Annotated in this window: 50 protein-coding genes (2 of these 50 cut by a window edge); 28 read left to right on the top strand and 22 right to left on the bottom strand. The window is 55.2% G+C overall.

Features of this window, described 5'->3' with window-relative positions; translation table 11 throughout:
* Together recG and SynPROS71_RS07220 are read left to right on the top strand one after the other, a co-directional pair.
* Positions 1-777: the end of an ATP-dependent DNA helicase RecG gene (gene recG / locus SynPROS71_RS07225; RefSeq protein WP_186594171.1), read on the top strand. Its footprint begins 1,755 nt before the window's first position; only the last 777 of its 2,532 coding nucleotides appear in the window; its start codon lies beyond the left edge, outside the window; it ends in the stop codon at positions 775-777.
* 83 nt (positions 778-860) lie between these two features.
* A complete protein-coding gene (locus tag SynPROS71_RS07220; RefSeq protein WP_186594170.1) occupies positions 861-1,586 on the top strand; it encodes a M15 family metallopeptidase in 726 nt (241 codons plus the stop codon).
* Here SynPROS71_RS07220 and SynPROS71_RS07215 read toward each other — a convergent pair.
* Positions 1,583-3,343, bottom strand: a complete 1,761-nt coding sequence (locus SynPROS71_RS07215) for an NADPH-dependent assimilatory sulfite reductase hemoprotein subunit (RefSeq protein WP_255442031.1) — start codon at positions 3,341-3,343, stop codon at positions 1,583-1,585. The two genes, SynPROS71_RS07220 and SynPROS71_RS07215, sit on opposite strands and share 4 nt — an antisense overlap.
* A 77-nt stretch (positions 3,344-3,420) precedes the next feature.
* Here SynPROS71_RS07215 and glyS point away from each other — a divergent pair, with 77 nt between their 5' ends.
* Positions 3,421-5,580 (top strand): glycine--tRNA ligase subunit beta, encoded by a 2,160-nt coding sequence (glyS, locus tag SynPROS71_RS07210; protein ID WP_186594169.1) that lies wholly within the window; start codon positions 3,421-3,423, stop codon positions 5,578-5,580.
* A 52-nt stretch (positions 5,581-5,632) separates the two neighbouring features.
* Here the strand turns inward: glyS and chlP are convergent, their stop codons facing one another.
* Positions 5,633-7,006 carry a geranylgeranyl reductase gene (gene chlP, locus SynPROS71_RS07205; RefSeq protein WP_186594168.1) on the bottom strand — a complete coding sequence of 458 codons (1,374 nt, stop codon included), beginning with the start codon at positions 7,004-7,006 and terminating at the stop codon, positions 5,633-5,635.
* A 109-nt stretch (positions 7,007-7,115) separates the two neighbouring features.
* Between chlP and SynPROS71_RS07200 the strand changes: the two genes are divergently transcribed.
* The 9 genes from SynPROS71_RS07200 (at position 7,116) to SynPROS71_RS07160 (ending at position 17,237) form a co-directional block, all read left to right on the top strand.
* Positions 7,116-7,868, top strand: coding sequence for a D-alanyl-D-alanine carboxypeptidase family protein (locus SynPROS71_RS07200; protein ID WP_186594167.1), 753 nt, complete (start codon positions 7,116-7,118; stop codon positions 7,866-7,868).
* Positions 7,869-7,870: 2 nt separating this feature from the next.
* The gene (locus SynPROS71_RS07195) at positions 7,871-10,429 is read left to right on the top strand and encodes a U32 family peptidase (RefSeq protein WP_186594166.1); all 2,559 of its coding nucleotides are present in this window, start codon (positions 7,871-7,873) and stop codon (positions 10,427-10,429) included.
* Positions 10,430-10,493: 64 nt separating this feature from the next.
* A complete protein-coding gene (typA, locus tag SynPROS71_RS07190) occupies positions 10,494-12,302 on the top strand; it encodes a translational GTPase TypA (RefSeq protein WP_186594165.1) in 1,809 nt (602 codons plus the stop codon).
* Positions 12,299-12,673, top strand: a complete 375-nt coding sequence (locus SynPROS71_RS07185) for a DUF309 domain-containing protein (RefSeq protein ID WP_186594164.1) — start codon at positions 12,299-12,301, stop codon at positions 12,671-12,673. Before typA ends, SynPROS71_RS07185 begins: the two co-directional genes overlap by 4 nt.
* 85 nt (positions 12,674-12,758) lie before the next feature.
* On the top strand, positions 12,759-13,166 hold the full coding sequence (locus SynPROS71_RS07180) for an LptA/OstA family protein (RefSeq protein WP_370586869.1): 408 nt from the start codon (positions 12,759-12,761) through the stop codon (positions 13,164-13,166).
* A complete protein-coding gene (gene lptB / locus SynPROS71_RS07175; protein ID WP_186594160.1) occupies positions 13,163-13,891 on the top strand; it encodes an LPS export ABC transporter ATP-binding protein in 729 nt (242 codons plus the stop codon). Before SynPROS71_RS07180 ends, lptB begins: the two co-directional genes overlap by 4 nt.
* Entirely contained in the window at positions 13,888-15,054 is a 1,167-nt protein-coding gene (locus SynPROS71_RS07170) for an LptF/LptG family permease (RefSeq protein WP_186594158.1), read from the top strand. The genes lptB and SynPROS71_RS07170 overlap by 4 nt, the downstream gene beginning before the upstream one ends.
* Before the next feature lie 284 nt (positions 15,055-15,338).
* Positions 15,339-16,226 (top strand): DUF692 domain-containing protein, encoded by an 888-nt coding sequence (locus SynPROS71_RS07165; RefSeq protein WP_186594157.1) that lies wholly within the window; start codon positions 15,339-15,341, stop codon positions 16,224-16,226.
* A gap of 159 nt (positions 16,227-16,385) precedes the next feature.
* Positions 16,386-17,237, top strand: coding sequence for a DNA-binding domain-containing protein (locus SynPROS71_RS07160; protein WP_186594155.1), 852 nt, complete (start codon positions 16,386-16,388; stop codon positions 17,235-17,237).
* A gap of 51 nt (positions 17,238-17,288) precedes the next feature.
* Here SynPROS71_RS07160 and SynPROS71_RS07155 read toward each other — a convergent pair whose 3' ends face one another.
* Positions 17,289-18,044 carry a Coq4 family protein gene (locus tag SynPROS71_RS07155; RefSeq protein WP_370586811.1) on the bottom strand — a complete coding sequence of 252 codons (756 nt, stop codon included), beginning with the start codon at positions 18,042-18,044 and terminating at the stop codon, positions 17,289-17,291.
* A 5-nt stretch (positions 18,045-18,049) separates the two neighbouring features.
* Between SynPROS71_RS07155 and SynPROS71_RS07150 the strand changes: the two genes are divergently transcribed.
* A complete protein-coding gene (locus SynPROS71_RS07150; RefSeq protein ID WP_186594153.1) occupies positions 18,050-19,345 on the top strand; it encodes a hypothetical protein in 1,296 nt (431 codons plus the stop codon).
* Positions 19,270-20,904 (top strand): MFS transporter, encoded by a 1,635-nt coding sequence (locus tag SynPROS71_RS07145; protein ID WP_186594151.1) that lies wholly within the window; start codon positions 19,270-19,272, stop codon positions 20,902-20,904. The genes SynPROS71_RS07150 and SynPROS71_RS07145 overlap by 76 nt, the downstream gene beginning before the upstream one ends.
* Before the next feature lie 128 nt (positions 20,905-21,032).
* Here the strand turns inward: SynPROS71_RS07145 and SynPROS71_RS07140 are convergent, their stop codons facing one another.
* Positions 21,033-21,647, bottom strand: coding sequence for a Coq4 family protein (locus SynPROS71_RS07140; RefSeq protein WP_370586810.1), 615 nt, complete (start codon positions 21,645-21,647; stop codon positions 21,033-21,035).
* Positions 21,648-22,057: 410 nt separating this feature from the next.
* Between SynPROS71_RS07140 and ccsB the strand changes: the two genes are divergently transcribed.
* Positions 22,058-23,020, top strand: coding sequence for a c-type cytochrome biogenesis protein CcsB (ccsB, locus tag SynPROS71_RS07135; RefSeq protein WP_186594148.1), 963 nt, complete (start codon positions 22,058-22,060; stop codon positions 23,018-23,020).
* A 1,024-nt stretch (positions 23,021-24,044) separates the two neighbouring features.
* Here ccsB and rpe read toward each other — a convergent pair.
* On the bottom strand, positions 24,045-24,728 hold the full coding sequence (gene rpe, locus SynPROS71_RS07130; protein WP_186594146.1) for a ribulose-phosphate 3-epimerase: 684 nt from the start codon (positions 24,726-24,728) through the stop codon (positions 24,045-24,047).
* Positions 24,729-24,871: 143 nt separating this feature from the next.
* On the opposite strand from rpe, the gene glpX reads away from it, so the two are divergent.
* The 7 genes from glpX (at position 24,872) to SynPROS71_RS07095 (ending at position 31,779) form a co-directional block, all read left to right on the top strand.
* Complete coding sequence (gene glpX, locus SynPROS71_RS07125) at positions 24,872-25,876, top strand: class II fructose-bisphosphatase (RefSeq protein ID WP_186594145.1); 1,005 nt, start codon at positions 24,872-24,874, stop codon at positions 25,874-25,876.
* Between the two features lie 30 nt (positions 25,877-25,906).
* Positions 25,907-27,223 carry a glutamyl-tRNA reductase gene (locus SynPROS71_RS07120; protein ID WP_186594144.1) on the top strand — a complete coding sequence of 439 codons (1,317 nt, stop codon included), beginning with the start codon at positions 25,907-25,909 and terminating at the stop codon, positions 27,221-27,223.
* Positions 27,224-27,317: 94 nt separating this feature from the next.
* Positions 27,318-28,613 (top strand): glucose-1-phosphate adenylyltransferase, encoded by a 1,296-nt coding sequence (locus SynPROS71_RS07115; RefSeq protein ID WP_186594143.1) that lies wholly within the window; start codon positions 27,318-27,320, stop codon positions 28,611-28,613.
* A gap of 87 nt (positions 28,614-28,700) precedes the next feature.
* Positions 28,701-30,119: an NADP-dependent phosphogluconate dehydrogenase gene (gene gndA, locus SynPROS71_RS07110; RefSeq protein WP_186594142.1), complete on the top strand. Its 1,419-nt coding sequence runs from the start codon at positions 28,701-28,703 to the stop codon at positions 30,117-30,119.
* 10 nt (positions 30,120-30,129) lie between these two features.
* On the top strand, positions 30,130-30,846 hold the full coding sequence (pgl, locus tag SynPROS71_RS07105) for a 6-phosphogluconolactonase (protein WP_186594141.1): 717 nt from the start codon (positions 30,130-30,132) through the stop codon (positions 30,844-30,846).
* On the top strand, positions 30,843-31,415 hold the full coding sequence (locus tag SynPROS71_RS07100) for a CIA30 family protein (RefSeq protein ID WP_186594140.1): 573 nt from the start codon (positions 30,843-30,845) through the stop codon (positions 31,413-31,415). The genes pgl and SynPROS71_RS07100 overlap by 4 nt, the downstream gene beginning before the upstream one ends.
* A gap of 1 nt (position 31,416) precedes the next feature.
* Positions 31,417-31,779: a hypothetical protein gene (locus tag SynPROS71_RS07095; RefSeq protein WP_186594139.1), complete on the top strand. Its 363-nt coding sequence runs from the start codon at positions 31,417-31,419 to the stop codon at positions 31,777-31,779.
* 8 nt (positions 31,780-31,787) lie between these two features.
* On the opposite strand, the gene SynPROS71_RS07090 is transcribed toward SynPROS71_RS07095, so the two are convergent.
* From SynPROS71_RS07090 to rpmG, 3 genes are all read right to left on the bottom strand, one after another.
* Positions 31,788-33,689, bottom strand: a complete 1,902-nt coding sequence (locus SynPROS71_RS07090; RefSeq protein WP_255442029.1) for a ribonuclease catalytic domain-containing protein — start codon at positions 33,687-33,689, stop codon at positions 31,788-31,790.
* Between the two features lie 159 nt (positions 33,690-33,848).
* Positions 33,849-34,070, bottom strand: coding sequence for a 30S ribosomal protein S18 (gene rpsR, locus SynPROS71_RS07085; RefSeq protein ID WP_006041316.1), 222 nt, complete (start codon positions 34,068-34,070; stop codon positions 33,849-33,851).
* A 50-nt stretch (positions 34,071-34,120) separates the two neighbouring features.
* The gene (gene rpmG / locus SynPROS71_RS07080) at positions 34,121-34,315 is read right to left on the bottom strand and encodes a 50S ribosomal protein L33 (RefSeq protein WP_011933197.1); all 195 of its coding nucleotides are present in this window, start codon (positions 34,313-34,315) and stop codon (positions 34,121-34,123) included.
* A gap of 127 nt (positions 34,316-34,442) precedes the next feature.
* Here rpmG and pheT point away from each other — a divergent pair, with 127 nt between their 5' ends.
* Complete coding sequence (pheT, locus tag SynPROS71_RS07075) at positions 34,443-36,899, top strand: phenylalanine--tRNA ligase subunit beta (RefSeq protein ID WP_186594138.1); 2,457 nt, start codon at positions 34,443-34,445, stop codon at positions 36,897-36,899.
* Here pheT and rlmD read toward each other — a convergent pair.
* Positions 36,868-38,268 (bottom strand): 23S rRNA (uracil(1939)-C(5))-methyltransferase RlmD, encoded by a 1,401-nt coding sequence (rlmD, locus tag SynPROS71_RS07070; protein ID WP_186594137.1) that lies wholly within the window; start codon positions 38,266-38,268, stop codon positions 36,868-36,870. The two genes, pheT and rlmD, sit on opposite strands and share 32 nt — an antisense overlap.
* 80 nt (positions 38,269-38,348) lie before the next feature.
* On the opposite strand from rlmD, the gene SynPROS71_RS07065 reads away from it, so the two are divergent.
* A complete protein-coding gene (locus tag SynPROS71_RS07065; protein WP_186585729.1) occupies positions 38,349-38,843 on the top strand; it encodes an allophycocyanin subunit alpha-B in 495 nt (164 codons plus the stop codon).
* 523 nt (positions 38,844-39,366) lie between these two features.
* Here the strand turns inward: SynPROS71_RS07065 and SynPROS71_RS07060 are convergent.
* Together SynPROS71_RS07060 and SynPROS71_RS07055 are read right to left on the bottom strand one after the other, a co-directional pair.
* Positions 39,367-40,386 carry a molecular chaperone DnaJ gene (locus SynPROS71_RS07060; protein WP_186594136.1) on the bottom strand — a complete coding sequence of 340 codons (1,020 nt, stop codon included), beginning with the start codon at positions 40,384-40,386 and terminating at the stop codon, positions 39,367-39,369.
* A gap of 35 nt (positions 40,387-40,421) precedes the next feature.
* Positions 40,422-41,960 (bottom strand): DUF3370 domain-containing protein, encoded by a 1,539-nt coding sequence (locus SynPROS71_RS07055; protein WP_186597764.1) that lies wholly within the window; start codon positions 41,958-41,960, stop codon positions 40,422-40,424.
* A gap of 254 nt (positions 41,961-42,214) precedes the next feature.
* Between SynPROS71_RS07055 and SynPROS71_RS07050 the strand changes: the two genes are divergently transcribed.
* On the top strand, positions 42,215-42,376 hold the full coding sequence (locus tag SynPROS71_RS07050) for a hypothetical protein (RefSeq protein WP_186597762.1): 162 nt from the start codon (positions 42,215-42,217) through the stop codon (positions 42,374-42,376).
* On the opposite strand, the gene SynPROS71_RS07045 is transcribed toward SynPROS71_RS07050, so the two are convergent.
* Genes SynPROS71_RS07045 through SynPROS71_RS07035 form a run of 3 tightly spaced genes read right to left on the bottom strand, consistent with a single transcriptional unit; the run spans position 42,358 to position 44,837 of the window.
* The gene (locus SynPROS71_RS07045; RefSeq protein ID WP_186597760.1) at positions 42,358-42,954 is read right to left on the bottom strand and encodes a sigma-70 family RNA polymerase sigma factor; all 597 of its coding nucleotides are present in this window, start codon (positions 42,952-42,954) and stop codon (positions 42,358-42,360) included. The genes SynPROS71_RS07050 and SynPROS71_RS07045 overlap by 19 nt on opposite strands.
* Positions 42,955-43,009: 55 nt before the next feature.
* Positions 43,010-43,906, bottom strand: a complete 897-nt coding sequence (locus tag SynPROS71_RS07040; protein WP_186597935.1) for a DUF4922 domain-containing protein — start codon at positions 43,904-43,906, stop codon at positions 43,010-43,012.
* Complete coding sequence (locus SynPROS71_RS07035) at positions 43,896-44,837, bottom strand: SpoIID/LytB domain-containing protein (RefSeq protein ID WP_186597758.1); 942 nt, start codon at positions 44,835-44,837, stop codon at positions 43,896-43,898. Before SynPROS71_RS07035 ends, SynPROS71_RS07040 begins: the two co-directional genes overlap by 11 nt.
* A gap of 24 nt (positions 44,838-44,861) precedes the next feature.
* Here SynPROS71_RS07035 and SynPROS71_RS07030 point away from each other — a divergent pair, with 24 nt between their 5' ends.
* Complete coding sequence (locus SynPROS71_RS07030) at positions 44,862-45,590, top strand: SDR family NAD(P)-dependent oxidoreductase (protein ID WP_186597756.1); 729 nt, start codon at positions 44,862-44,864, stop codon at positions 45,588-45,590.
* On the opposite strand, the gene SynPROS71_RS07025 is transcribed toward SynPROS71_RS07030, so the two are convergent.
* Positions 45,572-45,979: a DUF2237 family protein gene (locus SynPROS71_RS07025; RefSeq protein ID WP_186597754.1), complete on the bottom strand. Its 408-nt coding sequence runs from the start codon at positions 45,977-45,979 to the stop codon at positions 45,572-45,574. The genes SynPROS71_RS07030 and SynPROS71_RS07025 overlap by 19 nt on opposite strands.
* A 111-nt stretch (positions 45,980-46,090) precedes the next feature.
* Between SynPROS71_RS07025 and SynPROS71_RS07020 the strand changes: the two genes are divergently transcribed.
* Positions 46,091-46,321, top strand: a complete 231-nt coding sequence (locus SynPROS71_RS07020; RefSeq protein ID WP_186597752.1) for a hypothetical protein — start codon at positions 46,091-46,093, stop codon at positions 46,319-46,321.
* Positions 46,322-46,348: 27 nt separating this feature from the next.
* Here SynPROS71_RS07020 and SynPROS71_RS07015 read toward each other — a convergent pair whose 3' ends face one another.
* The 3 genes from SynPROS71_RS07015 to SynPROS71_RS07005 all read right to left on the bottom strand — a co-directional run bounded on the left by SynPROS71_RS07015 (position 46,349) and on the right by SynPROS71_RS07005 (position 51,285).
* On the bottom strand, positions 46,349-46,621 hold the full coding sequence (locus tag SynPROS71_RS07015; protein WP_186597934.1) for a DUF4090 family protein: 273 nt from the start codon (positions 46,619-46,621) through the stop codon (positions 46,349-46,351).
* Between the two features lie 45 nt (positions 46,622-46,666).
* Positions 46,667-50,284, bottom strand: coding sequence for a methionine synthase (gene metH / locus SynPROS71_RS07010; RefSeq protein WP_186597751.1), 3,618 nt, complete (start codon positions 50,282-50,284; stop codon positions 46,667-46,669).
* A gap of 83 nt (positions 50,285-50,367) precedes the next feature.
* Positions 50,368-51,285 (bottom strand): branched-chain amino acid transaminase, encoded by a 918-nt coding sequence (locus SynPROS71_RS07005; protein WP_186597749.1) that lies wholly within the window; start codon positions 51,283-51,285, stop codon positions 50,368-50,370.
* 72 nt (positions 51,286-51,357) lie between these two features.
* Between SynPROS71_RS07005 and cobN the strand changes: the two genes are divergently transcribed.
* Complete coding sequence (gene cobN / locus SynPROS71_RS07000) at positions 51,358-55,134, top strand: cobaltochelatase subunit CobN (protein ID WP_186597747.1); 3,777 nt, start codon at positions 51,358-51,360, stop codon at positions 55,132-55,134.
* 8 nt (positions 55,135-55,142) lie between these two features.
* On the opposite strand, the gene SynPROS71_RS06995 is transcribed toward cobN, so the two are convergent.
* The 4 genes in view from SynPROS71_RS06995 to SynPROS71_RS06980 are tightly spaced (at most 36 nt apart) and all read right to left on the bottom strand, a layout consistent with a single transcriptional unit that may run on beyond the window.
* Positions 55,143-55,718, bottom strand: a complete 576-nt coding sequence (locus tag SynPROS71_RS06995; protein ID WP_186597745.1) for a hypothetical protein — start codon at positions 55,716-55,718, stop codon at positions 55,143-55,145.
* A gap of 27 nt (positions 55,719-55,745) precedes the next feature.
* A complete protein-coding gene (locus SynPROS71_RS06990) occupies positions 55,746-56,402 on the bottom strand; it encodes a PHP domain-containing protein (protein ID WP_186597744.1) in 657 nt (218 codons plus the stop codon).
* Positions 56,392-56,979, bottom strand: coding sequence for a protoporphyrinogen oxidase HemJ (hemJ, locus tag SynPROS71_RS06985; RefSeq protein WP_186597742.1), 588 nt, complete (start codon positions 56,977-56,979; stop codon positions 56,392-56,394). Before hemJ ends, SynPROS71_RS06990 begins: the two co-directional genes overlap by 11 nt.
* 36 nt (positions 56,980-57,015) lie before the next feature.
* On the bottom strand, positions 57,016-57,671 hold the 3' end of the coding sequence (locus tag SynPROS71_RS06980) for a cryptochrome/photolyase family protein (protein WP_186597740.1). It continues 832 nt past the right edge of the window; 656 of the gene's 1,488 nt are visible here — the last part of the coding sequence; the start codon falls outside the window, past its right edge; it ends in the stop codon at positions 57,016-57,018.

Here is a 57,671-nt window from a genome sequence, read left to right as displayed (position 1 = left end):
GGGGATCTGGATGTCAGTCAGATCGATGAACTTCCGCCGGGACGCACGCCGATCTTGACCACGATGTTGGCAGGCTCGCAGCGTGATCAGGCTTACAACGTGATCCGTGAGGAGGTGGAGAAGGGCCAGAGGGCTTATGTGGTGCTTCCGCTTGTGGAGGAGTCAGAAAAAATGGACTTGAGGTCTGCCGTTGACGTGCATCGTCAGCTTGAGGAGGAGGAGTTTCCGGATCTCAAGGTCGGGCTCCTGCATGGACGCCTTCCGAGTGCGGAGAAGCAGGCCGTGATTCAGGCTTTCGCGCGCGGGGAAACGCAGGTTTTGGTGTCAACCACTGTTGTGGAAGTTGGTGTGGATGTTCCTGAGGCAAGCGTGATGATGATTGATCACGCTGATCGTTTCGGACTGGCCCAGCTTCACCAACTGCGAGGGCGCGTTGGCCGGGGTGCTGCGGCATCTCGCTGTTTGTTGATTAACGACAGTCGCAATCCGTTGGCCCGGCAGAGACTTGAGGTGTTGGTGCGTTCCACGGACGGTTTCGAGATCGCCGAGATGGACCTAAGGCTCCGTGGCCCCGGGCAAGTGTTGGGAACCCGCCAATCTGGTTTGCCAGACCTGGCACTGGCAAGCCTGGCGGATGACGGCTCCGTTTTGGAGGAGGCCCGAGACGAAGCGGCCGATATTCTCCGCAATGATCCTGATCTGAACAATCACCCGGTGCTTCGCTGCTTGCTCGATGATCAACGCAATCGAGTGACCTCAGCTGCTCAGTTGAACTGAACGATTCAACAAAGCGCTAGGTCATGGAGCGACGCAAGGTCGGAGATCTGGTGAATAAAGTTCTTGTGATTTGAATGCCAACGATGCGCCGGCCCTGGAGTGATGTGGCCATCAAGGATTGCGGTGAACCGCTGGAGTCACTCAGACGGGCGTTTCTCTGTCTTGAACCCCATCCCTACGCAGAACTTGGGGCTCCTTACGGACCTTTGGGTGACCCCTTCAGGGTGCGCTCGGGCGTGTTGACCCGTCTCGTTCAAGTGCAAAACCATCTCACCCAGCATCAGGATCCCGAGTTAGGTCCGATTCAGTTGCTTGTGTTTGATGCCTGGCGTCCCGTCAGTGTTCAAGCCTTCATGGTGGAGCACGCAGTCAAGGAGGAATGTGAGCGGCGAGGACTTGAACCGACCATGCCTCACTGGGCATTGGCGCTGGAGGACGTGCAGCGCGATGTTGGGCGTTTCTGGGCACCACCAAGTGATGACCCTTCGATGCCACCCCCTCACAGCACGGGAGGAGCGATCGATCTAACGCTGGCCGATCCGCATGGAACATCCCTGATGATGGGGGGAGAGATTGATGCGATTGGCCCTCAGTCACTGCCAGATCACTATGCATCTGCTGCAAGTGCCAATCCCAGCAGTCCTGAAGCCCTCTGGCATCAGCGCCGATCAACGTTGCATGCAGCCATGGCCGAAGCCGGATTTGTCCGACATCCCAATGAATGGTGGCACTTCAGCTATGGCGATCAGCTGTGGGCTTGGACCATAAAGGCCTCAATGGCCAGGTATGGCCGCGTCGATGGCAACTAGTGCGCAGAAGCGAGCAGTTCGGCAACCCGTTCGTCACCCAATCGGCTCACGTGATCACCAAAGCCTCTTCGTCCACCCGCTTCCTTCCAGCTCACAAAGAGGGGTTCCAGAGTGTTCTCGAGCTCATCCAGCGACATGCGTTGCAAGAAGGGTTTCGCCAGACGTTGCAGGTTGGCACTTCCACCAAGCCACAACTGGTACTGATTCACACCACTGCCGACAAGCGCGAGCTCAGCCATATACGGACGAGCACAACCATTGGGACATCCGGTCATGCGAAACAGCAAGGACTTCTCGATTTCGAGCTTGCTGAGTTGGGCATCCAGACGCTCAAGGACCTGAGGAAGGATGCGTTCGGATTCTGTGATGGCAAGCCCGCAGGTTGGCAAAGCAGGGCAGGCAATGGCATGACGGGCAAGCGGTGGCGGTGCCTCCGGCGTATGGATCCCAAGATCCGAGAGGGCGTCACGCACGGAATTTCGCTGGGAGCTGCCGATGTTGCAAAGAAGCAGGTCCTGGTTGGGCGTTAAACGCAGTTCAAGCTGGTAGCGATCAACGATTTCGCGTAGCCCAGCCTTGAATGAACCTTCCAGCCGTCCGCAGAGCAGAGGAATACCGACAAACCAAACACCAGGTTGCTGTCGGTGCCAACCGAGGTAATCACTGAGTTTCGCTTTCGGTTCGTTGCGAAGACCCTTCAGATCACCACGGAAGTAGTTCTGCGTGAGCTCGTTCCTGAACCAGGACACGCCTTTGTCGTGGAGAAGATATTTCATCCGGGCGTGCCGCCGGATCTGCCGATCACCGTGATCCCGCTGCAGGGCCAGGATCGCCTGCACCAGATCAAGCACTTCGCTTGCTGCGACATAACCAAGGGGGTCAGCGACCCTCGCAAAGGTCTCATCCTTGTTGTGGGTGCGGCCCATGCCGCCTCCCACATAGACATTGCAGCCAATGAGGGCCCCTGTGGCATCGGTGAAAGCCACAAGACCGATGTCCTGGGTTAAGAGGTCAACAGAATTGTCTCCAGGGACCGTCACGGCCACCTTGAACTTTCTTGGGAGATAGGTGTCGCCATAGAGAGGCTCGTCGTTGCTACCAGAAAAAATGTTGGAATCGCGTTGACGTGACCGGACCGCCTTCACCGATCTCGAAGGTCGAATGCGATAACTGAGATCTCCATCGATCCACAAGTCGAGATAGGAGGCTTCACCAGCCTCGGGACTGAGAACGTCCGCAATTTCATCGGCCAATTGACGTGCCGCTGGGTAAGCGCCTCTGGCATAGGGCGCAGCAGGCGCCATGACGTTGCGGTTGATGTCTCCACAGGCCGCCAGGGTGGAGCCCATATTTTGAACGATGGTTCCAATCACTTCCTTCAAATCTCCTTTCGGGATGCCGTGCATCTGAAAGGCCTGTCGAGTCGTTGCTCGCAGGGTGCCATCGCCCAGGCGATTGGACAGGTCATCCATGGCTAGGAAGAGCTGGGCAGGGATCCGGCCAGCGGGGCTGCGCAGCCGCAGCATCATCTGCCAGGTCTTGTCTTTGCCTTTTTCGCGCTTGTCCCGGTCGTCTTGCTGGTAGCTGCCGTGAAATTTCAGCAACTGAAGAGCATCTTCACTGAAGTAGGGGAGTTCGTTAGAAAGCTCCTCGAGCAGGGGGTCGCGCAGATGACGACTGTCAAGCTTGCGTTGCTCAGCCTTCGGCAGCCTGGCAGTGATTGATTCCGTGGCGGATTCCACACTGGACTGACTCACCGGCAAAGAGCTGCAGATACCAATAGAAGCTAGCGAAGCGGCTTCCAATACAGTCGCCTCTTGGATATCTGCGTGCTGTGGCGAACACGTTCCTGCTTGAGATCGGCACTGAAGAACTTCCCGCCGATTTCGTTCCCTCGGCCCTCCGGCAATTGGAGCAGAGGATTCGCAGTGATCTCAACGATTTGCGCCTCGCGCACGGTGAGCTGTCAGTGACAGGAACGCCACGTCGGCTGCTTGTGGTCGTGAAGGACTTGATCGATTCGCAGCCTGATCTAGAGGAAGACCGCAAAGGTCCACCTGTCTCCCAGGCTTTGGTTGATGGCCGGCCTGGTCCTGCTGCCATTGGTTTTGCCAAGCGCTGCGGTGTCGATCCAGAGGATCTTCAGCCCAAGGACACGCCGAAAGGCCCCTGTTTATTCGCACGGGTCAAGACTCCAGGCCAAGCCAGTTCCGCTTTGCTCGGGGAATGTGTTCCCCGTTGGATCGGTGCTCTTCAGGGCCGTCGATTCATGCGCTGGGGCTGTGGAGAACAGCGCTTCAGTCGGCCGGTTCGTTGGCTTGTGGTCCTGCTGGGGGATGCCGTCATTCCTGTAACCCTTGATGCAGCCGATCCAGTGGTGACCAGCGGTCGCATGAGCCGTGGTCATCGTCTTCAACAACCGTTGAAGGAGGTGAAATCCGCCGAGGACCTCTTGACGCAACTCAGCGAAGCAGGGGTGATGGTGAACCGTGAACAACGGGCTGAATCCATCCGCGCTGCGATCGCGCTTGAGTCCGAGCGTTGTGGTGGACAAGCGGATTGTCCTGAAGCTCTGTTTCAGGAACTTGTTGATCTTGTTGAATCCCCTGCAGTGCTGCAGGGAAGAATCGAGGATCGCTTCCTTGAGCTTCCACCGGAAGTGATTGTCACGGTGATGCAGGCCCATCAGCGTTATGTGCCGCTGAGACACCCGCAGGCTGAGGCAGACCCCTTGCAGCTTCAGTCCCGCAACGTGCTTAAGCCGGAATTCCTGCTAGTGGGCAATGGGCTGGAGTCCGCTTCAGACACCATTGTCAGCGGGAATCAACGCGTACTTGGTGCCCGACTGGCCGATGCCGAATTCTTCCTCACCGTGGATCGGCGTCAGTCCAGTGAGCAACGGCGGCAAAGCCTGGAACGGGTCACCTTTGCGGAGGGACTGGGCACGCTTCTCGACAGAAGTGAACGGATCAGCTGGGTCATGAACCAACTTCTTCTCGTGCTTCAACTCGAGGGGAGCATTGCCAGTCATGCCAAACGCGCTGCCCATCTCTGCAAACATGATCTGGTCTGCCAGATGGTGGGTGAATTCCCTGAGCTTCAGGGGTTGATGGGCGGCAAATACCTTCTTGAGGAAGGAGAAGCCCGTGAAGTTGCTCTGGCAGTAGCAGAGCATTACCAGCCTGCTGGTTCCGGTGAAGCACCTCCAACCAGTGACGCAGGAGCCCTGTTGGCCTTAGCGGAACGGATCGAGTTGCTGTTGAGCATCTTTGCCAAGGGTCAGCGCCCTACGGGATCCTCTGATCCCTATGCCCTGAGGCGAGCAGGCAATGGAATTGTGCAGATCCTCTGGAACCGAGGCTGGAGACTTCCCCTCCAGTCACTGTTCAGAACCGCTGCAATGCACTGGGCTGAGCGTTTCCCAGATTTCAAGGTTGAAGCTTCAGCCCTGGCCGATGATCTTGAACAGCTCCTCTGTCAGCGGATGGTGTCCCAGTTCGAAGAGGATGGATTTGCGATCGATTTGGTTCAGGCAGTCAGCGGCGATGGAGTCAGTACTGACCGCTTGCTGGAGGATCCAGTGGATGCAAGAGATCGCCTGTTGCTGTTGAAAAATCTGCGCAATTCTGGCTGCCTGCAAAATCTTCAAGCTGTTGTCCAGCGTGCATCCCGATTAGCCGACAAAGGTGATCTGCCTCCGTCGACGCTGTCTGTTGAAGGCGTCGTGGATGCTGCGCTCTTTGATTCCGCCAGCGAAGCCGCACTGCTGGTAGAACTCGAAGCCCTGAGTCCTCTAGCCCAGGTAAGAGATTACGAAGGCTTGGCGCAAAAACTTGAGGGTGCCGCCCGCACCCTGGAAGAGTTCTTTGATGGGGCCGAGAGTGTGATGGTGATGGCCGACGATCCTTCCGTAAGGCGCAATCGCCTCAACTTGCTCGGCGTTCTGCGCAATCAGGCATCTGTTCTGGCTCGTTTCGAGAACATTCAGTCTTGAAATCGAAATCGTGCAGCTGAATCCGCTGATCGCAGATTCAGCTGGGTGGCATTCAGCCTGTGGTGACGGTCGGACGTTCGTTCGGCTCAGTCGTTGATTCACTGTGAGCCTGAGCCTTGATGGCCTGTGCGGCTTCATCGGCTAGAAAATCACCCTCTGAGCGTCCCACGGCGGAAGGAACGGCGTCATAGCCAGCCGGAGCTAGGGCTTCACCTCGCAGCAGACTTCCGAACGTGCGCAGGGTGAGTTTGATCTGTTGCCAGGGGTTCATCATCACCACCCTCTTGTACAGATAGCTGTCGAAGGTGAGTTTCTGCACATCGCGGTCATCACACATTTCCACGAATGCTTCTCGTGCCGCATCGTTGCGATAGAAAATTCTCTGGAGAATGTCGAGAACGGCGTAAGTGGCTCCGTACTTTTTGTCCCAGCGCTTGAGATAGGTGGACTTAATTTCTTTTTCTGTGGGGATGCGGCTGCCGTTCGCTGAAATCTCAACGATGGCTTCGGCGCACATACGACCGCTTTTTGCAGCGAAATAGATCCCCTCGCCAGAGCTCTTGGTCACATAGCCGGCGGCATCACCCACAAGAGCCATCCGGCCAACGACGCGTCGTGGTCTGGGATGTTCTGGAATCGGATGGGCTTCCACTTTGATCACCTCGCCTTTGAACAGACGTTTGCGGGCCCGCTCACGAATTCCCTTCTGCAGCCCCTTGATCAAGGACTGATTTTGTTGCATGGTCCCAGTTCCAACGGCCACATGGTCGTATTTGGGGAAGACCCACGCATAAAAATCGGGAGACACATCGGTTCCGACGTACATCTCGGCCAGATCCTCGTAGTACGTCATCTCCTCGGGAGGGAGTTTGATGCGTTCCTGAAATGCAATCGCCACGTTGTAATCGCCAGCATCCATGGCTTTGGCGACGCGAGAATTGGCGCCATCAGCACCGATGATCAAATCCACCTCAAGGGACTTGAGTTCACCGGTCGGCCCACCGGAGCTGTAGTCGGCGTAATGGAGTGTGTAGGGACCTTGACGTGCGCTGCCGGTATCAATTTTTTGAACAAGGCCGTTGATCAGGGTTGTACCGAGCTCAGCAGCGCGATTGCGCATGAAGGCATCGAAGACTTCCCGGCGGCACATCCCGATGTAGGCATTGTCGTCATACCCGAGGGGATCAAGCTTGATATCAACCTCTTTGTTGGAGGGGGAAATCATCTTCATGTTCCGCACCTTGCGGTCGATGATTGATTCCGGCAGATCGAATTCTTCAACCATGCACAAGGGAATCGCGCCCCCACAAGGCTTGGCGTTGTCGAGTTTTCGCTCAAACAACCAGGTGCTGATGCCAGCCTTGGCAAGAATCTCGGCTGCGCAGGATCCGCTCGGACCACCTCCGACGACGGCAACTCTCAGCATCTCAGCTCACTCCGCTGGATTGTTACTGAAAAGCTATCACCGCTGAGGGCTTAGTGAGGGTTGCACTGGCGCCCCCCCTTACGATCGAAACAACACTGCAAAAAACGTCGTGTCACGGGCTGTCGCCAGCCGCAGCAGATCCCGCGATGTCAACCGCGACGATATTCCGGTGGCGCGTCGTAGCCGATCGGCCAGTCCGAAGCGTCGCGGTGGTTTCGGTCTCCTGTTGGCCTGCGGACTGGTGTTCTCCGCATCCCTTGCCACGGTGCTGTTTGTTCCCGAGTGGCTGAATGGGACTCGTCCCTCTGCACCGATTGAGGGGATTGATGCCCGTCCCTCGGGCGACGGGCGTTTGCTTGGGCACTTTCCCTATCCGGAGGCCGGCGTTGATGTCCTTGTGCCAGTGGAGGCAGGGATTGAGTTGCATCGGGATGCGGCTCTGGCGCTCGATGCCATGCGTCGATCAGCTGCTGCGGATGGTGTGGATCTGCGTCTTCTCAGCGGCTATCGATCCCACAATCTCCAGAAAAGCATCTTTTTTGATGTGAAGTCGGAGCGCAATCAATCGGCAGCCGAACGGGCGAAGGTCTCTGCACCACCAGGCTATTCCGAACACAGCACTGGATTTGCCGTTGATCTCGGGGACGGTGAAGATCCCGCCACGAACCTCTCGCAATCCTTTGAAAACACGCGCGCCTTCCGTTGGTTGCAAGACCATGCAGCCAGTTACCACTTCACGCTTTCATTTCCGGTCGTTAACCCCCAGGGGGTGAGTTACGAGCCCTGGCATTGGCGTTTTGAAGGATCATCAGAGGCCCTACGTGCGTTTGAACCGGCCCGAAGGTTGGCTGCCGGTCGGTGACGATGGCCTTCCTACCGGAACTCCTTGCACCTGCTGGAGATTGGGATGCCCTCAAGGCTGCCGTCGCTGGAGGAGCTGACGCGGTGTATTTCGGGGTTGAGAGCTTCAATGCCCGACTGCGAGCTGAAAATTTCAACAGTCGTGATCTCCCCGAAATCATGGGCTGGTTGCATGCGCGTGGCGTCAAGGGGTTTCTCACCCTCAATGTTTTGGTTTTCACCGAAGAGCTCGAGCAGGTCTCCGAGCTGTTGGTGGAGTGCTGGATGGCCAAGGTCGATGCCTTGATTGTGCAGGACCTTGGTCTCTGCCTTCTCGCCAAAGAGCTTGTGCCTGGCCTGACCTTGCATGCTTCAACCCAGATGTCGGTCACCAGTGCCGCAGGTGTTGCTCAAGCCGCCGCCGCTGGTTGCGAGCGGGTTGTGATGGCGCGGGAACTCACGCTCAAAGACCTCCAACGTGTCCAGCAACAGCTCAAGAAGCGCCAGCTTGATGTGCCGCTCGAAGTTTTTGTTCATGGCGCGCTGTGTGTGGCTTACTCAGGCCAGTGCCTGACCAGCGAATCTCTTGGCCAGCGCAGTGCCAACAGGGGGGAATGCGCCCAAGCTTGTCGTCTCCCCTACCAATTCATCGTGGATGGTGAGGAGCGTGACCTTCAAGAACAACGTTATTTGCTCTCACCCCAGGATCTTGCTGCATGGTCCTTAATCCCTGAACTCGCGAGCATCGGCATCAGCAGCCTCAAAATTGAGGGAAGGCTGAAAAGTGCGACCTACGTTGCTGCAGTTACCGATGTCTATCGCCGCGCTCTTGACGGCATCCTTGAGGACCCCGATAGCGTTCGACGTCAGCTGGAGCTCGGTTTTTCACGGGGCCTGAGCACAGGTTGGCTTGAGGGCATTGATCATGCGGCTCTGGTGCATGGCCGCTGGAGCAAGAAACGGGGTCCGTCCCTCGGTCATCTTGTCAAGGTGCATCCCAACGGCTGGATCGAGGTTCAGGCAGAGATCGAGCCAATCCGCGGTCAGGGCGTCGTGCTTGAAGTTGCTGCCGCAGAGGGTGGGGCCTTTCAGGTTCCCCGAGAGGTTGGAGGCAGGATTATGGACGCTGTGTCTTCAAGACCAGGCTGCTGGCGTCTGAAGCTGGGGCCAGGCCGGGTTGATTCAAGGGGGCTCCGCACCGGAGCTCCCGTCTGGCTGACCAGTGATCCCCAGTGGCACTCCACCTGGAGCCGTCAAGCCGGTCGAGAAACCCCACCGAAGGACGCGGCGCTTTCCCTGGTCGTTCGCGGGCGAATCGGTGAGCCACTGGTGCTCGAACTGGAGGCACCGCACTGCTCAAAGGGCCAACCATTGGCGGTTCACAGTGACCGCTTGCTCGAGCCAGCCAAGGACCATGGTCTCAATCGTGAGCGTCTGATCGCTCAGCTTGGACGTCTTGGGGGAACAGGCTGGCGACTTGAACATCTCAGGATTGAACTCTCTGAGTCGCTGTTTCTGCCAGTTGGCGATCTCAACCGTCTGCGTCGAGCTTTGCTTCAGGTGATGGCGGAAGCGGGTGTTGTTCCGGGGAACCCTGGAACAACACACCATCAATGGCCTGCACCACCCAAGCGAGAGGAGCGACGCCAGCTGATCCGGAACTGCATGAACCGACTACCAACAGACACAGGCGATCAGTCCCCTCGTCTTACGGTGCTGGTGAGAAGTCTTGATCAGCTCAAGGGCCTGATGGAGCTCGGCGATGAAACGCCGATTCAGGGGGTCGTTGCCGACCTGGAGCAGCCCCGTGAGCTCAAGGAGGCCGTGTCTATAGCCCGGGGTTGCTGGAGTGATGGCATCTGGTTGACCGGCTCCAAGGTGACGCGTCCCGACGAGGGGTGGACATTGGACCCACTTGTGCGTGCCAACCCCGATGGCTTCCTTGTGCGCAATGCCGATCAGCTCGAACGACTCTGCGAGTTAGCCCCCTGCCGGGGCGATTTCAGCCTCAATGTGGCCAATCCTCTCAGCCTGCTTTGGTTCCTTGAGCGCTGGGGACTGCAACGGGTCACAGCGAGTTGTGACTTGAACCTCCAGCAGCTGCTGGATTTAGCCGAGAACTCACCCTCTGATCGGCTGGAGATCGTGCTGCACCAACACATGCCTCTCTTTCATATGGAGCATTGCCTGTTCTGCGCACTGCTCTCTGATGGGCACGACCACACGGATTGCGGTAGGCCCTGTGAGTCCCACACCGTTCTGCTCAAGGACCGCAGCGGTGTTGAGCACCCCTTGCGAGCAGACCTCGGATGTCGCAACACACTGTTCAACGGAACTGCTCAAACCGGGATCGAGGCCTTCCCAGCCATGCGTTCGCGCGGGTTAAGGCATTTCCGGTTGGATCTCCTCGATGAAGATGCAGAGGACGCCAAGCGGCGCGTGCTGCTTTACGGCGAGGCACTGCGTGGACGCATGCCCTCTGCCGAGGTGTGGTGCCGCGAACAGATTGAACATCGCCTCGGTGTCACCCGGGGCAGTCTTCGCGCAGATCATGCGCAGGGGACTCCATCGATCTCACGTTGAGATAGTCTTCACCGGCTGCGCCTGCGGGCGTCCCAGCGACCCTTCGCCCCCAACACGGACCCCCATGAGCGCCCAGCAAAAGGCGATTCGCAACATCGCGATCATCGCCCACGTTGACCATGGCAAGACGACCTTGGTCGACTCTCTGCTGGCCCAGTCGGGCATTTTCCGGGACAACGAGGCAGTTCCCACCTGCGTGATGGACTCAAACGATCTGGAGCGTGAACGCGGAATCACCATTCTCTCCAAGAACACAGCGGTCAACTACAACGACACGCGCATCAACATCGTTGATACCCCTGGCCACGCCGACTTCGGCGGCGAAGTGGAGCGGGTGCTTGGCATGGTGGACGGTTGTCTACTGATTGTTGATGCCAACGAGGGTCCCATGCCCCAGACCCGCTTTGTGCTGAAAAAGGCTCTCGAGCAGGGACTTCGCCCGATTGTTTTTGTCAACAAAATCGACCGAGCCCGTGTCGACCCCGAAACAGCGGTCGACAAAGTGTTGGATCTGTTCATCGAGTTGGGTGCTGACGACGATCAGTGCGACTTCCCTTATTTGTTCGGGAGTGGCTTGGGAGGTTTCGCTAAGCCGGACATGAAGACAGACAGCGAAAATATGCGGCCGCTGTTTGATGCCATCCTGCGCCATGTTCCGCCTCCGGTTGGCGACCCCGAAAAGCCTCTTCAGCTCCAGATCACAACACTTGATTATTCCGATTTTCTTGGTCGAATCATCATTGGCCGCGTACACAACGGCAGGATCAAGCAGGGGCAAAATGCTGCGCTGATCAAAGATGACGGAAGCGTCAAAAAAGGACGTATCAGCAAGCTTCTCGGTTTTGAAGGCTTGCAAAGGGTTGAAATCGAAACGGCTTCAGCAGGAGATCTCGTCGCTGTTGCAGGCTTTGATGACGTGAATATTGGCGAAACCATTGCTTGTCCAGACGAGCCTTTGGCCTTGCCTCTGATCAAGGTTGACGAACCAACGCTTCAGATGACCTTTGTGGTCAATGATTCACCCTTCGCTGGTCAGGAAGGCAAATTTGTGACCAGCCGCCAGGTGAGAGATCGCCTTCAGCGCGAGCTGCTAACCAACGTGGCTCTGCGTGTTGAAGACACCGATTCTCCGGATCGCTTCGCCGTTAGTGGCCGCGGTGAACTTCACCTGGGCATTTTGATTGAAACCATGCGCCGTGAGGGCTACGAATTCCAGGTGTCCCAACCACAGGTGATCTACCGCACGATTGACGGCACTCCCTGTGAACCGGTGGAAACACTGGTGATGGATGTGCCCGAGGAGTCAGTGGGCAGTTGCATTGAGAAGCTCGGTACGCGCAAGGGCGAGATGCAGAACATGGAGACTGGTCAGGACGGCAGAACCCAGCTGGAATTTGTAGTGCCATCTCGAGGCCTGATTGGTTTCCGGGGCGAATTCATCCGAGCGACTCGAGGCGAAGGGATCATGAGTCACTCGTTCTTTGAATATCGTCCGATGCTCGGCGATTTCGATACACGACGCAATGGCGTGCTGATTGCTTTCGAGGAAGGTACCGCAACCTTCTATGCCCTCAAGAACGCCGAAGACCGTGGTCAGTTCTTCATTTCCCCTGGTACCAAGGTGTACAAGGGCATGATTATTGGTGAGTACAATCGTCCTCAGGATCTGGAGATCAACGTCTGCAAGACCAAACAGCTCACCAACATGCGTTCAGCTGGTGCAGAAGAACTCGATACCCTTCAGTCTCCTGTTCAGATGACGCTCGAGCGTGCCCTTGAGTACATCGGTCCCGATGAAATGCTCGAAGTAACGCCAGAATCCATCCGTCTTCGCAAACTGCCCTCTAAGAAGGCGGCTAAGTCAAAACGTTGAACCTGTCTGAAGACGCTCGTTTCACGAGGGCTCTTGAGTTGTTCAACTCAGGGGCCTGGTATGAAGCCCATGATGCTTTTGAAGAGCTCTGGCATGAGCAGGTCGATCCCAACAGACGATTGCTCCAGGGCATCCTTCAAATCGCAGTTGCCCATGTTCACCTCGAGCGCGGAAACACGCGCGGGGCAACCATCCTTCTGGGCGAGGGGATTGGACGTATCAAGCCGTCACTGCCATCAGCCTTGGGGCTAGATCTCATGGCACTGCACGTGGTGGCTAGCTCTCGCCTTTATTCACTTCAAAACGATGGGAACCCGGACAACGATCCGCCCCCAACCCTCTCTTTCACGAATGATGCCGTGGGATCATGACCACCTGATGGTCAATCGCCGAGCACCAGTGTTCAAGTCGCGTTCGATGACTGTCATTCCAGCCTTGACACGCCTCCTGTTCTTGATGGTGGCACTGGCGTCCGTTGGGCTCGTGCGCTCCCAGCCCCTGCCTGCGACATCCGATGATGCAGGGGCGATGGATGACGGCCTGATCACCATCGAGTCAGACAGCCAGAGCGCTGACAATGTCACAGGTGTGGTCACTGCGTCCGGCAATGTTCGGATCGTTTACCCCGCAAGGGGAATGGTGGCCACATCGCGACAAGCCCAATACTTCAGCCGTGAAGGTCGCCTGGTGCTCAGTGGTGATGTGGATGTGATTCAGGAGGATGGCAGCACACTGCAAGCAGAGAGAGTGACATACAACCTTGAAGATGAAAGGGCTTTGGCCGTTCCGAATGAGGGCGGGCAAGTGAGATCCACCATGATTCTGCGCCCAGACCAGCCTGCACAGACACCTCTAACGCCATGAGTTTGAGCCTCAATGGCGTCTCTCTCACACTGGGGGGGAGACCGTTGGTGAGAAATCTCACCCTCAGCTTGGATCCCGGGGAAGTGATTGGACTCCTTGGACCGAATGGCGCTGGTAAAACAACCAGCTTCAATTTGGTGATCGGATTGCTCCGTCCAGACAGCGGAGAAGTTCTGTTGGATGGCCATCCCGTCGCCAACTTGTCCATGCCCCAGCGGGCACGTCTCGGAATCGGCTATTTGCCCCAAGAGCCCAGCGTCTTTCGTCAGCTCACGGTGCGGGAGAACCTGCAATTGGTGCTTAGTCAGAGTGGGCTTAGCGGCATTCAGTACCGCGAACGCCTGCAGCAACTGATCAGGGACTTTCATCTTGATCCGTTTCTCAACCGGTGCGGCTACCAGTTGTCAGGTGGGGAGCGTCGACGCTGCGAAGTCGCCCGGGCCTTGGCAGTGGGATTGGAAGGTCCCCGATACCTACTCCTGGATGAACCCTTCGCAGGCGTCGATCCACTTGCCGTCGCCGACCTTCAGCAACTCATTCACTCCCTGCGCCAACGAGGAATGGGAATTTTGATCACAGACCACAACGTGCGTGAAACCCTGGCGATCACCGATCGTGCTTACATCCTCACCGATGGAAGCATCCTGGCCTCCGGATTGTCCGAACAGGTCGCCAATGACCCGCTGGTCCGGCGTCATTACCTCGGTGAGGGATTCCAGTTGTGAACGAATCCATCAGGCTTTCCATCCGACGGCTCATTCAACGGATCCCTCTGTTGGATCGTTGGTTGATCGGCGAGCTTCTCGGTCCCCTGCTCTTCGCGATTGCCGCCTTCACGGTGGTCTCTCTCTCGGTGGGGGTGATGTTCGAACTGGTGCGTCAGATCGTTGAGTCAAATCTTCCTGTCGCCATCGCTGTGCAAGTGCTCTTGCTCAGGCTGCCCAGCTTTCTGGTGATCTCATTTGCGATGGCAACCCTCATGGCCTCGCTATTGGCCTACAGCCGTCTGTCAGCCAACAGTGAGCTCACTGCCCTGAGAAGTGTTGGGGTCACCGCAACGCGCATGATCGTGCCTGCTCTGGTCGTGGCGCTGCTGATGTCCGGCCTCACCTTCGTCTTCAACGACGTGGTGGTGCCCCGAGCCAATCGTTCTGCCGAGATCACCCTGCGTCGTGCTCTCGGAAAAGCCATTGCTACAGAAAAAGGAAGCAACATTGTGTACTCCCGATTTGGTCGTATTGAGGACCCCGATGGCAGCAGTAGCAAGGGACTCGCCCAGCTGTTCTATGCCAGGCAGTTCCTGGATGGCGTGATGAGCGGAGTCACTGTTCTCGATTTCACCCGTGCTGGATTCACCCAAATGCTTGTGGCTGATCGTGCTGTTTGGAACGAAAGCCAAGCAAAATGGCAGTTCTTCGATGGACAGATTCTTACGCTGACGCCGTCTGGAAGTACAACATCGGCTGATTTTGATCAGTATCTCTATCCACTCAGCGCGGCTCCAATCCGGATCGCGCAGTTGCCGAAGGATGCGAACAATATGACGGTTGCTGAAGCGCTTCGTGCCAGAGATTTGCTGGAGCAAGCTGGTGACATCAAAGAAGCACGACGGCTACAAGTGAGAATTCAGGAAAAGTTCACTCTGCCGATGGCCTGCCTGGTCTTTGGCCTAATCGGGGCCAGCTTGGGCGCCAAGCCAAACAGCCGCACGAGTCGTAGCCAGGGCTTCGGGATCAGCGTTGTCTTGATTCTTGTGTACTACGTGCTCAGTTTCAGCTTCAGCTCGTTAGGAGTGAAGGGCACCCTTCCCCCGCTGATGGCAGCTTGGATTCCTGTTTTGATTTCACTGGCTGGTGGTGGATGGTTGTTGAGGCAAGCTAGTCGTTGATGCACACCTGTCTCGGCAAACAGTGATTTGTCGGGGATGTCGGAGAACTTGGCCAAGCGGCCTCAGCAGACGACGGTTGTCTGCTGAGATGCCCACCGCGTTGCCTGGTCTGAGTTGTAGGGCTCGGTTTCTTCCCCTTTGGCGTCAGCAGGTTGGTCGTGAAATCAATAAAAGGTGTTGAAGTTTGACTTTTCAGTCAATTGAGGGGTGCGCAAACGTTGTCCACTGATCAAAATGAGGATATTAAATCGATCGCGCCTCCAGCGAATCATTGGGCTTGATTTATGCAGTCAACAACGACGACACTGTCACCATTGTCCACCGGTCTTCCGAGAGCATCTGCTGGACTGAACCTCTGCCATGAAAATGCATCGGACGTTTGGCATCAGAGGCCATCGTTGGATTTTCTGCAGATTCATCCAGAACATCTGATTCAAGAGGAAGGTGGCACGTACCGTGACCAGCTGGATGACCTGAGGCACGCCTATCCCATTATCCTCCACGGCTTCGGTTTGTCCTTAGGTTCATGTGCCCCTTTGGATCAGGACTATCTGCAGCTTGTGAAGCAGGTCTTAAAGGAACATCCCGAGGCCGTTTTTTCTGATCATGTCTCTTGGAGCTCACTATCGCATCATCACTTCCACGATTTGCTTCCATTGGTAATGAATGATGAGACTCTCGACTATATGGTGGAACGTATTGATCAGGCTCAAGAATTAATCGGACAGCCCATATTGCTCGAAAATATCAGCAGTTACATGCGTTTTCGAGACTCAACCTATGATGAGCCCTCATTCATCAATGCGTTAACCAAACGATCAGGCTCATATGTATTGATGGATGTTAACAACCTCTGGGCAAATGCAGTCAATTTTGGCGATGACCCGCTCACACAGTTGATGCAGTATCGCCAAGACAGCATCCGTGGTTACCATCTTGCAGGATGCACCCGACAGAAGGTTGGCAACGGTGAAGTTTACATTGACTATCACGGCGAGGCAGTTCATGAAACTGTTTGGGATCTGTATGCAAAAGCGCTTGGATATTTTGGTGCCTGGCCAACTTTGTTGGAATGGGAGAACCATGTCCCACCACTTGAACGTACACTCCAGGAAGTCAACCGCATCCGTCGTTGCCTTGACGAGTTATCTATAACATCAGGTGCATTATGAAACAAAGAAACAATTAAATTGTGACCATATCATCTGTCATTGTCCATATTATGGACAATGACAGAACTCACAACATTTACCACATACATCCTGAATCCTAGCTTATTGCTTTCAGGTCATAGTCACAGAACCCAACCACCCTTCTAATGCTTGCTTGAGATGAAATCACCCCAACTTTTGCGTCTTCAACAGCAATTCTTGGCGAGTCTGCACCGAGAACCAACACCATGGCTCGTTGATCAAATTATTCCTGCACAGGGATTTGCAGACGCTGAAGAAATCCTCAATATTTACCTCCATCGAGCGATGGCTCGTACTGTCGACCCACTGCACGATGTTTTCAAGACGGTGCGGTGGCTGATCGGTGCCGATGCGTTTGAGAAGCTTCTCGAAAAATTTTACATCTCGTCCCCAGGAGAACCTCTTAATGCTCAGACATTAGCGACTGAATTTGCTTCATTTTTAGGGTGCATAGACAAGGAAACCCTTGATTCATTATCGGCCACCTACAGCATTAATATTGCAAATGTCAATTTCCCTCAAATGTTATTGGCAGCTGGCATGCTTGATTGGCGATGCTTGTGGGCACGTTTAGCGCCATCCCGCAATCGTAAACCCGTACAAATGCTCATACAAGAACTGCAGCATCGTTGCCATATCTGGGCGCGCCCAAGACTGAATAGAGGTTCAAGACTGTGCATATCAGGTGTTGACTTACAAGCACTCCGAGAGCTTGTGGGAACTGATGCTTCGGAACATCACCGCTTGCCAATGGTTGAGGGTGGTACAGCAACATTTTTGATTTTTTCTGACTTCGACAATCAAGTCATAGTCCGTCGCTTGAATCATCAAGAAACACTTTTACTAAACCATTGTGATGGAACACATACGCTTGCTTCTTTGAAGCACGAAGGTAGTTATTTCAACTATACGGATTTAGATACAATCAATCTTGTTCATCAATTAATAATTGAAGGCATTATCGTGGATCTACAGGATGAATTGAAGTAAGTCGAGCCTCATTGGTCTTTATAACAAAGAATCAAAATTGACGTCTACAGTTCAATTACTACCGTTGAAACCAAGAGCTTTTCTCCACTCTTCTACAGATAGATCCCATTGATCTTCTAATTTATAGGCAATAACCAAATCAGCACTCAAACCCATCTCAAATCCGTGACTAATAGCCTTAAGCAGAGGTTCAAGGGGTTCATCATTTTGCAATGCACGTAGAAGTGATCCCGAGATTAAAAGAACAGCAAGCGGTGCACGGTTTTGCGCTAATGCAAAGGCCTGAAGGCCCATCTCACCAACGAGATCAGTTCCAAAACCTGTCAAAACATGGATTATATCGTGTGTTTCATGGAGTCGATGGGAGACAAAGCTTTTTAGATCTGTCACTTCTCCGTTGTCCATTAACTCGTCTGGCGAGAAACCTTGCTTGATCAATTCGTCAGCATAGGTTTTACCTAGGGAGCCAACGGGTAACAATGAAAGTTCCTTAAGGGATTTGGAAGGAGGTCTCCAACGTTCATCTGCAAGCGCCTTGAAGCGTGGATGGCTCAATAGATGTGCCATTGATTGTGCAAATAAATTAGTTCCACGAAGGCTTCCTGCTACCGCACGAACGTTCTCCAGCTCATCTGGATTTTTCATCCATTTGGATAATCCGGCAACCATCTTCAGGGCTTGAGCCTTTTTGTCGAGGTTGAAAAGCATCTGGATAAAACAATTATTCCAAGCATAGTCAGAAGTGTATTGATTGCCAAGAAAATGGTAAAAATAAATTTTGTAGCTAGCATTGATTTGGTTAGACACGATTCATGCTCGATTTGCTCCCTCTCCTTTTAGGAGCTCGTGGTGTTTCTCGATACCGCTTGCTGATAGGAATCATAGCCTTGGCAAGCATGGGAACAGGTATTTACCTTGCCTTGCATATCAATGCTGAACCAAATCTATTGGTGCATTGGTTAGCGATTGCCTTTGCGTTAATTCTGCTGGCGACCTTATGGATTGGGATTTTTCGTCCGACCAATGCAGCGTTTACGAGGTCCCGCCTGAATCAACCGCGACTTTTTCTGATTGGCTTTACTGCGCTTGCCTTGCTCTTTGGGATGAGTCAGTTTAGCGCATGGTTCGACTTGCTTTGGGGAGAAATTATTGGCGTCATATTCATAATCAATGCCATTATTTTTGTTCTCTTTTCTATAATGATACGACCAATGCGTTGGCAATTACAATGTTTGAAAGGTTTTCTGTATCTGCTCCTAGGCGCCTTTTTTGTATTTGATTTTATACCCGATTATCAAAAACCGCGTTTATTTTTATCCATACTGCTCATTGTGTTTTCTTTGTCATGTATTCGTGTGATCGTTCGCCGAGGACGTTTGACTAATCCTGCGATTCCGATGTTCAAAACTGGATCATTCACGGAGAATGATTTAGGCCCGCTAAGAGCAGATGACGGTCGTCCAGTTCCAATTAAGATTCGAATATGGCTCACTGAGAGCGAGCAAATCGTTCCCTATCCTTATATCGCTGAACTCTGGAATTTCTTCACTTCAACCTTGTCACCTCATCGTGCTAATTCTGGGCCAACTGCTCATCACGCAACACTGGAATGTGGATCGGATGTCTATATCAGTTTTTGTCCCCAAAATGATCTAGCTCACATGGATCCATCCAAAAGCAGTGCATCCAATATGAAACGAGCAATACGTATGGATCAGCATTATCGAATGCCAGCACGCTGGAGGATATCGTTCAAGGATGATCTCGAACTACGGGGTGAACCAACGCATACAGTCCTAATTGAAGATTATTCGTATCAAAGACTTCTACATTACCAAAAGTATGCACGCCAGGAGCTCACTTACCATATCACTAGACAGAACTGCTGCACAACAGTTGTTGATGCTGTGGATGCTGCCATCTGTGCCTGGTATTCACAATATCAACGCAATGGATTTCTGTTAACCAAATTGATATTGAACGATCTTTTCTGGCAAGCAGCATCGATACGATTTCGTGCACGTTCCTTTGCATGGACAACGACTGGATTGCTGAAATACTCCCAGGCAATTTCTGGCCTATTGCAATTGTCTGGGACAGTGAAATGAACTTGATTTCATCAAAGCGACTTCTACCTCAAATGCCTGTTGCCTTTTGGGGTCTTGTACTTGCTTATGTTGCAGTAGCGATTAACACAACTGTCGCCAGCGTCGCGCTGCCTCCGATCTCAAAAGCGTTTGTGGTTGATTCGGAGCAGCTTACCTGGATTGTGAATTGCACACCGCTGGCGGCATCAGCGTTCATGCTTTTTGGTGGCTACTGGGCAAGTCTTTACGGTTTTCGACGTGTACTCGTGATCGGATTGTCAATCCTGATGGGGTCGGCTGTTGGCGCCTCGATGGTCCTAGACGTGAACACGCTGATTGCTTTTCGAACCTTTTCTGGTCTGGGAAGTGCCCTCGTGATGCCTTCTGCTCTTGTCTTGGCATACCAAGTTGTAGATGAATCCAAGCGTCCTACTGCTATAGGACTTGTCACCGCAGCTCAAGCGATCGGTGGTCTTCTTGGACCTCTTCTTGCTGGCTATTTGATTACAACTGTTTCCTGGAGAGCAGCGTTATTATCTGTAGCGCCTTTGTTGCTTGTATCAATTCTGATTGTATGTTCTGAAATACCAAAGCGCGCAGGTCCTACAGGCAAACCACGTTCCTTCGACCAAATTGGAGCAACTCTTACAGCTCTATTTGGAACCAGTAGCCTGCTCTTTTTAGTGAATTTATCGAACCAATCAAATAATCGATTTATTTCAGTGTTTTCGATCGCGATTTCTGTTCTTTCACTAATAACTCTTTTAATCCATGAATCGCGATGTTCAAATCCCTTATTTCAGTTAAAACAATTACGCAAACGATCTTTTCTAGTTCCGACAGGAATCAACTGGATTGTTCAGTTGGTGTATGGCGGCATGATCTTCCTCAATATGCAATATTTACAGCTTGTCGTCGGTTTGTCGGCATTCAAGGCAGCTCTGCTCGTTGTAGCAGCAACTCTTGTATGGATTCTGTGTAGCTCATTGTCTGGAGTACTAAGCAAATCTATTGGTTCATATCGGCTCGCAATGTTGGGATTAATTACTGCATCAATCGGCTATGGATTAATCGGTTTTGCCGGTGTAAGCCCTAACCCATTTGTCTTAACCGTTGGCTTCATTCTTTCCGGTAGTGCTGGAATTGAGCCAGCGATAATGGTCCATGGAGTTTTAGCATCATACGATGAAGATCAAAGGAGCTTCGGTGCATCCCTGAATGCAATGGTCATGCGATACGGTCTGTCAACAGGTATTGCCCTTTCGGGTTTGGTCCTTTCAACCAATTTGTCATCGATGATGAACGAGACACTCTCTCGTATGGGGGAGTCAATGAAGTTAAATGCGACCGGCTCAATCGGTGGAGCCTTTCGGGTTGCTGAATCCTTGCCAGAGAATGAACGTAATACACTGATATCATCAGCAAAACTTGCTTTTGTTGATGGATATAGAGACTTTTATGTGTTGGCCATAGCCCTGTATATGTTTGCTTTTTTCATTCTTTTATTGCAATCAAGAGGAGGTCGACGATGGACAAGCTATATAGGCAGTCAATTTTCAAAACTGTCTCCCTTTCGCTGATGAACTCGAGGCTTACACCAAACCTCTACATCACTCAATAAAACTTTTAATGGATATTGTCCAAGCAAGTTGAATTAAAACTGATAGTCCCAATATTGAAAATTCAAATCATTCCATGAACACGGCAGTTATGGATTGCGAGGAAGACCGATTTCTTCTCTCCAGTCCTCGATTGGGCGCTGCCAACCATCTTCCAGTTTAAATGCTACTGCTGTCTGAGCAGCCAAACCAAGCTTAAAGCCCTTGCTGATTGCTCGTAAAATTGGTGTTAAATCAACGTCTTCCTGGAGCGCTTTAAGAAGCGAACCGAGAATGAGAAGTACCGCTAATGGATGTCGATTTTGAGCTAGGCCAAAGGCAAGAACACCCATTTCGCCTGATGCATCCACACCAAAGCCTGTAAGAACATGAATGATGTCGTGGGTTTCTCGCATGCGGTGTTTGATATAACTTGCCGTTGAGTTGATTTCAGAGTGATCAATCGTGCTTTCCGGATCAAGCCCCTGAGAGGACAATTGATGTGCATAAACATGTCCCAAACTTCCATCTGGCATGGCCAGCAGTTCGTCAAGCCGAACTACAGGTGGACGCCACTTTTCCTCAACAAGAGCACGGAAGCGCGGGTTCTCCATTAAGTGTCGACCCATTTGGCGCGACATTTCAGAACCCTGGAGGCTGGCCCCTACCCCATAAACATTATCGAGATCCGGTTTCTCAAGAAAATTGGAAACAGCCGCGACCATCTTTAGGTTCTGAAGTTTCTGAGGCAAATTGAGAAGCATCTACGAACCAGTGAATCGACCCCTATTCTGCTCGTTGTGCGTGGATATGGCATGGAAAGGGTTTGTCATTTTTCTTAATAGGAAGCCACCAGGATGCATGGGGTCGGGATCACCAAGGTTCATGCCGCGTCCCCACGTTCTCTGCTTGATCAGACTGGTGCCAGCTGCAGCGTGCATTCGGGAGCGGAATGAACACGCTGCGATCTAGGTTGCTTCCTCTTCCTTGAATCGGGGGAGCACAGAAAGAACGTGAATCGGACGACACCAATGGCTTCGTTTGATCGAAGTCACTGCTGGGGTCTCATCTGATTTCGCCACCGGATGATCCTGCGAGGCAGAATCAGATCACTCTCGATTATCCGTTGTCTGCTTTGGGGAGTCTCGATCTGCAATCAATCGCTTCAGAGCCGGTACTGGTGCTGGGATTGGCCGCGTTTGCCTTGCTGCTCACGGCCCTTCCGTGGAGCTTTTGGGCCCTATCCAATGGTCGTAGCTCCAGTGGCGTGCGCTCTCTCCTGGCCCTTGCCAATCTGCTCTTGACTGCGCAGCTGGTGTTGCGTTGGTGGCAGTCCGGTCACTTCCCGATCAGCAATCTTTACGAATCCCTCTGCTTCCTGGCGTGGGCTTGCACGCTCACCCAATTGCTAGTGGAACGTCAGTGGCCTTCACCCCTTGTCTCGGCATCTGCCACACCCATGGGTTTGGGGTGTATCGCTTTTGCCAGCTTTGCCCTGCCTGATCAATTGCAGCAGGCCTCCCCCTTGGTTCCTGCGCTTCGTAGCAGCTGGTTAGTGATGCATGTGAGCGTGATCATGGTGAGCTATGCCGCTCTACTGGTGGGATCTCTGCTCTCAGTTGCTGTTCTTGTGACGGATCGCGGTCAACAGCTGGAACTACGCAGCAGCTCGATCGGAACTGGTGCCTTTCGAAGAGCCGTTGCGATCTCTGGGCATGACAGTTCCGTTGCTTTGCAAACGTCTCCCGAGCTGCAGTTGTCATCGCTTGATTTCAGTCGCAGTGAACAGCTCGACAGCCTGAGCTATCGAACCATCACCGTGGGATTTCTGCTTTTAACAGTAGGAATTATCAGTGGCGCCGTCTGGGCCAATGAGGCTTGGGGGAGCTGGTGGAGCTGGGACCCAAAAGAAACGTGGGCGTTGATCTGTTGGTTGGTTTACGCGGCTTACCTGCATACTCGTCTCAGCCGCGGATGGCAAGGTCGAAGACCGGCAATGGTTGCTTCCTTGGGTTTGGTCGTGATTGTGGTTTGTTACATCGGAGTTAACCTGCTCGGTATCGGCTTGCATAGTTATGGATGGTTTTTTGGCTCATAACTGGCTCTGATGTTTTGACGATGACTAGACAATGCTGAACGATTTGCTTCGTTTCAGTCTTTCTCTGCGGCCCTCGCTGCATCGACAGGAATCAATCTTGATTCACCATTTTCAGGTTTTTCTCTATCACCAAAATGTGTTCAGATAGGTCTGAACATGCTCGGTAGACCAGCCGGGTATAAGTACTCCTTCGGATGAGAACTGCCGCATCCTCCATAGCTTGTCAAAGCCTTTGTCGTAGATGATTGTTTGGTTTCTCAACCCGCAGTCTGTCGCTGTGATTTTGCAGTCGGTTTTGTGGACTTGCATAGCTATCTCGCGAGTTGAATTGGCATTGGAGCATGAGCATTTCCCTCCTGTCTTCAATGTATTTGATAAGCTCTATGCTATCTGAGAGTTCCCTGAGATTGGACTGAGAGTGGTCTATCACTGCCCGGGCTCATTGATGTTATTCAGAAATAATAAAATATGCTTTGGCTTCTAAGACCGATTGAGAATAATGCATTGTCAATCTCGATGTTTGTTCGGCAATCCAGGAATTGGAGACAACTCTGCAGTTGTGATCGTTATCACAAACATAGTAATCACCTGCGTAGTCTGGGGCAGTGAATGAGCTTTTTACTGATGAATGCATGGGTGTCTGCATTGAAGCCATTGATCCTTGAGCAGTTGAATTCAAGGTAATGGTTTTCAATCGTTCGGAATTGTGCTTGTTGCAACGGAAACACGTAAACTTTGATGATGAACACAATGTTGGTTCGCCCAGGAAAGGAAATATGTTCCTTGAAAGGTATTGACTACTGCAGTTCTTTTCGAGAAATTAACTCATTCTCGGATTTCCAAGAGAGCGCTACATGGAAATTTTTGTTGGACTTGCAATTCTTTTGCCCCTGTCTGCACTGGCTATCCAAGCCAGGGAGGCAGACAGTGACGACGACCATTGCGATTTCCTTTGATGCAATGGTTCCCACTGATGACTCCCCGAACAAGGTGATCCAATCAGTGGGACCAGCTCACGACGGCATCAGACCAAGACAGCTTCTTGGCGCTTGCTGTCGCGGATGCCTTGGATGGCAGCGGCGTAATCGGGCTGATTGAAGACTCCAGACCCGCTCACAATGGCGTTGGCACCCGCTTCGATCACCTTCCAAGCATTTCCACCTTTCACGCCACCATCCACTTCAATCCAGGGATCGAGACCTTTCTCATCACACATGCGACGGAGATCACGAATCTTCTGGACCTGATTGTCGATGAAGCTCTGGCCGCCGAAACCAGGGTTCACGCTCATGATCAGCACGAGATCACACAACTCGAGGCAGTACTCCAGGGTGCTCAGTGGGGTGCTGGGGTTCAGAACAGCACCGGCCATTTTGCCGAGATCCTTGATCTGAGCCAGGTTGCGATGCAGGTGTGGGCAGGCCTCAACCTGAACCGAAATGATGTCGGCGCCGGCCTTGGCGAAATCAGGAACGTACTTTTCAGGTTCAACGATCATCAAGTGCACGTCCAACGGCTTGGTCGTGACCGGCCGCAAGGCTTCAACGATCAGGGGACCGATGGTGATGTTTGGGACGAAACGTCCGTCCATCACATCGACGTGGATCCAATCAGCGCCAGCTTGGTCAACAGCTTTGACCTCCTCGCCGAGTCGTGAGAAATCCGCTGAAAGGATGGATGGGGAGACCACCAGGGACTTGGTGCTCATGACGGGAAGACTGCTGAGACCCAGCGATTGTAAAGAGTGCGGAAGTCGCTGATACAGTGAGCCGCGCTTTTGAGTGAAAAGCCCTGTGGCACCAAGCCCAGTGAGCTGACACTCTCCGCATTCGTCCCCCCCGCCGCACTCCCGTGGATCGCACTCTCATCCAGGAAATTCTCGAGGTCGTTGAGCAGGCGGCCATCGCCTCCGCCCGCCTCACTGGTCTCGGCAAAAAGGATGAAGCCGATGCTGCAGCAGTCGAAGCCATGCGTGAGCGCATGGGTCAGATCCAAATGCAGGGCCGCATCGTCATCGGTGAAGGGGAGCGTGATGAAGCCCCCATGCTCTACATCGGTGAAGAAGTGGGCAGTGGATCCGGTCCGGGAGTCGACTTCGCCGTCGACCCCTGCGAAGGAACAAATCTGTGTGCCAACAACCAGAGGGGCTCCATGGCCGTCCTGGCTGCCTCAGATCGCGGGGGTCTGTTCAATGCCCCGGACTTCTACATGAAGAAGCTGGCGGCTCCTCCGGCTGCCAAAGGCAAGGTTGACATCCGCAAGTCAGCCACTGAAAACATCAAAATTCTCAGCGAGTGTCTGGGAATGGCGGCGAGTGAACTCACCATAGTGGTGATGGATCGTGCACGCCACAAGGATCTGATCGCTGAAATCCGCGCGACTGGCGCTCGCGTTCAGCCGATTTCTGATGGTGATGTGCAGGCTGCGATTGCTTGTGGATTTGCTGGAACAGGAACCCACTGTTTGATGGGCATCGGTGCCGCTCCCGAGGGTGTGATCTCCGCTGCGGCCATGCGCGCTCTTGGCGGTCACTTCCAGGGTCAGCTCGTGTACGACCCCGCAGTCGCGCAGACCAAGGAGTGGGCCGATCTGACCAAAGAGGGCAATCTCGCCCGCTTGGCTGAAATGGGAATTGCCGATCCCGACAAGATCTATGAAGCCGAAGAGCTCGCCTCTGGAGAGCATGTGGTGTTTGCAGGCAGTGGAATCACCGATGGCCTCCTGTTCCACGGCGTTAAGTTCGAGTCGGACTGCACACGCACAAGCAGCCTGGTGATCAGCAATCTCGACAACACCTGCCGTTTCACCAACACGGTGCACATCAAGGACGGGGCTCAAAGCATCGCGCTGAGCTGACCTCTTTTTCACGCAACAAGGGATTTCTCCATGCACATCGCCGTTGTCGGCCTCAGTCATCGAACGGCACCGGTTGAAGTGCGCGAAAAGCTCAGCATCCCTGAGCAGACCATGGAGGAGTCCCTTCACAATCTGCGCGGTCATGACCAGGTGCTGGAAGCGTCGATTCTCAGCACCTGCAACCGACTCGAGATCTACACGCTTGTCCGCAACCCCGAGTTGGGAATCAGTGCTGTTCGGGAGTTTCTCAGTGGTCACTCCGGTTTGAAAACCGGGGATCTAAAGCCCCACCTCTTTGCTTATCACCACGAAGATGCTGTGGCGCATCTACTGCGTGTGGCTGCTGGACTCGACAGTCTGGTGCTTGGCGAGGGGCAGATTCTCTCCCAGGTCAAGAAAATGATGCGTCTGGGCCAGGAGCACAAGTCCCTTGGCCCAATTTTGAACCGGCTTCTGACCCAGGCCGTTAGTACCGGTAAACGCGTCCGCTCAGAAACGAATCTCGGCACAGGAGCCGTATCAATCAGTTCCGCTGCTGTTGAATTGGCCCAGCTCAAGGTTGGTCAGGCCCGAGGTCTCGACGAACTTGTCACGCTGGAGGGTGAGCAGGTCGCCGTGGTCGGCGCCGGCAGGATGAGTCGCCTGCTACTGCAACATCTCCAGGCCAAGGGGGCTTCCGGTGTTGTCCTGCTGAATCGAACGGTTGAGAGAGCCGAGTCTCTCGCTGCGGATTTCCCGACTCTTCCCGTCCAGTGCAGACCACTGGAGGATCTTGATCATTGCTTGAGCACCTGTTCTCTGGTCTTCACCAGTACAGCTGCTGACGATCCGATCATCGATGCTCAGCGTTTATCGACCCTCAACAGACGCAGCTCGCTTCGGTTAATCGACATCGGGGTCCCACGCAATATCGCAGCGGATGTCGTGGGACTCGGGGGCGTTGAAGCCCATGACGTCGACGACCTCAAAGAGGTGGTGGAACGCAACCAAGAGGCCCGTCAGCAGGTTGCACGAGAAGCCCAGGGCCTTCTGGATGAGGAAGGACGACAGTTCCTGGAATGGTGGGACTCCCTGGAGGCGGTGCCCACAATCAATCGCCTTCGTTCCTCCATGGAATCCATCCGGTCTGAGGAGCTGATGAAGGCACTCAGTCGCATGGGGCCGGATTTCTCAGCCCGGGAACGCAAGGTTGTGGAAGCCCTCAGCAAGGGCATCATCAATAAAATTCTGCACACCCCTGTAACTGCGCTCAGAAGCCCTCAGCCGCGTTCTGATCGTCAGAATGCCCTCTCAGTCGTGGAGCGGCTGTTTGATCTGCAAGCCGACGAGGACTCTGTCCAGAACTGATTCGCACCATTCTTGGCGGATCTTGCCCATCACCCGGTTGAGAATGGGAAAAGTCCGGTAAGTTTGCTCCGCAACGCCGATCTGCGGGGGCGGCATGAAGCGCGTTCTGGCCATCATTCTCGGGGGAGGCGCAGGAACGCGTCTCTACCCCCTCACCAAGATGCGGGCAAAGCCCGCAGTGCCACTCGCTGGTAAGTACCGACTGATTGATATCCCGATCAGTAACTGCATCAACTCCAACATCAACAAGATGTATGTGTTGACGCAGTTCAATAGCGCCTCTCTCAACAGACACCTGAGCCAGACCTACAACCTGTCCGCTGGCTTTGGTCAAGGGTTCGTTGAGGTTCTCGCTGCTCAGCAGACTCCAGAAAGTCCTTCATGGTTTGAAGGAACGGCTGATGCTGTTCGCAAGTACCAGTGGTTGTTTCAAGAATGGGATGTTGATGAATATCTGATCCTCTCCGGTGACCAGCTGTATCGCATGGACTACAGCTTGTTCATCAATCACCACCGCAGCACCGGCGCTGACCTGACCGTCGCGGCCCTCCCCGTTGACGCAAAGCAGGCTGAAGCCTTTGGTCTGATGCGAACCGATCCCGAAGGTCGGATTATGGAATTCAGGGAAAAGCCCAAGGGTGACTCTCTTCTAGAAATGGCTGTTGATACCTCCAGATTCGGACTGAGTGCTGAGTCTGCGAAGGAGCGCCCCTACCTCGCTTCCATGGGCATTTATGTCTTCAGTCGTGACACCCTGTTCGATCTTCTTCACCAAAATCCAACCCACAAGGATTTCGGCAAAGAAGTCATCCCCGAAGCACTCGAGCGTGGAGATCGTCTGAAGAGTTATGTCTTCGATGATTATTGGGAAGACATCGGCACCATCGGTGCGTTCTATGAAGCCAATTTGGCGTTAACGCAGCAGCCATCACCGCCGTTCAGTTTTTACGACGCCGAGTTCCCGATCTACACCAGGCCTCGGTATTTGCCTCCCAGCAAGCTGGTGGACTCTCAGATCACCGATTCGATCATCGGTGAAGGCTCCATCCTTAAGTCCTGCAGCATCCACCACTCGGTGCTTGGGGTGCGCAGCCGCGTTGAAGACGAAGTGGTTCTTCAGGACTCTCTGCTCATGGGTTCAGATTTCTTCGAATCATCGAGCGAAAGGGCTGTACTGAAGGAACGAGGCGGCATTCCGCTGGGTGTCGGCAAGGGAACGACCGTGAAGCGAGCGATTCTTGACAAAAATGCCCGCATTGGAAGCAACGTCACCATCGTCAACAAGGATCACGTCGAAGAAGCTGATCGCCCTGAGCATGGCTTCTACATTCGTAACGGGATCGTCGTTGTCGTAAAGAACGCCTCGATTCCTGATGGAACGGTGATCTGATCACTCATTCCTGACAGAGGTTATCCAGGTTGCAGCCGAACCTCGGTGACGTGGTCACACTGACTCCAGTGAATGGTTTATGTGACCATGTCCAAGGCCCACTTTGGTCTGATCGGTCTCGGAGTGATGGGGGAGAACCTCGTCCTCAATGCCGAGAGCAACGGCTTCTCAAGCGTTGTCTACAACCGCACCTACTCCAAAACCGAAGAGTTCCTGTCTGGGCGCGGTGCCGGCAAGAACATTCAAGGAGCCACAGACCTCCAGGACTTCGTTAGCAAGCTGGAGCGCCCCCGTCGCATCCTGATGATGGTGAAGGCTGGAGGCCCTGTTGATGCCGTGATCCAGCAGATTTCACCTTTCCTCGAAGAGGGTGATTTGCTGATCGATGGCGGTAATTCCGAGTATCACGACACAGAACGTCGCGTCGCTGAGCTGGAGAGCAAGAGCTTCGGCTTCATCGGCATGGGCGTATCAGGTGGCGCCAAAGGTGCTCTTGAGGGGCCGAGCATGATGCCTGGAGGAACCAAGGCGTCCTACGACGCGATTGAGAGCCTTGTTCGAAAAATGGCCGCCCAGGTGGAGGACGGCCCCTGCGTGACTTACATCGGTCCGGGTGGTTCAGGTCACTTCGTGAAAACCGTTCACAACGGCATCGAATACGGAATCGAACAGATTCTTGCCGAGGGCTACGACCTGATGAAGCGGGTGGGTGGCATGAACGGAACTCAGATGGCCGACGTGTTCGCCCACTGGAACAGCACCGAAGAGCTTTCCTCTTACCTCGTTGAGATCACGGAAGTGTGCCTGCGCACGAAAGATCCTGATGATGGAGCCGATCTCGTAGAGAAAATCCAGGACAAGGCCGGCCAGAAAGGAACGGGCCTCTGGACCGTAGTGAGTGCTCTGCAGATGGGAGCATCCGTGCCCACGATCTACGCCTCCTTGAACGGGAGGGTGATGAGTTCCATGAAGGAACAGCGGATCAAGGCAGAACCGATTCTCAAAGGCCCCGCGATCAAGTCCTTCGACATGGGAACCCCCGCCGATGGCATGGCACCACTGATGGATGCCATGGTTCTGGCTTGCATGGCCAGCTACGCCCAAGGGATGGAGCTGTTGCGCATTGCATCTGCCGAGCACAACTACAACCTGCACATGCCTTCGATCGCTCAGATCTGGAAGGGTGGCTGCATCATCCGTGCCCGTTTGCTGAAGCGCATTCAGGATGCCTTCAACGTTGATCCTCAGTTGGCAAACCTGCTGATCGATCCATGGTTTGCGGAGCAGGTAAACCGCAGGCTGCCAGGCCTGGCCAAGGTGGTGGCTGGTGCTGCCGAAGCTGGAATCCCTGTTCCCTGCCTGAGCAGCACCCTCGACTACATCAACAGCTATCGCACTGCGCGTTTGCCTCAGAACCTGGTGCAAGCCATGCGCGATTGCTTCGGCTCACACACCTATGAGCGTGTCGATAAGGACGGAATCTTCCACACTGAGTGGTTGAACTGAGCTCAGACCGATGACCTCCTATCGCATCGAGCGGGCATCAGATCCACAGGATCTGGCCCGCCGCGCCGCCGAGCACATTGGTGCTGCCATTGATTTGGCTCTGGATCAGCGTGATCGAGCTCAGATTGCTCTCTCGGGCGGCAGCACTCCCGCCCGTGCCTACGACCTTCTCGGTGAAGCACATCTGCCCTGGGACCGGGTGGATGTCTTTCTTGGAGATGAACGTTGGGTCGCCGCTGATGATGAATCCAGCAATGCTCGGATGTTGCGCAACACGCTTCTGAAAGCGGGGCACCCGGGCTCACGTGCCTGCTTTCATCCTGTCCCCACCGTGGAACTTCCCACAGCAGAAGCCAGTGCGGAGGCTTTTGCATCATTGGTGACCAAGGTCTGTGAAGGAGATCCGCCGGTTTTTGATCTCATGCTTCTCGGACTTGGTGATGACGGTCACACCGCTTCGCTGTTTCCGGGAACGGAAGCTCCGACGGTGCGTGATCAATGGACCACCATTGGCCGTGGCAAGGGACTCGATCGGATCACGCTCACAGCGCCGGTGTTGAGTGCAGCGAGAAAGGTGCTGTTTCTTGTCAGTGGAGAAGGCAAACATCAGGCACTGTCACGCCTGATTGACCCTTCGGAATCATCCGAACGGACTCCTGCGAAACTTGTAACACCGAGCACGGAGATTCTTGTGCTCGCTGATCAGGCAGCATCACAAGGTCTTTGACGACGCCACCCCCCCAACCCGCACCCCAGATTCGTGTCATTGCATCAGGGGCGACCTTCCAGTCCTGGTCCAATTTGAATGACACGATCATGGGTGGCTCAAGCCAAGCTGGCTGTCGTGTCACCGGTGACGGACTTCTGCTCGAAGGTGAAGTGGTGAGCGAAGGGGGTGGCTTCGTCAGTTGTCGCTCTCCGGTCTACAAGCCGCCGCTGGATCTGAGTGATTTCCGTGGTCTTCGCCTCTCCCTGAATGGTCAAGGGCGAAGCTTCAAGTTTGCAGTGGCCTGCCGCGATGGCGTTCTCGGCCTGACTGAGCTCATTCCTGGCGGGTTGCGATGGGTGTCGACTGTGCCGACCCAGACGAATGGCACAACCGTGGTTGAGATTCCCTTTGATCAGCTCAAGCCCGTGGTGAGGGCGAGTCCAATCAAGCTGCCACTTCGATTTGATTCGTCTTGCATCACACGTCTTCAGCTTCTCCATTCCCGATTCGGTGACGACGGTGAAGCCAATCCTGGCTACCGATCTGGATCGATCCAGCTGTTGATCCGTTCGATTGAAGCCTTCTGAGATGGCGTCCTGTGCGCCGCTTGAAACCCTGATCGCAGCAGCGGCAGATCTCTGTCGCAAGCCATTGCTTCATGCGGTTGTGTCAGCAGAAAGTGCAACCATCGAGGATTATTGCGGCAGGATCGAATGCCGCGATGTCCATGGGATTCGTCTCGAAGACAATGATCTCGAGTTGGAGCTCTATCGCAGCGGCTCCGATCTCAATCTCACACTGTCTTGGGCCGATCAGCCCGCACGTCCAATCCTTTGGCACGGACAGCACCCTGTCTGGATGAATGGGGAGACCGGTGAACGCTGCTCAGCTCCGATGGATGGTGCTCCCCTTGAGGCATTGGCACGACGTCTCCGTGCATTGCTGGCCTGATTCCGTGCTCAACCACTTCCAGGGACGTCCGCAACCAGATGGAGCTGATCGCGAACGGAATCAACTCCTACCACCCCCAGCACCAGCGAATCACCGGGTTGACTACCGGGTGGACAGGTAGCAGCAAGATCGAGTGCAAGGTCTTCGATACGCACCAGCCCTAACCGATCCTGTGGACGCAACCAACGCAGAAAATCGACCGGCCAGCACTCACCGGAATGTTGCTCGAACCAAACCTGTTGCCAGTGCCGCTGATCTTCGCGGGTTACTGCAATTCCTTCGCGAACAGCCGTTTCAAGCTGTTGAAGAAGAGTCTGCAAAGACTCCGTATCCAGAGGTTCATCATGTCCATCCAGGGAGAGCAGAGCGGCGAACTGACGCTGCACCAACAGATCGCCATAGCGTCTGATCGGTGATGTGGCCTGGGTATAGGCAGGAACACCAAGGCTGAAATGGGCTGCCGGTGCGGTTCCCATCAACCCGCGACTGAGACAGCGCTTAATGGCGGCGAACCGAACGGCACCATCACCAAGACTTTCAAGTTGAGCCGGCGATGGAAGCTCTGCAGGCAGCTGGCTTCGGAACGGAAGCGCAAGGTCTTTCTCGATGGCCTTGGTAGCAGCCACAGTGCCGCAAAGGATCATGGCTTCGGCGACCATGTTCCGAGATGGACTGGGCTCGGTGATCTCAACGGTTGGCTGACCATCACGACAGCGGATGCGGCCTTCCGGTAAATCCATCATCAATGCTCCCCGTTGCTCACGCCAATGACGCCTGGTGGTCAGCAGTGCGTGAAGATCGGAAAGATCGGCCTCTTCCGGTGGCGCAAAATCAATCAGTTCGTCGGCGTCGTCGTAAGTGAGCCGATAGCGAGGCGTCACCCAGCTTCGACAGATCCCGCTGGCGCCGACGTTCCCCGTGGAATCAAGATCAACCCATGTGCTCCAGGCGGCGTTTCGGCGGCTTGCTTGAAGGCTGAACACCTCGGTGGAGAGGATCGAAGGAAACATCGGCAGAATTCCCCTGGAGAGATACAAACTGCTGGCCCTGCGGCGTGCTTCGAGATCCAGGGGCGAACCAGCTGTGATCAAGCGACCTGGATCTGCAATGTGAATCCAGATCCGGAGTTGGTCATTAGCCAGTCGCTCAAGGCCTAGGGCATCGTCAATATCCCTTGTCTCGGCATCGTCGATGGTGACGCAAGGCTGATGGGTGAGATCAATACGCTCTGAATCACCGGGTTGATCCTCAAGGCTGAGCTGGATCAGGCGCTCGGCTTCAGCAGTGAGATCAACATTGAAGCCGTCAGTCCAAGGCGTACCGGCCATGGATGTCAGCTGGTGAGGATCCAGCTGGCCAAGACTCACAAGTCGCTCGCGGACATCTCCACGGCTTTGATCCAAACGCAACATCGCCAAAGACTGACGAAGTTCAGTTGGGAGGTCGTCGAGGGTGATGGTACCGGCGCAAAAACGAATGAGCTGTTCAATCCATTGGTGATGGAGCCGGTCGAGCTCTTGGTAATCACTACTCTGCTTGGCGCCGAAATAATTGATCCAGCACTGAAACCGGGCCTGCTCAAGTTGATGCCGTCGTCTCTCGAGCCGCCTGGAGCGAATCTCAGGAAGCGATCTCGGACTCACCCTGCTTTGCTTGAGACGAAACAGATCATGACCGGATTCAAGGTTCAACCAGGTGGATGCGCAGTACAGGGCTTCCCGGGATCCATAAACGAGATCAGCAAAGTCCGGCAGCTCGGCAGTCTCATTTGATTCACTCAGCAAGACCCAAGCCTGGCCCCAGTCGCGATGATTAAGACAGGCTTTCGATAGAGCTTGCTCGTCGAATTCCCATGGAAAAACCCCCAACTTGCCTGCCACATCGGTGGAAGACGGATTGGGGGCAATCAAGGTGAATTGACGGGCTGGGAGAACTTGCTCCTTAGCCCTAAACCCAATGCTGAGGCGGCGCTTGCTGCCTTGAGCAGAGAGAACAACTGCAAGTTGAGGAGATTTCAGGTCGCTGACCCCGACGAGGTCACCGGGTTTGAAGTCAGCGGACGCCAGAAATCAGCCCTCTGGGTTCACAAATGGCAGGAGCGCCACGATGCGAGCGCGTTTAACTGCATTGGTGAGGTCACGCTGCTGTTTTGCCGTCAGGCCAGTGAGGCGCCGAGGGAGAATCTTGCCGCGCTCTGTGATGAATTTCTTGAGCAGATCCACATCTTTGTAGTCGATGGGATCGCCGGGCTTGATCGGTGAAAGACGCTTCTTGAAGAAGGAGCTGGACATTGCGATGCTGTTGGAGAAGAAGTTTGGACAGAAATTTCAGATTCGAGAGATCACTTGATCTCTTTGTGAATCGTCATTTTGTTGTCATGAGGACAGAACTTCTTGAGCTCCAACCGCTCGGTGGTGTTCCGACGGTTTTTTTCAGTGGTGTATCGAGACACACCCTGTGAACGTTTTTCGGTGCTGGACCGGCATTCGGTGCACTCAAGAGTGACAACGATCCGGACGCCCTTGTTCTTGGCCATAAGGACGTTACGCCGCGCTTGCGAAGCGAATGACAAACAACAACTCTACAGGGCAGCCCCCCACTGCCTCATCACCCTCTCAGCACGAAAGAGTCCGTAGGATCCCCCACCGACGTCGCGTATCCCCATGCGGGTTTCCCTCTCCTGGCTGAAGGATCTGGTTCAGGTGAATGAGCCTGCCGTTCAGCTGGGGGATCGGCTGTCCATGGCGGGGTTTGAGGTGGAGGAGCTCGACGATCTCAGCCTTCTGGCCCAGGGCGTTGTGGTGGGTCATGTGCTTGAGAAGAACAAGCATCCCAATGCCGACAAGTTGAGTGTGTGCTCGGTGGATGTTGGAGCTGATGCTCCGCTTCAGATCGTTTGCGGTGCGGCCAATGTGCGCGCAGGGATCCACGTGCCAGTGGCCATCGTTGGCGCAGTCCTTCCTGCGGTGAATCTCACAATCAAGGCCGGTGAGCTGAGAGGGGTAAGCAGTGAGGGCATGATTTGCTCCCTCGCAGAACTGGGGCAAACCAGTGATGTCGACGGAATTGCCATTCTCGAGGATCTGGTTTCTGAGGTTCCTGCACCCGGCGCATCGATTGCCCCAGTGCTTGGGCTCGACGACACCGTTCTTGAGCTGGCGATTACAGCCAATCGACCCGATGGCCTGTCAATGACAGGCATCGCCCGTGAAGTGGCGGCCCTAACCGGCGCTGAGTTGTCTCTCCCTGAGACAGCAGCACCGACTGAAATTCATTCACTGAATCCCAGCACAGACGCGGCTGTGGCCATGCAAAAGGGCGGGGTTTACGCCGTGACCGAAATCAAGCAAGTCGATGGCTCACGTTGCTCTCCTCAATGGATTCAGCAGCGTCTCCAACGCGCCGGGGTCAAGCCGGTCAATGCCGTGGTGGATATCGGCAATCTGGTGATGCTGGAACAGGGCCAACCCCTGCATGCATTTGACGCCGATGCCCTCGAATCCCTATGCGGACAACCCATCACTGCATCTGACTTCGGCCTGCGTCAGGCCCGCGAACAAGAACCCTTTCGTGGTTTGGATGGCCGAGACCTGACGCTCGACTCCAGGGTTCAGGTGGTGACGTGCTGCGATCGGGCCGTCGCCATTGCTGGCGTGATGGGCAGTGAGGACAGCGGTGTGAGCCAGCAAACAAAGCGGATCTGGTTGGAATCAGCGCTGTTCACGCCAGCTTCTGTGCGCAGCAGTAGCCGCGCCACTGGACAACGCACAGATGCCAGTAGTCGTTATGAGAAAGGGTTGCCACGGGAAATCACTCTGTTGGCTGCAGGCCGTGCTCTGTCTCTCCTCGAATCGATGTTAGGAGCCGAAATCGGACAGACCTGGCAATGCGCGTCAGATCCGGGCCCTGATCCCGTGGTGGAACTTCGTCGCTGCGCTCTGCATCAATTGCTTGGACCACTGGCCCCCACAGCCGCTGATTCAGATGCTCAGGACCTGGATGATGCACGCGTTGAAGCTTGCCTGAAGTCCCTCGGGTGCGCCCTCACGCCGACCGAGGACGGCTGGGAGGTGGTTGTTCCTCCGTCTCGACGGCTTGACCTGTTGCGTGAAGTGGACCTCATTGAAGAGGTGGCTCGTCTGGTGGGATTCGATCACTTTGAATCTCACTTGCCCGATCCGTTACGGCCAGGACAGCTTTCCCTTGGCCAGCAAGCCGAACGTCGTGTGCGCCAGCGCCTGTGTGCGCTTGGGCTTCAAGAGGTCACAACACTCTCTCTCACCGGTGCTGACGCCACCGACGTGGCCAGAATTGCTATCAGCAACCCCCTCCTGGCCGAAACAAGCCATCTACGTACGACGCTTTGGCAGGAACATCTCGAAATTTGCCAGCGCAATCTGCAGGCATCACAACCCGGTTGTTGGTTGTTTGAAATCGGCAATGTCTTCTCTCCTGATGCCAGCGGCGTTCTTCAGCAATCCCGCCTCGGTGGCGTGATCTGTGGTGAGCGACGCGTCTCCCGCTGGTGCACCAGCGGGAAACCTTCGCCTCTGAATTACTACGAGGCTCGGGGCATCCTTGGCTCTCTGTTCTCGTCCCTGGGAATTGAGAGTCAGGATCGATGCCTCACAGACGATGGTCGTCTGCACCCAGGCCGTGCCGCAACGGTTGTTGTGGAAGGCAAACCCCTGGGATGCTTCGGACAGCTGCATCCGTCGCTTTGCGAAACGTTTGAGTTGCCGTCAGAGACATACCTTTTCGATTTCGACACGGCACTGCTTCTCAATGCCGCTTCCCGTCAAAACCGCTGGGTCCCTCAGTTCAAGCCTTATTCCAACCTGCCAGCGTCGGAGCGAGATCTGGCAATGGTGGTTTCAAAATCTCTGCCGTCGGGTGATCTGCTCCAGGCCATTCGCAAGGCCGGCAAGCCCTTACTGGAGTCAGTCGAACTGATCGATCGTTTCGAAGCCAAGCAATTGGGTGAAGACCGCTGCAGCCAGGCGTTTCGACTGCGCTACCGCGGCAAGGACAGCACCCTCACCGATGACCAGATCCAGCCAGTGCACGAGAAGGTGCGTCAAGCCCTGATCAAGCAGTTTGAGGTGGAGCTTCGGAGTTGACGCGAACCATCATGACCAAACATTCCAGATGGGAGGTTTGGGGGAAGAAATCCACAGGCTGGATCTGTTCAATCCGATAGGGCCCATCAGGCCCCGTCAGTTGCTGCAGATCTCTTGCCAGAGTCGCGGGGTCGCAGCTCTGATAAATCAGGAAGGCAGGTGGAATCGCCAGAATGATCTGCAAGACCGCCGGGGTCAGGCCCTTTCTGGGAGGGTCGACAACAAGCACTTGATGGATTGGCAGCAATTTCTGCAGATGTTCAGCGACGTCGCCATCAAGGAAGCAAGCGTTTTCAAGCCCATTGCGGCGAGCATTCTCTTGGGCCTGGACCACGGAGGCTCGATTGATTTCCAGACCGAGCACGTTCAATCCTGCGGCGGCCAAGGGCAGGGCGATGGTTCCGATGCCGCAGTAGGCATCGATCACGCTGGCTGACGGAGCTGAAGCCTTGATCCAGTCGCGAATCATCGCGACAACCTGCTCCGCCCGTTCGGTATTCACCTGAAAGAACGTGGTGGTTCCGAGCTCCAGCGATAGCCCGCAGAAGTGCTCTTCAATCCCGTCATGCCCCTCAATGCAGAGGGTCTGATCACCAAGCACGGTGTTACTGCGCTTGGGTTGCACATTCAGGGTGACCCCCTTCAACTGTGGCCAACGCTGCATCCACTGCGCAGCGAGTTGCTCCAGTCCAGGAAGGCGATCAGTTGCTGCAACAAGCGAGATCAGAACCTGACCGGTTCGCATGCCAATGCGCAGTCCGAGATGCCGGAGACCCGGCTTACCTCTCAAATCAGAATCGATCGGCCAGTCGGTCATGGCCAGATCGTTCTTGATGGGCTCAATCAAGGCATCCAGCCGCGGGTCGAGAACGGGACAGTGATTCAGGTTGACGATGCGGTGACTGCCTCGGCGGTAGTAGCCGAGCCGAAGTCCTCCTTCGTCACGTTGCATCGGAATCAGCGCTCGATTGCGATAGCCGAGGGACTCAACCTCAGGACTGATCAAGGGCCCAACCAAGGCCGAGACACCCCCGATTCGTTGAAGGGTTGCGATGAGGTTCTCCTGTTTCCAATGGTTCTGCGCATCAACGCTGATGTGCTGGAGAGTGCATCCGCCACAGACATGGGCAAGGATGCACGGCGGTCGTCGGGCATCGGGTGAGGGTTGAATGCTCTGGATCTTTTTGCCGTGCCATAGCCGTCGCTGCCGTTGCAACAACTGAACTCTGGCGTCCTCCCCAGGAATGAGTTCTGGCACCGTGACCACCCAGCCATTCCAGCGAGCGATTCCCCGTCCCTGCTGATCGAGATCCTCTCCCTGAACCGTGATGGTCAGGCCTGGCATTGGTGAATCAGGGCGTGATGTCATTGCAAAGGCGTAACACCCCCGACCTCACATCCATGGCTGGGGTTCAGGAGCTTTAAACTTTCCCCAGCATGCCAGCCGTCATGAGCGTTGTAAGGGATCTGATCCTCAAAGCCGATGACGATCTGCGCTATCCAAGCAGCGGCGAGCTGAACTCGATTGTGGAGTTTCTCAGCCAAGGATCCGTTCGTCTCTCAGTGGTACGGATCCTGTCTGACAACGAGAAGAAGATTGTTGACGAATCGGCTCGGCAATTATTCAGTCTTCGCCCTGAGTATGTCGCTCCCGGCGGTAACGCCTACGGTCAGAAACAGCGTGCCCAATGCCTAAGGGATTACAGCTGGTATCTGCGGCTTGTGACCTATGGCGTTCTTGCCGGTAGCACCGAGATGATTGAACAGATCGGTCTGGTCGGCGCACGCGAGATGTACAACAGCCTTGGCGTTCCTATGCCTGGAATGGTGGATGCCATGCGAGCTATGCGTGAAGCTTCTTTAGTTCTTCTCTCCGATGATCAACAGAGACTTGCGGGACCCTATTTTGATTTTCTGATTCAGGGAATGCAGACCAGCACCTGATTGTTCTGTTCCATGCATTGACGCAAGGCCCTCAGATGAGGGCTTTTTTTATGTCACAGCAAGCCGAGGGCTACAGAATCGTTCGCGTCAACTCATCTCAACCAAGACAAGAAGCGAGACTCATTCAGCCTCTTAGCCGAGACTTGTGAGACCACGTTTTTTCCGCCCATTGAGCAGCCGAAACAGACTTCGCTCAAGCCTGCGTCACTGTGTCTACAGCAGGTACGCCATTCATCGAGCCCAGTTATTTAGTGCAATTTGAGCGAACGAAAGCTGCTTGGACGCAAGGTGGACGGAAATGGACCGCCAAACGAGCCTCGATTAGTGGTTGTGCGGGCAAAACGGCAAGACACCACCCCGAAGCAAGAGGACACATGGTTGATTCAATTAAAACTGCAAGAAAATCAATTGATCACAGAAACGTCTCATTGGTTTTAATTGGGACGCTTATCAAGACTCTTTGAGTGTCTCATAAGGGAATCGCGAGACACAGAAATGGGGGGTGTTCACGCACCCCTATCACTCAGCCTGATTCTTTCTGGCGATACAGCTCCTTCAGCATCTGATAAGCCTCATTCAAGCGACGCATTGCTTCAGTCGAACCACCTGAGTCGGGATGGACCTCCACGGCCTTGCGTTTATAAGCATCACGAATCGTGCGCAAGGTCAACGATTGCCCTGCTTGGGTTGGCAGCTCAAGTTGCCGCAATGCTCCATGCAGCGTCATCGTGGATTCAAGGGTTTCGAAGGACGTGACTTTTCGGCTGCGTTTGAATCGGTTCACAAACCGACGAATCAACGTTGGAATCCGATCATTGACCGTTGCTGTGGCAAACGGGTCTTCCAACACCGCTGCTGCGACGATCACCTGCTCAAATCGTGGGGACTGCACAGGCCAGTTGCCACAGATCTGATCCATTGCATTTTTCACCTGAGACCAGGTGAACGTCCGCCCCTCGCTTCCATCAATCTGCGGCCAGATATCCCTGGCCATCCAGAGCATGACCGCTTCCATCACTGTCTCGCCAGGAGATGAGCCGTAAAGGTTCATCCAGTGTTGCAGCGCTGTATCAGACCATGCCTGCAGTTGGCTTTCGCTGATTGTTGGCACCACTGGTGCGTCGACGGGCCGATCCGTGACTTCCAAGCTGGTTCGAATTGCGGCTGTGCGATTTCTGACAAAGCCTGGAAGATCGATTCCACCCCCGTTGGATCCCGGAGCTCGTCGAGGCGGGGGTGGAGCCGAGTTGATGGGCTCATCAAGCTCCACTGTGGATCTTTGAAGCCGGGACCCAACCAGCACAATGGCCCTGTCCTCGTCGTAGACAGGATCAGTGCCATCCGAGCTGCTGACATTGTTTGCAGTGAAGTCAGCATCGTCCGGAGACTCAGCGGACGAAAACTCTGTTTCGGCTTCGAAGATCTCTTCAAGCAGACGTTCCAGGCAAGCCCCCCTTGAACGGGCATGCCATTCCCTGCGCAGCTGATCGAGCCGGTCAACGAGATGTTCAGGTAATTCGAGGCTGATCCGTTTGCCTGGCATATCTACGAAACGTTCGGGCCTTTAGGCCTGGAAGGCTATCGACCCTGGAGGCGTCGTAGCCATTCTTGTTGGGCTTTGATCGCCTCGCGATAACGCTGCTCCAGGGTGCTGTTCACCCGTTGGGGCATGATCATCGCCGGAGGCATCGGATTAAGTCCACCACGGGGTGCCACGATGACCGGCGGGGGCGGCGGCGGCATAAAGGTGTTGGGCTTCGGAGCGTTTTGCTTTGTGGCCGGCTTTGGTGCTGGATTTGTGGTGGTGGTTGTTGGTTTCGGTTTGGCAGTGACTGCAGGAGGGGGAGTCGCTGGACGAACTTTGCGAGCTTTGGCTGCGGCTTGGGCCTTACGTGCTGCCTCCAGCATTTCTTCCCGTTGCCTGAGCATGGCGAGCTGGGTATCAGGAACCACGCTCAGCAGGTGTCCGGGGGTGGCATCCGCTGGATACACAACACTCACCGTGACCTTATTCGGTGAATTTCCTTTGAGATTGAGCTTGGCAATGGAAAGACTCTGCCCAGAGCGCATACCAACGTGAACCTCCTGATATCCCTCGTCTGTCTTGATACCAATCGAACCTCGAAAGGCAGTGAATGCTGGGCGACCAGAGGCCACTGGATGACTCAGCACTAGGTCATGGGGACCCTCACCAGACAAATTCATTTCAACATCAAAACGAACGCCGTAGGTACCAACATTATTGACAGCCGAATCGACCATCTTGGTGGTTAATTGGTTGACTTGAATGTCACGGGTTCCAAAGTGATGCTTACGTGTACTCGTGAACGGCACATGCAAAGGACCTTGATCAAGATCGTGCCTGATTGAAGCTTTGTATTCATCGCCTAAAGCGACGCCAGCAACACGAGAAAAGATTGTTCCCGCTTGAATCTCTCTCACGCGATTGAGATAGATCCGGCCTGGGGCGAGGCGACCTTTGTTGAGTACGGCAATTAATTCATTGTCGTCTTTTGTTTCTTCAGCAGCGATCACTGCCATCTGAAATGGTCCATCACTGTTTCCACGGAGCAGCCCATTCATGATTCCGCGTGCGGGAAGAACGCTGCTCACGATCACTTTTTTACTGTTTGGTGGAATGACCACTGTTTCAGGAAGACGGCGATCGAGCTCTCTTCGCAGAATTTGCACGGCAGTCGCATCGCCTGGCCCAGTGTTCCAGGGCCTGCGACCAAGGGGCTTCACACCCATCAGGCGATTGGCTTGATAGGGCGCTTCAAAACTGTTTTTAACCGAACCCTGCTCAAATCGCAGTGTGACCGGTGTTGATCCTGGGTTAATAGCTATTGCGGCCACAGTCAAAAGCCCCCTGGCCCTTCGTCCTCCCAATTTGCTGGAATCTTGCGGATAGTATTTATGGTGCATGTGAACACCGAACTCACCATTGAAGGTGTAAGTAGCATTCTTTAAAGCTTGATTTGTTTCCACCGCAATGGCTTGTCCAGGTGCTGTGTTAACTAAAATACCCGGCCCTTTAACAATCTCTGGCTGATTGGAATGCAGGACCGGCACATTATTAAACGTGCCATTCAAGGGCCTGGCGCGTTGACCTGCCATCAAAGGCACATACGCATGGGCCGGACGAATCTCTGCAGCCGCGCCAATCCCAACCGAGACGCCAATTAGGACCAGTTGTGGGATTCGGTGAGACACGCGAGACTGGATCCTCGGAGGGCGCCTGCGATGGCGCAAGTTCCAAACTTAATCGGCAGATCAAAAACCGCCAAGTCGCCTACGACCCCGCGCCTGGAAATTTCTGTCGGCAGGATGGTGTCAACTGAACGCACCTCATGTTTCCCCCCTTCGATTGCATGCCCTGTGCCGATGCCGAGTGGCAGCACAAGCAGAAATCACGGAAGTTGCGCATGCTCCGCTTCTGGCGCGATGGACTTGAGCGTCAGCTGGCGGCCGTTTCTGCTGCCATCACAACCCTTGAACAGCAAATCGAACGTGATCAGTCCGCCCAGAGCTGAGGTTGGAGTTTCAAACGGAGCTGCTCTAAGCCTCGCTTCACGCGTCGTTGCATGGTCATGGCACTAACACCGGCCATTTTCCCTGCAGCTCTGAGGCTACGGCCATCAAGGACAACGTCCTGGATGGCTGATCGTTCAGGGACACCCAATTCATTCAGGCTGTCTTGAATCAGTTTTGAGCGCTCCAGCTGCTCGATCCCTTGGGTGGTCTCGTGCCCAGGGTCCGCAAGGCTTTCATCGCAGCAGTACACCCTTCGAAGCACGGCTCCGTGCCACTGCTTCCCAGGATCTGCTTTGCCTTTGCTTTCCTGCAACCGTCTTGGACAGCGCACGACCGATGCGTTGTCTCTCAGGTAATGAAGGATGGCGCCACGGATATGTGGTCTAGCGAATGACTTGAACGCTGTACAGCGGTCTGCGTTGAAGTTTTCCGCTGCTCGAAGCAGGCCCATCAGACCCACTTGTCTCAGGTCGTCGGCGTCGATTCCGCAGCGTCGGGCGTAGTGCCTCGCGATCGGAAGAACGAGCTCCCAATGGTCGTTCACCCTCTGGTTGCGCTGGATTGTTTGCTTCTTCATGGATTGGTTTCGTGATCCCCTGTCTCGGCAGGGACTCATCCCATCCAGTCGTCATTCAGGACTCGCTGTCATCCGTGGCATCACTGATGCGGCTCACAACTTCCTGAAGCAGCCGTTCAGCTCCATGGTGCTCCAGCCAGCCAAGATCTGAATTCTCAGTGGCGAGCAGATAGCCGGCGAAACCAAGGGCGTTCAGGCTGAACCCTGAAGCTCGCTCCTTCCTGCGCCGGATCAGGGCCATCCAATCTGGAGAGAGCAGAAGGTTGTAGGCAGCCAGAGGAGGTTGCTCCGCATCGGCATCGCCAAGGGCCAACGTCATCGCGAGGGTGCGGTACAGAGCGTGCAGAGCGCGGGACTCCTGCTCTGGGTCGGAGAGCTTGGGACGCTGGGCGACGGCGCAACTGCCGATCAGCGGATCGTGACTCTCTGCCACCCCTCCTGTGTTGCTGACCTCGAGCAGGCGGCGAAACCAGTTTTCGCGCGGGCATGTCCTTTCACCGCTCTGGCGTCGCAGCAGCTGCAAATGGCGGTGAGGTTGGCTAGCTCCAGCTTTCGGCCCACTGTTGAAAAACCACAACCCACTGGTGTCGCGGTCAACGTGCACGAGGGCGTTCCAGTCTGTGTGGGTGAGCCAATGAGCCTGCGACGCCCACTGCCTTGTGATCAGGAGCATGTGGCCTGTCTGAACTGGGTATTTATTGAGAATCAGCACATGGTCGACCCCGATCGAATCGATTTCGAGTTCTGGATCCCAGGGACTGAATGGATTCGGCTTAGGTCCCTCCGGTTGATGGTGTCTGGGCAGCCGGGCATTGAGTTGACGCAGCTCGAAATGTTCGCCGCCAGGTCCTGGGCATGGCAACCGAGAGGTTGTCAGAGGGATCAGAGCTCCTTGCTCGAGCGCTTGGCTGGATCGGCTTAGCGCTGCTGTCCAGAAGTGTTCATTCACGATCGGTTTTGATTCTTGCCAGAGAGGCTCCGACGTAGTACCTGCCAAGGATTTCGTTGAAACGCAAACCCTCCTCAGCCAGTTTCTGAGCTCCATGCTGGCTCATGCTGGCGCCCAGATGACCGTGGGCTTCTGTTGAGATTTCCCGGGTTGCTGCATACAGGGATTCCACCAGGCCTCCCTGAAAACTGAGCACGATTCCATTCGTAGCGGAGGCAGCTTTGCGGGTCGACGCGGTGTTGCTCATCAGGCCGGCGTAAGCCTGCCATCGCGTTGTATCGCCAAGATTCCAGTCAGCCGATGCTGGACGGATCACATGCACGAGTGCATAGGAACGTGCTGCTACAGCTTGCGCTTTCAGTGCTTCCCCGTTCCAGTGCGAAGGCATCTCAGCTCCCACAACGGAGGCCACGTAGCGCTCGAGGTTGATCTGATTAATGGCAGTCCAGCCGTTGCCTCTGTTTAAAAGATGGATGATTCCTTCGTAAGCCCTGTCATTCACCAACACACGTCCGCGTTCGCCACCACAACTGATCAGTCCCTGCCGCTGAACGGCCAGAAGATCCATCAGCGTCTCTTTTGAGATCACCTTCCCAGAAGCACGACGGCAACGGGCTCCGTGTTGAAGCGAGATGCTGCGGGGTGGTGACTGACTCAGCAGGGCAACCTTCAGCTGAGGGTCAGCTGACCGACCTGCTTCAGGAATCACCGGAACGGTGACAGCGCTGGGAGTTGGAGGCTCATCCATGCTCCCCTTGGCGGGAACGGTTGATGCCCCTCTCTCATCGGAACCCTCAAGCAAGGTTTGCAAGAGGGTTTCTGAGGCTGTTGGGTCCGGCTGTGAAGAGCGACCTCCAGACCCCCACCAAAGACCCAGCGCAAGAACACTGGTGAAGGTGGTCAACAACAGTGACAGTGAGGGAGTGAATTGCATATCCGCGACAGCGGCGGCTGAATCATGCCTGAATCAAGCCCGGAACGGTGGTTGGGCCGTGCCCTGATTGTGGGTGGCGGTGGCATCGGTGAAGTGCTGGCGTCCCGGCTGGCCGATCGCTGCCCGCAGCTCACGGTCACGCTCTGTCGCCGAAACCCGAAAGACGCATCCGACTGGCCTCTCGATCTGGAGAATTTCGAGAGCCTCTCCAGGCTCACCCAAACACTCTCCAATGACCACCACCCCCTGCGACTGGTCTTCAACGCCACTGGTCGCCTGCACGGCCCCTCTCTGCAGCCCGAGAAACGTCTTCAGCATGTCCAGTCAGACCAACTGATCGAATCCTTCAAAATCAACGCGGCCGGCCCCCTGCTCCTGGCCAAGGCGGTTGAGCCGGCGCTACGTCGCAATGAACCCTTTCATTTCGCAAGTCTTAGCGCCAGGGTCGGAAGCATCGGAGACAACCGCAGTGGCGGCTGGTATGCCTATCGCGCTGCCAAGGCGGCCCAGAACATGATGCTTCGCACGCTCAGCGTGGAGTGGGCGCGGCGCTTTCCCGAAGCCACAGTGACGATGCTTCATCCGGGTACGACCGATACTCCTTTGTCGCAACCCTTTCAGAGCTTCGTGCCACCGGACAAGCTGTTTAGCCCAGAGCGAGCAGCCGGTCACCTACTCGATGTCTTGCTTCAGCAGACGCCCGAGCAAACAGGTGCGTTTCTGGCCTGGGATGGTCAGTGCATCCCTTGGTGAGCGTGTTCACGCAGGATCTCAAGGGGAATCACTGCCAGAGAGCCCTGTTCGGTCGCCTCAAGGCGAACCGGGGGTGCCATCCCGTCCTCCATGGCCTGTTTCCAGCGTGGTGCGCAGACGCACCAGTGATCCCCAGGTTGAAGGCCGGGAAACCCATAAGCAGGCATCGGAGTGCTCAGATCATTTCCCAGGGCCTTGCTGTAACTGAGAAAGCGTTCCGTCATCACACAACACACAGTGTGCTGTCCGTGATCTGAAGAATCGCTCCTGCAATGACCATCGCGGAACCATCCCGTTAGAGGTTCACAGCTGCAGAGCTCAAGCGCAGAGCCAAGAACGTTGAGATCCGTTCTCGGAACATTGATTTGAGCGTTGCTCAGGCTGGTCATTCTGGCCTCTAAAGCCCAGCGATTCTGACGAAGGAGTGCCACATTGCGCGACCAGGTGGTTGACGGATCCCGGGGGCGAGGCGTTAAAGGTCATTCAGTTATGCCTCCTCGATGGATTGGGAGTTCACTGAAGACGCGGCGTTCCTCGCCCTCTGCGATGCCTTCCGCGAAAGCGGCGAGTCCTCTGCCATGGAGTTTTTGGCCAATGGTGAGGGTGCCTTCCATTTTCAAGACCTTGCCCAGAACGCGGCAGGTGAAGGGATTGATCTGAGTGAGTCGAGTGCGCTCGATGAATTTCAGCAGGAAGTGATCGACACCATGGAGAAGCTCTGCCAAGACTGAGCGGCAGAGCCTCGATGACGGTTCGGGTCAGCCGAAGAAGAAGGCAATCTCCTTGGCCTTCAGACCCTCCCAGCCCGCTTGAAGCAAACGCTTGTTGAGTGTGTCTTGGTCAAAGTGCTTGGCACCTGTGCGAACGACGCGATTGCGCATCGACTTCTTGACACCGCTGCGCTTGCGTTGGCCTTCGAGGGTCATCACCTCCCGATAGAGGGAAAGCATGGCATCGGGCAGAGGTGATCCATCGAGATCAACCCCTGCATCAATGGCTTTGTCGATGGCGTCAGGCCCGCTGAGATCCATGGACTGAAGGGATAAGGCCGCTGCAGTCTGCAACAACCCGCAGACTCAGGCGCTGAAATACCTGGCAGCGCTGTGGAGGGCCACGAGAGCCGTTGTGCTCTGCTCGGGATGCAGTTGATCGCTTTCGTCCATGCTCAGCCCAATTCGGTCAGCACCGAGCCAGAGCAGCTGCTGGCGAGAATCAGCCACATTGGGGCAGGCGGGATAACCGAAGGAATAACGGCTGCCGCGGTAGCGCTGTGCCAACACATCCTTGAGAGGCATGTCTTCGGGATCCGCGAACCCACATTCCCGACGGATCCGGGCGTGCGTCCACTCAGCCAGTGCCTCAGCCATCTGAACGGCCAGACCGTGGAAGAACAGATAATCGCTGTAGGAATCTGCTTCAAAGAGCTTCTGAGCAAATTCAGACGCTTTTTCGCCCATGGTGACGGCCTGCATCGGCAACACATCAGTGGGGTGCCCACTGGAGAGATCGCGATAGAAATCTGCGATGCAATAGCGATTGCCACTGCGCTGACGAGGAAGAGCAAAGCGCCCAAGCTCACAGTTTGAATCGGGATCAAACACTGCAACGGCATTGCCGTCACGACCACAGGGGAAATAGCCATAAGCCACAGCTGGTTGCAACAGGTCCTCGTTCAGTGATCGCTCAAGCCAGGTCTGAAGGACTGGCTCCGCTTTTGCTTTCAGATCTGCCTCGTAGTCTTCCCTCGACTGATCTTTGCCCTTCCGCATTTGCCATTGGCCGGCAAACAGCGCTTGCCGATCGAGATAAGCAATGACGTCCTTCAAAGGAATCTGTTCAGCTCCCTGCAGCACCTTTGAGCCAAGAAAATCCGGACGCAAAGAGGGCTCCTCAGGAACGACCTCCGAGCGTTCGTCGGTGACAACAAGGGCGGCTGCTTCATCACTGATTGAGGCAGGGGCCGCATCGTTTGATTTCTCCTCGGAGGATTGTTCGAAGTCGCCGCCGAGGCTGATCCCCTCGGGAGTGCCGTTGAGGAATCCCTTGATGTTGTCCCAGTGCCCCTGCTTGCGCGCGTCAACAAAGGCATCCATGAAACGCAGGTCGGTGAAGGCATCACGCCCATAAATCACTTTTCCGTTGTAAACATCGCTGCAGTCCTTATTCACAAACCGCGGCGTGAGAGCAGCACCCCCTAAAACCACGGGAACGTCAATTCCAGCATCATTAAAGGCCTGCAGATTGTCTTTCATGAAAGCAGTTGATTTCACGAGGAGACCACTCATTGCGATGCAGTCAGCACCATGCTTTTGCTGAGCTGAAATAATCGCTCCCACATCTTGCTTGATCCCTAAGTTGATGACTTCATAGCCATTGTTTGTGAGAATGATGTCAACAAGATTTTTGCCGATGTCGTGAACATCTCCTTTGACTGTCGCAATTAAGAATTTCGCTTTGGCGCTGCGCTTGCCTTCACTTTTCTCCATGTGAGGCTCGAGGAAAGCAACAGCAGCTTTCATCGTTTCAGCAGACTGCAGTACAAATGGAAGCTGCATCTGGCCTGAACCAAAAAGCTCTCCAACCACCTTCATGCCATCAAGCAAGAATGTGTTCACAATGTCGAGAGGTGGGTAGGTCTGGAGCCCTTCGTTGAGTGCATCCTCAAGACCAATGCGCTCTCCATCGATGATGTGCTGCTTGAGCCTTTCTTCGACAGGCAGATCAGCAAGTGAAGGACCTGAAGCCCTTGCATCCTTTGCACTCACGCCTTCGAACAACGTCGTGAGCTTGGTCAGCGGGTCATAAATGCAGGCGTCTCCCTCAAAGCGACGCGCATCATTGATCAAATCGCGGCAAACCTGCTGGTGATCAGCATCAATTTTGACCAAAGGAAGAATCTTGGCCGGTGAAACGATGGCAGCGTCCATGCCAGCCTCACAGCAGTCATGAAGAAACACCGAATTGAGAGTGATCCGGGCAGCTGGTGACAGGCCGAAACTCACATTGGAGACACCGAGAACGACATGAACGCCGGGGAGTTCACTGCGAATACGGCGGATTGCAGTAATTGTTTCCGCACCGTTACGACGATCCTCCTCGATTCCAGTTGAAATAGGAAGTGCAAGTGGGTCGTAAAAAATCTCTCTCGCGGGGATTCCGAATTCAACGGCATCGCGATAAGCACGCTTGGCAATGGCAACTTTCTTGTCAGCAGTTCGGGCCATTCCTTCTTCATCAATCGTGCCAATGACCACACCAGCTCCGTACCGCCTAGCCAGCTCGAGAACCTTAAAGAAGCGTTCATCGCCATCTTCGTAATTCGTTGAGTTGAGAATGCATTTTCCACCGGCCACCTTCAAGCCAGCTTCCATCTTCTGCCACTCGGTTGAATCGAGCATGAGCGGCAGATTCACATTAGTGACGACTCGCGTCACCAACTCATGCATGTCTTTCTCTCCGTCCCGTCCCACGTAGTCCACATTCACATCCAGAACGTGGGCGTTCTCTTTCACCTGACCACGCGCCACTGCTACAAGACCATCCCAGTCCTCCTCGTTGAGGAGTTCGCGGACCTTCTTGGAGCCACTTGCATTCAGGCGTTCACCGATGATCAGAAAGGAGTTGTCCTGGAAATAGGGAGTTGCGCCGTAGATCGATGACGCCGCAGGTTCATAACTCAGTTGCTGACGTTCAAGATGACGGGTACGCACATCCCGCACAGCGGGTTTGAGCTCTTCAGAGATTTCTGACAGTGCCTTGATATGAGCCGGCGTTGTGCCGCAGCAACCACCGATCACTTGCACCCCTAGGTCTTCCACGAAATGCATCAACTGCATCTTCAGCTCCAGGGGTGTGAGCCGGTAATGGGCAACACCACCGACGTTTTCAGGCAGTCCTGCATTGGGGATGCAACTGACCACGAAGGGTGAGAATTCGGAGAGGTATTTGATGTGTTCTTTCATCTGCTCCGGGCCCGTGGCGCAGTTCAAACCCAGAACATCAATGGGGAAGGGCTCAAGAATCGACACCACAGCCGCAATGTCGGAACCAACCAACATGGTGCCGGTGGTCTCCATGGTCACCGACACCATCAGGGGGCGGCGTTGGCCGCTGGCCTGGAAAGCCGCTTCGACCCCCTGCAGGGCCGCTTTGATCTGCAGAACGTCCTGACAGGTCTCAATGATGAACAGATCCACATCGCCGGCGAGCAATCCTGCGGCTTGTTCCTTGAACGAGTCACGCAGCGTGTCGAAGTCGATATGCCCCAGGGTCGGCAGTTTTGTTGTCGGTCCCATCGAACCGGCCACGAACCTCGGCTTGCTCTCGCTGCTGTATTGATCGGCCATCTCACGCGCCAGCTCCGCGGCACGTCGATTCAGCTCAAAGGCTTGATTCTCCAGTCCGTATTCCGCGAGAACAACCGAGGCGGCTCCGAACGTGTCCGTCTCGATCACGTCGCATCCTGCGTCGAGGAACAGACGGTGCACGGCCTGCACCGCATCCGGACGGGTCACAACGAGATTCTCATTGCAGCCTTCGAGGGCTTCTCCGCCGAAGTCATCGGCTGTGAGGTCCATCTGCTGGAGCGATGTCCCGGTCGCTCCGTCAAACACCAGAACAGGCTTGGAAGGATCGTGAAGACGCTCAAGAAATCGGGAGGTTGCAGTGCCGGGTTTGCTCTGAACTGCCTGCATCTCACCAAAACCGTTGACACCATCCTAAGAAAAGCACCGTGCTTCCTCGTTCAACGGGTCTTCCAGCACTTCCAGGCAAACGCTCAGTGATCGAGCTCGATGCGTGTCACCCAGTGACGGAACTCCTCGTCCCGCCCCTCGGTGATGGCGATCAGGCGCTGACGCAAGGCATCCATCACAGGACGTTGATGGGAGAGAACCGTCGATTCCAACTGCCGGATCGGCGTGATTTTGGCAGCCGTTCCGGTCAGGAACACTTCATCAGCAATGAACAGTTCTGTCTTGTCGACCGGTCGCTCGATCACGTTCAGTCCCATCGACTTCGCTAATTCGATCACGCTGGCGCGGGTGATTCCCTCAAGGATGTCCTGATCCACTCCAGGCGTGATCAGGTCGCCGTCTCTGACGATGAACAGATTCATTCCACTGGCCTCACTCACCTTGCCACGGGTGTTCATCAGCAGTGCCTCGTCGAAACCGCTGCTCACGGCCTCCGTCTTGGCGAGTGAGCTAGTGATGTAAGCACCACTGATCTTCCCTCGCAGCGGCAGGGACCGGTCTTCCTGCCGTGTCCAGCTGCTGATCCTGCAGCTCACACCCTCGGGTGACAGATAGTCGCCGAGTTCCAGCCCATAGATCAGGAAATCGGTCTCGATGTTGTGAAGCCTGGGAGCAATCCCGAGATCACTGGTGTATACGAATGGTCGGAGATAAATCGGTGTTGCTGGGCGATTGGCTCTCAGCATTGTCACCAGTGCATCCATCACCGTGGACTCACTGAGTTCCGAAAGCAGGAGACGGGCGCTTTGAGAAAGACGTCGTGCATGCCGTTCTGCTCGAAACAGCAGCATTCCTCCGGGCTTTGAAGGATCTGGGATCGCACGCATCCCGCCGAAGGCACCAGTCCCGTAATGCAGAGCATGGGTCGCGACCGAAACCTTGGCTTCCTCAAACGGGACGCAGCGTCCCTGGAACCAGGCGTAGGGAAGGAACTGATGCATCGATGACGGTCCGATGATCAGATCTTCTCACTTGCACGCTCCGCTTCGCCCATCACTGGAGACAATGGGCTCATGCATCGTTTAACCAGTCTCCCCGGAGGCGATACCGACGATCCGGTTGCATTTGTGGAGCAACCGAGCGCTGAAGTGCTTTTTCTCAGCAGCGCCAGTACGGATCTGTCGGCTCTGGCAAGAATTTTGGAAGATTCTCCCTCGAAGGAGTGGGATGACCGAATCCGAGCACTTCCCCTCGATGCCCTGAATCATCCGGCACAGATCGATCACTATCTGTCCAATTGCACATCGCTCACACGACTGATCGTTGTGCGTCTCCTCGGGGGACGGGGGCATTGGTCTTACGGCTTGGAACAGTGCGCTCTCTGGGAATCCGCCAGACCTGAGCGGACTCTTCTCATCCTTGCCGGAACAGCCGATCAGGATCGCGAGCTTCACAGCCTCGGATCCCTGCCTGAAGGCCTCAGCGACGCCATGGCGCTGCTGCTGCGTGAAGGTGGAACAGACAATCTTCAAACCTGGTTATCGGGGCTCCATTGGATTCTCGAGAGCGGTCACGAGCGATCGGAATGCCATCAACCGCCCTCGCTTGCGGCAGTTCCTTCTCCAGATCCTGACCCTTACGACTGGCAGCAGGAGTCGGGACCACGGATCGGCGTTCTCCTTTACAGAGCGCATCGCCAGTCCGGTGATCTGCTCTGGTGCGATGCACTGCTGAGCACGCTTCGCCAGCGCAAACTCTCTCCCCGTGCTCTCTGGGTCAGCAGCCTCCGGGACGCGGCTGTGCAAGAGGCCGTTCAACGGATCTTTAGCCAACAGCAGGTTGCGCTGGTCATCACCACCACATCCTTCGCATCGGTTCAGTTCTCGGAAGCTGGTCTGGGAGCTCCGCTTTGGGACAGTCTCGATTGTCCAGTTCTCCAGCTCCTGAGTTCATCGCGTCCACGCAGCTCTTGGGCGTCGTCGTTCCAGGGTCTTGATCCCATCGACCTCTCTCTGCAGGTTGTTCTTCCTGAACTGGATGGGCGCATCACCACAAGAATTGGGGCTTTTCGTGAAGTGCTCAAGGCGGACGATCGGCTGTGCACAGCCGTGAAGCGTCTCGAAGCCGACAGCGCAGGCATCCACTGGATCGCTGATCATGCCCTCGCGTGGGTCGATCTTCAGACGACCTCTGCAAGTGAGCGACGCTTGACGCTCCTTCTGGCCAACTATCCCGTCCGCAATGGACGCCTAGCGAACGGTGTCGGACTCGATACCCCAGCCAGTTGCCTGAACATCCTTCGCTGGCTGCAAGCAGAAGGTTTCGACCTTGGACCTCAGCCCTTACCCCAGGATTCCGATGCCCTGATGGCGATGATTCTTGCCGGGCGCACCAACGATCCGGAGAGTCATCTCAGATCTCCCCTGACCCATCTCCCTCTCGAGACCTACGCGGGCTGGTGGGCAACGCTTCCGCAATCGGCCCGTGACGCTATTGAATGCCGCTGGGGTCAGCCCCACGATGCCGAAGACCTCGATGCCGAAGGATTCGCCATCCACGGAATTCGATTCGGAAAGATCACCGTGCTGGTGCAGCCGAGTCGTGGATACGACCCCGACCAGCTCAGCGATCTCCATTCACCGGATCTTCCCCCGCCCCATCGCTATCTGGCCCAGTACCTCTGGTTGCGCCGAGAAGAGCGCTGCCAAATGATGATCCATGTGGGCAAGCATGGAAGTGCCGAATGGTTGCCTGGCAAGTCAGTCGGCCTCAGCGCGTCCTGTGGCCCTTCCCTGGCTCTCGGTGCCATCCCCCATCTTTATCCCTTCATCGTCAATGACCCGGGGGAAGGATCCCAGGCCAAACGTCGAGGGCATGCCGTCATCCTCGATCATCTGACCCCGCCGCTTGGCAGGGCTGGCTTGCACGGCTCCCTGCTATCCCTTGAATCGCTGCTGGATGAGTACATCGAAGCGCGTCAGCTCGGCGCATCCCGCTGCCGTGCTCTGGAACAACAACTCAGTTCACTGCTTGTTGAATTGGACTGGCCAGGTCGACCTGACACCCTCAATGCAGCCTCCGAGTCCTCGCACTGGAGCGCCACACTGGAACAGGTCGAAACGTATCTCTGCGAACTGAAGGAAGCCCAGATCCGCACCGGATTGCATCGACTGGGTGAATTGCCGTCATCAGCATCGCTTCTCGAACTGTTGATCGCTATTGCCAGAGCTCCTGTGGCGTGCCGCCCGGGTCTCACCCAATGGGTTGCTCGCGAGTGCAATCTCAGCGTTGACCCATGGTGTGATGAAGACGGAATGCCTCTGGTCTCCACCGATCGAGACCTCCTGCATGCCTTGGGTGCACCGGGCTGCCGTCGGGTCAGTGATGCAGTGGAGTGGCTTGAGGGGCAGGCGCAACGGCTATTGCAACGGCTGCTCGGCCTCGACGCAGAGGATGCAGACGACGCTTTCATCGCGCTGGCTGATCCACTGAATCGCAGTCTTGATGAGCCGTCGCTTCCTGCATCGCTTGAGTTCATCAGGACGGATCTCTGGCCTCGACTGCAGCACTGCGGGGTGCGGGAACGCGATGCCTTGCTGGCGGGGATCTCCGGGCGACGCGTGTCAAGCGGTCCCTCGGGTGCACCCACGCGGGGACGGGATGACGTGCTGCCTACAGGACGCAATTTCTACTCCGTGGATTTGCGCGGACTTCCCACGGAGGCAGCCTGGGATCTTGGGCGGCGAAGTGCTGAACAGCTCGTTGAGCTCTATGAACTTGAGCACGGTGAACCCTTACGCCATCTGGCGTTATCGGTGTGGGGAACAGCGACCATGCGCAATGGTGGGGAAGACATCGCCCAGATGTTGGCCTTGCTCGGCGTCCGCCCTGTCTGGGATGGGCCGACCCGGCGCATGGTGGATCTCGAGCTCATACCCCTCACATTGCTGGGACGGCCGCGCGTGGATGTGACCCTGCGCATGTCCGGTTTGTTTCGGGATGCCTTTCCCCAGCTGCTGGGCTGGGTGAATCGTGCCCTCACCTTGGTGGCTGGCCTCGACGAGCCGGAAGCAGAGAACCCGCTGGCCCATCTCACCCGGTTGGAGGGACAACAGTCCAGGCTGTTTGGTTCAGCACCAGGAGCCTATGGAGCTGGTCTACAGGCCTTGATCGATTCAGGTCAATGGGAGCGACGTACAGACCTTGGCGAGGCTTATCTCGCCTGGAGCTCCTGGCGTTACGACGGCGATGCCGTGGCCCATGCAGACCGACAGGGTCTGGAACAGGCGCTTCGCTCGGTTCAAGTGGTGCTTCACAACCAGGACAACCGTGAACACGACCTGCTCGATTCTGATGATTACTACCAATTTCAGGGTGGCTTAGCCGCCGCCATCCAACAGGTCAGCGGTCAGACACCCCGACTTCTGTTTGCAGATCACTCACGCCGCGAACGTCTGCGGATTCATGGACTCGAACGGGAGATCGACAAGGTTGTCCGCAGTCGTCTGCTGAACCCACGCTGGATTGAAGGGATGCAACGGCATGGGTACAAGGGGGCCTTCGAAATGAGTGCCAGCCTCGACTATCTCTTTGCCTACGACGCCACCACGGATGCCGTCCCCGACTGGTGCTATGCCCGAATCGCGGAACGCTGGCTGCTTGATGACAAGGTTCAGACCTTTTTGCAAAGAGTGAATCCCTGGGCTCTGCGGGACATGGCTGAACGGTTGTTAGAGGCATCCCACCGCAAGCTATGGAGCGATGCAGATGCCTCCCTTCTCAAGGGGATTAGGGCGTTACTGCTGGAGGCTGAACGAGCAGTCGAATGCGGTGGTGGCCCTAACAGTTGACGTGCTGATCACTTGTTGAGGTCACGGACCATCGCACGGAAAGGATCGATTGAGCCAGGCTTGTCGCTGGGAGCGGCACCACCACGAGTGGGGGTGGCTGTTGGGGCTTCCTGCGGCTTGAGTTCTTCCTTGCGTGCCACAGGAGCAGAATCCGGGGCACTTGGAGTATTAACCCCAGAAGCCTTCAGAGCACTGCCTTTGAGCTTTTGGTCCAGCTCCGACTTGGTCATGGTCTCGGCGAACGTCTTTTTCACCGGCTTAGGAATCCCGTCCTTGATCAGGCTTTCCATGGGCTTTTCAGCTTTCGGATCCCCGAGACCATCACTGCGCTTGTCCACCTTGAGATCAAGCGCATCCACTTCCGTGATGAGTTCTTTGCCGCCAGGGTTATCAAGCGTGCCGGGGAAGGTACGGCGGATGGTCTTGGCTTCCCGCATGTAATCCCTATTCCCGAGGGTCGAGGAACTGTCACTGTCGAGGTAGTAGGCCTCGGGCTTGGGTTTTGGCTGCTTGGGCCCAGATCCCTCACGGGAGCGATCGGCTTCGGAGGAACCGGAATTGAGCAGACGGTCGAAGAAACCCATACCCGAAATCAGGAGCGATGACTGAACTTAGCGACCTCTCAGGTCAACTCCGTGGCTGTCGGTTCCACACGTACGCAAAAGGCCAAGGTTCTTCAACTGAGCATCGATCTGTTCACAGACCATGGGAGTCCACTGCCAGTGAGGTTGCATGTCGTAGTCGTACCAGGCTTCGCCACCGTCGATTCCCAGATCTGCAGCGGCATCGATCAGTTCACGAAATCCCAACCTGTAACGGGCAGGGTGAGCAAGAACGGCCAATCCCCCAGCGTCGTGAATGGCCTTGACCACGCTGTCAGCACGTAGTGCTTCACCGACAACAGCATCACCACGGTTGTAGACCGCCAACCGCGGATGTCCCGGTTCGAAACCGAGAGCCAACACATGAACCAGGCAGCCGCGAAGAATGCAGCTGATTTCCATCCCAGTCCAGAGTGTTGGCACTGAATGGCCATGGGCCTGCTGCGCCTGCAGCCAGGTCTGCATGGGCAGATAGGCAGCAGTCGAATGATGGTCTGTGACCGCGAGGTGAAGCAGGCCATTGCTACTGGCCTGTCGGATCAGATCCTCCGGTTGAAGGCTTCCATCACTGCAGATGGTGTGGCAGTGAAAATTGAGCTCACTGGGGCAGCTCTGAGGGCCGACTGTCTCAAGAATCGCCCGAAGGGGGTGCAGATCAGCTGGCATGACTGGACTCCACAGCGATGGATTCCGCTTTTAGCCGACGCCATCGGGCATAAAACTGAATCGAAGCAGCCATGAAGACCACGAGCCCCACGATGAACCAGGTGGCTGCACTCGTCGGGAACTGAGATTTGAACACCACCAGCATCACCACGATCACCAGGAGCAGCGTTGGCAGTTCATTCAAGGCCCGCAACTGCTTGCCACTCCACTGACAACGGCCTGCCTGCAGTTGACCCATCAGCCTGTAGCAGAACCAGTGATAGACAAGCAAAGCTGCCACGAAAGCAAGCTTGGCGTGCATCCATCCCTGTTGCAGCCATGTCGGTTGCGCGACCAGCAGTCCGATGGCCATCGACACAGCCACGATCATCCCAGGGGTCGTGATGATGTTGGCCAGTCGCTTTTCCATGAGCCCGTACTGGTTTTTGAAGGCCAGACTCAGGTCTGGCTCCAGCTCCTCGGCTTCCACGTGATAGATGAAAAGACGGACGAGATAGAAGAGACCTGCAAACCAGACCACCACACCCACGATGTGGAGGGTCTTGAACCAGAGATAGGCCTCGGGAGGAAGCGTCATCGCCAGGGAAGGACTTGAAGGGACCATAAGCAGGGTTCAGACCAGCCCGTCAAGAAACCCAGAAGCACATCGTTGGTGATCCAGGAGGGTGCCTGGATCCATGCGATCAAGGTTCCGCGCCATCATCGCCAGTCGGTACTGCTTTCGGAAGAAGTCTTCGTGGCGTTTGATGAAACTCCAGAACAAACCGTCCCAGACGTCACACCAAGCCCCCTTTTTGTAGTCGGACATCTTGCGGACATAATTCGAGCCTGAGAGGTAAGGCTTGGTGGTGAAGAGCCCTCCGTCAGCGAACTGGCTCATGCCGAAGACGTTCGGAACCATCACCCAGTCGTAGGCGTCAACAAACAGCTCCATGAACCACTGGTACACCCGTTGGGGATGAAAGCCGCAGAGCAACATGATGTTGCCAAGCAGCATCAGCCGTTCGATGTGATGGCAATAGCCACTGCTCAGGGCATGGCTGATGGCGTCATCCACAGGAGGGAGTCCTGTTGTCCCGGTGTAGAAGGCGTCAGGGATTGGTCTGTCCTCAAACTGCCAAAAATTGCTGTTGCGCATAACCACACCATGGCGGCGATACATCACGGCCATGAATTCACGCCAACCCACGATCTGACGAATGAATCCCTCCAGAGAATTGAGAGGAATGTCACCGTCCGCAGCACGCTCGAGGGTGCGGTCGAGAACCT

The sequence above is a fragment of the Synechococcus sp. PROS-7-1 genome (genome assembly GCF_014279795.1).
In the GTDB taxonomy this organism is placed as follows: Bacteria; Cyanobacteriota; Cyanobacteriia; order PCC-6307; family Cyanobiaceae; genus Synechococcus_C.
This window is presented reverse-complemented; position numbering and strand designations above follow the sequence as displayed.

What these genes read in the sequence shown, in the direction of transcription:
- SynPROS71_RS07220 (WP_186594170.1), top strand. Translation starts at nt 861, where the DNA reads ATGCGCCGGCCCTGGAGTGATGTGGCCATCAAGGATTGCGGTGAACCG.
- chlP (WP_186594168.1), bottom strand. Translation starts at nt 7,006, where the DNA reads ATGCTGAGAGTTGCCGTCGTCGGAGGTGGTCCGAGCGGATCCTGCGCA.
- SynPROS71_RS07195 (WP_186594166.1), top strand. Translation starts at nt 7,871, where the DNA reads ATGGCCTTCCTACCGGAACTCCTTGCACCTGCTGGAGATTGGGATGCC.
- typA (WP_186594165.1), top strand. Translation starts at nt 10,494, where the DNA reads ATGAGCGCCCAGCAAAAGGCGATTCGCAACATCGCGATCATCGCCCAC.
- SynPROS71_RS07180 (WP_370586869.1), top strand. Translation starts at nt 12,759, where the DNA reads ATGGTGGCACTGGCGTCCGTTGGGCTCGTGCGCTCCCAGCCCCTGCCT.
- lptB (WP_186594160.1), top strand. Translation starts at nt 13,163, where the DNA reads ATGAGTTTGAGCCTCAATGGCGTCTCTCTCACACTGGGGGGGAGACCG.
- SynPROS71_RS07165 (WP_186594157.1), top strand. Translation starts at nt 15,339, where the DNA reads ATGCAGTCAACAACGACGACACTGTCACCATTGTCCACCGGTCTTCCG.
- SynPROS71_RS07160 (WP_186594155.1), top strand. Translation starts at nt 16,386, where the DNA reads ATGAAATCACCCCAACTTTTGCGTCTTCAACAGCAATTCTTGGCGAGT.
- SynPROS71_RS07150 (WP_186594153.1), top strand. Translation starts at nt 18,050, where the DNA reads ATGCTCGATTTGCTCCCTCTCCTTTTAGGAGCTCGTGGTGTTTCTCGA.
- SynPROS71_RS07145 (WP_186594151.1), top strand. Translation starts at nt 19,270, where the DNA reads ATGGACAACGACTGGATTGCTGAAATACTCCCAGGCAATTTCTGGCCT.
- SynPROS71_RS07140 (WP_370586810.1), bottom strand. Translation starts at nt 21,647, where the DNA reads ATGGTCGCGGCTGTTTCCAATTTTCTTGAGAAACCGGATCTCGATAAT.
- rpe (WP_186594146.1), bottom strand. Translation starts at nt 24,728, where the DNA reads ATGAGCACCAAGTCCCTGGTGGTCTCCCCATCCATCCTTTCAGCGGAT.
- SynPROS71_RS07120 (WP_186594144.1), top strand. Translation starts at nt 25,907, where the DNA reads ATGCACATCGCCGTTGTCGGCCTCAGTCATCGAACGGCACCGGTTGAA.
- SynPROS71_RS07115 (WP_186594143.1), top strand. Translation starts at nt 27,318, where the DNA reads ATGAAGCGCGTTCTGGCCATCATTCTCGGGGGAGGCGCAGGAACGCGT.
- gndA (WP_186594142.1), top strand. Translation starts at nt 28,701, where the DNA reads ATGTCCAAGGCCCACTTTGGTCTGATCGGTCTCGGAGTGATGGGGGAG.
- pgl (WP_186594141.1), top strand. Translation starts at nt 30,130, where the DNA reads ATGACCTCCTATCGCATCGAGCGGGCATCAGATCCACAGGATCTGGCC.
- SynPROS71_RS07095 (WP_186594139.1), top strand. Translation starts at nt 31,417, where the DNA reads ATGGCGTCCTGTGCGCCGCTTGAAACCCTGATCGCAGCAGCGGCAGAT.
- rpsR (WP_006041316.1), bottom strand. Translation starts at nt 34,070, where the DNA reads ATGTCCAGCTCCTTCTTCAAGAAGCGTCTTTCACCGATCAAGCCCGGC.
- rpmG (WP_011933197.1), bottom strand. Translation starts at nt 34,315, where the DNA reads ATGGCCAAGAACAAGGGCGTCCGGATCGTTGTCACTCTTGAGTGCACC.
- pheT (WP_186594138.1), top strand. Translation starts at nt 34,443, where the DNA reads ATGCGGGTTTCCCTCTCCTGGCTGAAGGATCTGGTTCAGGTGAATGAG.
- rlmD (WP_186594137.1), bottom strand. Translation starts at nt 38,268, where the DNA reads ATGACATCACGCCCTGATTCACCAATGCCAGGCCTGACCATCACGGTT.
- SynPROS71_RS07065 (WP_186585729.1), top strand. Translation starts at nt 38,349, where the DNA reads ATGAGCGTTGTAAGGGATCTGATCCTCAAAGCCGATGACGATCTGCGC.
- SynPROS71_RS07060 (WP_186594136.1), bottom strand. Translation starts at nt 40,386, where the DNA reads ATGCCAGGCAAACGGATCAGCCTCGAATTACCTGAACATCTCGTTGAC.
- SynPROS71_RS07055 (WP_186597764.1), bottom strand. Translation starts at nt 41,960, where the DNA reads ATGGCAGGTCAACGCGCCAGGCCCTTGAATGGCACGTTTAATAATGTG.
- SynPROS71_RS07050 (WP_186597762.1), top strand. Translation starts at nt 42,215, where the DNA reads ATGCCCTGTGCCGATGCCGAGTGGCAGCACAAGCAGAAATCACGGAAG.
- SynPROS71_RS07045 (WP_186597760.1), bottom strand. Translation starts at nt 42,954, where the DNA reads ATGAAGAAGCAAACAATCCAGCGCAACCAGAGGGTGAACGACCATTGG.
- SynPROS71_RS07035 (WP_186597758.1), bottom strand. Translation starts at nt 44,837, where the DNA reads ATGCAATTCACTCCCTCACTGTCACTGTTGTTGACCACCTTCACCAGT.
- SynPROS71_RS07030 (WP_186597756.1), top strand. Translation starts at nt 44,862, where the DNA reads ATGCCTGAATCAAGCCCGGAACGGTGGTTGGGCCGTGCCCTGATTGTG.
- SynPROS71_RS07025 (WP_186597754.1), bottom strand. Translation starts at nt 45,979, where the DNA reads ATGACCAGCCTGAGCAACGCTCAAATCAATGTTCCGAGAACGGATCTC.
- SynPROS71_RS07020 (WP_186597752.1), top strand. Translation starts at nt 46,091, where the DNA reads ATGGATTGGGAGTTCACTGAAGACGCGGCGTTCCTCGCCCTCTGCGAT.
- SynPROS71_RS07015 (WP_186597934.1), bottom strand. Translation starts at nt 46,621, where the DNA reads ATGGATCTCAGCGGGCCTGACGCCATCGACAAAGCCATTGATGCAGGG.
- metH (WP_186597751.1), bottom strand. Translation starts at nt 50,284, where the DNA reads ATGCAGGCAGTTCAGAGCAAACCCGGCACTGCAACCTCCCGATTTCTT.
- SynPROS71_RS07005 (WP_186597749.1), bottom strand. Translation starts at nt 51,285, where the DNA reads ATGCATCAGTTCCTTCCCTACGCCTGGTTCCAGGGACGCTGCGTCCCG.
- cobN (WP_186597747.1), top strand. Translation starts at nt 51,358, where the DNA reads ATGCATCGTTTAACCAGTCTCCCCGGAGGCGATACCGACGATCCGGTT.
- SynPROS71_RS06995 (WP_186597745.1), bottom strand. Translation starts at nt 55,718, where the DNA reads ATGGGTTTCTTCGACCGTCTGCTCAATTCCGGTTCCTCCGAAGCCGAT.
- SynPROS71_RS06990 (WP_186597744.1), bottom strand. Translation starts at nt 56,402, where the DNA reads ATGCCAGCTGATCTGCACCCCCTTCGGGCGATTCTTGAGACAGTCGGC.
- hemJ (WP_186597742.1), bottom strand. Translation starts at nt 56,979, where the DNA reads ATGACGCTTCCTCCCGAGGCCTATCTCTGGTTCAAGACCCTCCACATC.